Annotated in this window: 49 protein-coding genes (1 of these 49 running past the window's edge); 17 read left to right on the plus strand and 32 right to left on the minus strand. The window is 63.4% G+C overall.

Annotated features, from left to right (window positions below; translation table 11 throughout):
- The 10 genes from FJ941_RS07270 to FJ941_RS07315 form a co-directional block, all read right to left on the minus strand.
- Positions 1–413, minus strand: partial view of a sodium:proton antiporter gene (locus tag FJ941_RS07270; RefSeq protein WP_140504291.1) — the 5' portion only. Its footprint begins 1,141 nt before the window's first position; only the first 413 of its 1,554 coding nucleotides appear in the window; it begins with the start codon at positions 411–413; its stop codon lies beyond the left edge, outside the window.
- A 157-nt stretch (positions 414–570) separates the two neighbouring features.
- Positions 571–1,635, minus strand: coding sequence for an ABC transporter ATP-binding protein (locus FJ941_RS07275; RefSeq protein WP_140504293.1), 1,065 nt, complete (start codon positions 1,633–1,635; stop codon positions 571–573).
- A 30-nt stretch (positions 1,636–1,665) separates the two neighbouring features.
- The gene (locus FJ941_RS07280) at positions 1,666–2,457 is read right to left on the minus strand and encodes an ABC transporter permease (RefSeq protein ID WP_015315811.1); all 792 of its coding nucleotides are present in this window, start codon (positions 2,455–2,457) and stop codon (positions 1,666–1,668) included.
- The gene (locus FJ941_RS07285) at positions 2,454–3,290 is read right to left on the minus strand and encodes an ABC transporter permease subunit (RefSeq protein ID WP_181165828.1); all 837 of its coding nucleotides are present in this window, start codon (positions 3,288–3,290) and stop codon (positions 2,454–2,456) included. The genes FJ941_RS07280 and FJ941_RS07285 overlap by 4 nt, the downstream gene beginning before the upstream one ends.
- Positions 3,291–3,435: 145 nt before the next feature.
- Positions 3,436–4,542 carry an ABC transporter substrate-binding protein gene (locus FJ941_RS07290; protein WP_140504297.1) on the minus strand — a complete coding sequence of 369 codons (1,107 nt, stop codon included), beginning with the start codon at positions 4,540–4,542 and terminating at the stop codon, positions 3,436–3,438.
- A 244-nt stretch (positions 4,543–4,786) separates the two neighbouring features.
- Positions 4,787–5,959 (minus strand): iron-containing alcohol dehydrogenase, encoded by a 1,173-nt coding sequence (locus FJ941_RS07295; protein WP_140504299.1) that lies wholly within the window; start codon positions 5,957–5,959, stop codon positions 4,787–4,789.
- A gap of 17 nt (positions 5,960–5,976) precedes the next feature.
- Positions 5,977–7,365 carry an aldehyde dehydrogenase family protein gene (locus FJ941_RS07300; protein WP_140504301.1) on the minus strand — a complete coding sequence of 463 codons (1,389 nt, stop codon included), beginning with the start codon at positions 7,363–7,365 and terminating at the stop codon, positions 5,977–5,979.
- A gap of 83 nt (positions 7,366–7,448) precedes the next feature.
- Complete coding sequence (locus FJ941_RS07305; protein WP_140504303.1) at positions 7,449–8,819, minus strand: glutamine synthetase family protein; 1,371 nt, start codon at positions 8,817–8,819, stop codon at positions 7,449–7,451.
- Between the two features lie 87 nt (positions 8,820–8,906).
- Positions 8,907–10,463, minus strand: coding sequence for an amino acid permease (locus FJ941_RS07310; RefSeq protein ID WP_140504305.1), 1,557 nt, complete (start codon positions 10,461–10,463; stop codon positions 8,907–8,909).
- A 21-nt stretch (positions 10,464–10,484) separates the two neighbouring features.
- Entirely contained in the window at positions 10,485–11,303 is an 819-nt protein-coding gene (locus FJ941_RS07315; protein ID WP_140504306.1) for an N-formylglutamate amidohydrolase, read from the minus strand.
- Positions 11,304–11,446: 143 nt separating this feature from the next.
- Here FJ941_RS07315 and FJ941_RS07320 point away from each other — a divergent pair, with 143 nt between their 5' ends.
- From FJ941_RS07320 to FJ941_RS07330, 3 genes are all read left to right on the plus strand, one after another.
- The gene (locus FJ941_RS07320) at positions 11,447–12,274 is read left to right on the plus strand and encodes a MurR/RpiR family transcriptional regulator (protein WP_140504308.1); all 828 of its coding nucleotides are present in this window, start codon (positions 11,447–11,449) and stop codon (positions 12,272–12,274) included.
- 204 nt (positions 12,275–12,478) lie between these two features.
- Positions 12,479–13,633, plus strand: a complete 1,155-nt coding sequence (locus FJ941_RS07325) for an efflux RND transporter periplasmic adaptor subunit (protein WP_140504310.1) — start codon at positions 12,479–12,481, stop codon at positions 13,631–13,633.
- Entirely contained in the window at positions 13,630–16,761 is a 3,132-nt protein-coding gene (locus FJ941_RS07330; RefSeq protein WP_140504312.1) for an efflux RND transporter permease subunit, read from the plus strand. The genes FJ941_RS07325 and FJ941_RS07330 overlap by 4 nt, the downstream gene beginning before the upstream one ends.
- 6 nt (positions 16,762–16,767) lie before the next feature.
- Here the strand turns inward: FJ941_RS07330 and FJ941_RS07335 are convergent, their stop codons facing one another.
- From FJ941_RS07335 to FJ941_RS07360, 6 genes are all read right to left on the minus strand, one after another.
- Positions 16,768–17,178, minus strand: a complete 411-nt coding sequence (locus FJ941_RS07335; protein ID WP_027142966.1) for a GtrA family protein — start codon at positions 17,176–17,178, stop codon at positions 16,768–16,770.
- Positions 17,175–17,993 carry a ChbG/HpnK family deacetylase gene (locus tag FJ941_RS07340; protein WP_140504314.1) on the minus strand — a complete coding sequence of 273 codons (819 nt, stop codon included), beginning with the start codon at positions 17,991–17,993 and terminating at the stop codon, positions 17,175–17,177. The genes FJ941_RS07335 and FJ941_RS07340 overlap by 4 nt, the downstream gene beginning before the upstream one ends.
- Entirely contained in the window at positions 17,990–18,973 is a 984-nt protein-coding gene (locus FJ941_RS07345) for a glycosyltransferase family 2 protein (RefSeq protein WP_140504316.1), read from the minus strand. Before FJ941_RS07345 ends, FJ941_RS07340 begins: the two co-directional genes overlap by 4 nt.
- Positions 18,966–20,132, minus strand: coding sequence for a glycosyltransferase family 87 protein (locus FJ941_RS07350; RefSeq protein WP_140504318.1), 1,167 nt, complete (start codon positions 20,130–20,132; stop codon positions 18,966–18,968). Before FJ941_RS07350 ends, FJ941_RS07345 begins: the two co-directional genes overlap by 8 nt.
- A gap of 186 nt (positions 20,133–20,318) precedes the next feature.
- Positions 20,319–21,356, minus strand: a complete 1,038-nt coding sequence (locus FJ941_RS07355) for a zinc-binding dehydrogenase (protein WP_140504319.1) — start codon at positions 21,354–21,356, stop codon at positions 20,319–20,321.
- A 56-nt stretch (positions 21,357–21,412) separates the two neighbouring features.
- The gene (locus FJ941_RS07360; RefSeq protein WP_140504321.1) at positions 21,413–22,654 is read right to left on the minus strand and encodes an acyl-CoA dehydrogenase family protein; all 1,242 of its coding nucleotides are present in this window, start codon (positions 22,652–22,654) and stop codon (positions 21,413–21,415) included.
- Positions 22,655–22,771: 117 nt separating this feature from the next.
- Here FJ941_RS07360 and FJ941_RS07365 point away from each other — a divergent pair, with 117 nt between their 5' ends.
- The 5 genes from FJ941_RS07365 (at position 22,772) to FJ941_RS07385 (ending at position 26,347) form a co-directional block, all read left to right on the plus strand.
- On the plus strand, positions 22,772–23,587 hold the full coding sequence (locus FJ941_RS07365) for an SDR family oxidoreductase (protein ID WP_140504323.1): 816 nt from the start codon (positions 22,772–22,774) through the stop codon (positions 23,585–23,587).
- A gap of 40 nt (positions 23,588–23,627) precedes the next feature.
- Positions 23,628–24,113 carry a MaoC family dehydratase gene (locus tag FJ941_RS07370; protein ID WP_281405562.1) on the plus strand — a complete coding sequence of 162 codons (486 nt, stop codon included), beginning with the start codon at positions 23,628–23,630 and terminating at the stop codon, positions 24,111–24,113.
- Entirely contained in the window at positions 24,110–25,144 is a 1,035-nt protein-coding gene (locus FJ941_RS07375; RefSeq protein ID WP_140504327.1) for a phosphotransferase, read from the plus strand. The genes FJ941_RS07370 and FJ941_RS07375 overlap by 4 nt, the downstream gene beginning before the upstream one ends.
- 118 nt (positions 25,145–25,262) lie before the next feature.
- Entirely contained in the window at positions 25,263–25,907 is a 645-nt protein-coding gene (locus tag FJ941_RS07380) for a TetR/AcrR family transcriptional regulator (RefSeq protein ID WP_140504329.1), read from the plus strand.
- 188 nt (positions 25,908–26,095) lie between these two features.
- Positions 26,096–26,347: a DUF680 domain-containing protein gene (locus FJ941_RS07385; protein WP_140504331.1), complete on the plus strand. Its 252-nt coding sequence runs from the start codon at positions 26,096–26,098 to the stop codon at positions 26,345–26,347.
- Between the two features lie 44 nt (positions 26,348–26,391).
- Here the strand turns inward: FJ941_RS07385 and FJ941_RS07390 are convergent, their stop codons facing one another.
- From FJ941_RS07390 to FJ941_RS07425, 8 genes are all read right to left on the minus strand, one after another.
- Entirely contained in the window at positions 26,392–27,441 is a 1,050-nt protein-coding gene (locus FJ941_RS07390) for a Gfo/Idh/MocA family oxidoreductase (protein WP_140504333.1), read from the minus strand.
- Positions 27,441–28,226 (minus strand): ThuA domain-containing protein, encoded by a 786-nt coding sequence (locus tag FJ941_RS07395; RefSeq protein WP_140504335.1) that lies wholly within the window; start codon positions 28,224–28,226, stop codon positions 27,441–27,443. Before FJ941_RS07395 ends, FJ941_RS07390 begins: the two co-directional genes overlap by 1 nt.
- A gap of 76 nt (positions 28,227–28,302) precedes the next feature.
- A complete protein-coding gene (locus FJ941_RS07400) occupies positions 28,303–28,527 on the minus strand; it encodes a hypothetical protein (RefSeq protein WP_140504336.1) in 225 nt (74 codons plus the stop codon).
- A gap of 59 nt (positions 28,528–28,586) precedes the next feature.
- Positions 28,587–29,168 carry a sarcosine oxidase subunit gamma gene (locus FJ941_RS07405; protein WP_140504338.1) on the minus strand — a complete coding sequence of 194 codons (582 nt, stop codon included), beginning with the start codon at positions 29,166–29,168 and terminating at the stop codon, positions 28,587–28,589.
- The gene (locus FJ941_RS07410; protein WP_140504339.1) at positions 29,161–32,154 is read right to left on the minus strand and encodes a sarcosine oxidase subunit alpha; all 2,994 of its coding nucleotides are present in this window, start codon (positions 32,152–32,154) and stop codon (positions 29,161–29,163) included. The genes FJ941_RS07405 and FJ941_RS07410 overlap by 8 nt, the downstream gene beginning before the upstream one ends.
- Positions 32,151–32,447, minus strand: a complete 297-nt coding sequence (locus tag FJ941_RS07415) for a sarcosine oxidase subunit delta (RefSeq protein ID WP_023770558.1) — start codon at positions 32,445–32,447, stop codon at positions 32,151–32,153. Before FJ941_RS07415 ends, FJ941_RS07410 begins: the two co-directional genes overlap by 4 nt.
- A gap of 11 nt (positions 32,448–32,458) precedes the next feature.
- Positions 32,459–32,881 (minus strand): hypothetical protein, encoded by a 423-nt coding sequence (locus FJ941_RS07420; protein WP_140504386.1) that lies wholly within the window; start codon positions 32,879–32,881, stop codon positions 32,459–32,461.
- Between the two features lie 2 nt (positions 32,882–32,883).
- The gene (locus FJ941_RS07425; protein ID WP_140504341.1) at positions 32,884–34,137 is read right to left on the minus strand and encodes a sarcosine oxidase subunit beta; all 1,254 of its coding nucleotides are present in this window, start codon (positions 34,135–34,137) and stop codon (positions 32,884–32,886) included.
- A 209-nt stretch (positions 34,138–34,346) separates the two neighbouring features.
- Between FJ941_RS07425 and FJ941_RS07430 the strand changes: the two genes are divergently transcribed.
- The 7 genes from FJ941_RS07430 (at position 34,347) to FJ941_RS07460 (ending at position 39,982) form a co-directional block, all read left to right on the plus strand.
- Entirely contained in the window at positions 34,347–34,721 is a 375-nt protein-coding gene (locus tag FJ941_RS07430; RefSeq protein ID WP_246673718.1) for a DUF2568 domain-containing protein, read from the plus strand.
- A 103-nt stretch (positions 34,722–34,824) separates the two neighbouring features.
- The gene (locus FJ941_RS07435) at positions 34,825–35,583 is read left to right on the plus strand and encodes an SDR family oxidoreductase (protein WP_140504343.1); all 759 of its coding nucleotides are present in this window, start codon (positions 34,825–34,827) and stop codon (positions 35,581–35,583) included.
- 127 nt (positions 35,584–35,710) lie between these two features.
- A complete protein-coding gene (locus FJ941_RS07440) occupies positions 35,711–36,097 on the plus strand; it encodes an SET domain-containing protein-lysine N-methyltransferase (protein WP_027142987.1) in 387 nt (128 codons plus the stop codon).
- A 175-nt stretch (positions 36,098–36,272) separates the two neighbouring features.
- Positions 36,273–36,539, plus strand: coding sequence for a 30S ribosomal protein S21 (rpsU, locus tag FJ941_RS07445; RefSeq protein ID WP_010911429.1), 267 nt, complete (start codon positions 36,273–36,275; stop codon positions 36,537–36,539).
- A gap of 141 nt (positions 36,540–36,680) precedes the next feature.
- The gene (locus tag FJ941_RS07450; protein ID WP_140504345.1) at positions 36,681–37,523 is read left to right on the plus strand and encodes a tetratricopeptide repeat protein; all 843 of its coding nucleotides are present in this window, start codon (positions 36,681–36,683) and stop codon (positions 37,521–37,523) included.
- Between the two features lie 210 nt (positions 37,524–37,733).
- Complete coding sequence (locus FJ941_RS07455; RefSeq protein WP_027142989.1) at positions 37,734–38,210, plus strand: DUF992 domain-containing protein; 477 nt, start codon at positions 37,734–37,736, stop codon at positions 38,208–38,210.
- A gap of 335 nt (positions 38,211–38,545) precedes the next feature.
- Entirely contained in the window at positions 38,546–39,982 is a 1,437-nt protein-coding gene (locus tag FJ941_RS07460; RefSeq protein WP_140504347.1) for an MFS transporter, read from the plus strand.
- A gap of 24 nt (positions 39,983–40,006) precedes the next feature.
- On the opposite strand, the gene FJ941_RS07465 is transcribed toward FJ941_RS07460, so the two are convergent.
- From FJ941_RS07465 to kdpF, 7 genes are read right to left on the minus strand one after another with little or no spacing between them, the layout of a single operon-like run.
- A complete protein-coding gene (locus FJ941_RS07465) occupies positions 40,007–40,696 on the minus strand; it encodes a response regulator transcription factor (RefSeq protein ID WP_140504348.1) in 690 nt (229 codons plus the stop codon).
- Positions 40,693–43,428, minus strand: coding sequence for a sensor histidine kinase KdpD (locus FJ941_RS07470; RefSeq protein WP_140504350.1), 2,736 nt, complete (start codon positions 43,426–43,428; stop codon positions 40,693–40,695). The genes FJ941_RS07465 and FJ941_RS07470 overlap by 4 nt, the downstream gene beginning before the upstream one ends.
- Positions 43,429–43,485: 57 nt before the next feature.
- On the minus strand, positions 43,486–44,049 hold the full coding sequence (gene kdpC / locus FJ941_RS07475; protein ID WP_140504352.1) for a potassium-transporting ATPase subunit KdpC: 564 nt from the start codon (positions 44,047–44,049) through the stop codon (positions 43,486–43,488).
- A gap of 11 nt (positions 44,050–44,060) precedes the next feature.
- Positions 44,061–46,154 carry a potassium-transporting ATPase subunit KdpB gene (kdpB, locus tag FJ941_RS07480; RefSeq protein WP_140504353.1) on the minus strand — a complete coding sequence of 698 codons (2,094 nt, stop codon included), beginning with the start codon at positions 46,152–46,154 and terminating at the stop codon, positions 44,061–44,063.
- Positions 46,151–46,366, minus strand: coding sequence for a hypothetical protein (locus FJ941_RS07485; RefSeq protein WP_027142995.1), 216 nt, complete (start codon positions 46,364–46,366; stop codon positions 46,151–46,153). The genes kdpB and FJ941_RS07485 overlap by 4 nt, the downstream gene beginning before the upstream one ends.
- Positions 46,367–46,373: 7 nt before the next feature.
- Positions 46,374–48,077: a potassium-transporting ATPase subunit KdpA gene (gene kdpA / locus FJ941_RS07490; RefSeq protein WP_140504355.1), complete on the minus strand. Its 1,704-nt coding sequence runs from the start codon at positions 48,075–48,077 to the stop codon at positions 46,374–46,376.
- Positions 48,078–48,102: 25 nt separating this feature from the next.
- The gene (gene kdpF / locus FJ941_RS07495; protein WP_015315765.1) at positions 48,103–48,192 is read right to left on the minus strand and encodes a K(+)-transporting ATPase subunit F; all 90 of its coding nucleotides are present in this window, start codon (positions 48,190–48,192) and stop codon (positions 48,103–48,105) included.
- A 488-nt stretch (positions 48,193–48,680) separates the two neighbouring features.
- On the opposite strand from kdpF, the gene FJ941_RS29175 reads away from it, so the two are divergent.
- Entirely contained in the window at positions 48,681–48,827 is a 147-nt protein-coding gene (locus FJ941_RS29175; protein WP_210242213.1) for a hypothetical protein, read from the plus strand.
- Between the two features lie 82 nt (positions 48,828–48,909).
- Positions 48,910–50,184 carry a tyrosine-type recombinase/integrase gene (locus FJ941_RS07500; protein WP_140504357.1) on the plus strand — a complete coding sequence of 425 codons (1,275 nt, stop codon included), beginning with the start codon at positions 48,910–48,912 and terminating at the stop codon, positions 50,182–50,184.
- A gap of 178 nt (positions 50,185–50,362) precedes the next feature.
- Here FJ941_RS07500 and FJ941_RS29370 read toward each other — a convergent pair whose 3' ends face one another.
- Entirely contained in the window at positions 50,363–50,569 is a 207-nt protein-coding gene (locus FJ941_RS29370; protein ID WP_023825501.1) for a helix-turn-helix transcriptional regulator, read from the minus strand.
- Positions 50,570–50,815 lie beyond the last annotated feature (246 nt).

The raw sequence follows: 50,815 nt of genomic DNA on the forward strand, positions 1-50,815 counted from the left end.
GGCACCTTGAACTGGCCGAGCACGGCGCTCGCCGCCACCGCATCCGGCGGTGCGACGATGGCGCCAAGCGCGACCGCCGCCGCGATCGGCAGCCCGGCCATTTTCCAGCCGACGAAGGCAACGACCACGGTGGTGAAGACCACGGCGCCGAGCGCCAGCAGCACCAGAGACAGCCTGTAGCGCTTCAGGTCGCGCAGCGACGTGTCATAGGCGGCATCGAGAAGCACCGGCGCGATGAACAGGGCAAGCGCCAGTTCCGGATCGATCTCGATCACTGGCGCACCGGGTACGAAGGCAATCGCGACGCCGGCCAGGGCCAGAAGGGACGGATAGGGAATCTCCAGCCGTCGCGACAGCGCCGTCAGCGCGACGGCGGTCAAAAGCAGGATAAGCGTCAGTTCGAAAAGGGCCATGCGCTATCGTAGCGGCCGAATGAAACGATTGGCAGTGCCAAAGTCGTGGCCGTGAAACAACGGGTGATACTTCTGGCACGGGTTGTGTCGCCGCGGACAGCACGGGAATTCGGATGCTGGAGCATCCGTTCGGGAGCGCCAACCGACCGTGGATTACCTAATGCAACACCAGCATATCGCTCGACGAGAACGAAATCTCCGCCTTTTCACCTACCGCGGGCGGCGGCGTCGCCGGGCTGTTGAATGTGTCGAGCGACACCGTGTTGCCGCCGATGCCGACACGAACCCGGATCACCGAGCCGAGGAAGTGCACTTCGGAAATCTCTCCGGTCAGGCTGGAGTCGCGGCCGGGCTGGCGGCCGAGCGAAATCGCCTCGGGCCGCAGCGCCAGAGACAGCGTGTCGCCGGACTTCGAGCCGTTGAGCTTGCCCTTGAGCGAGACTTCCTGCGTGTTGACCTGAACCTTGCCGGAGGCGGCATCGGTGACCTTGCCTTCGAGCACGTTCAGCGTGCCGACGAAATTGGCGACGAACTTGGTCGCCGGCCGGTTGTAGATCTCGAACGGCGTCGCGACCTGCTCGGCCTTGCCGCCGTACATGACGGCGATGCGGTCGGAGATCGATAGCGCCTCTTCCTGGTCATGGGTGACGAAGATGGTGGTGATACCGAGCTTCTTCTGGATCGAGCGTATTTCCTCGCGCAGCGAGACTCGCACCTTGGCGTCGAGCGCCGACAGCGGCTCGTCGAGCAAAAGCAGCTTCGGCTTTGGCGCGATCGCGCGCGCCAGCGCGATGCGCTGCTGCTGGCCGCCGGAGAGCTGGTAGGGATAGCGGTCCGCCATCTGCGGCAGCCTGATCATGTCGAGCATCTCGGCGACGCGCTTGTCGGCGTCGGCCTTCGGCATGCCGGCAACCTTCAACCCGAAAGCGATGTTCTGTGCCACGGTCAGGTTCGGAAACAGCGCATACGCCTGGAACACCATGCCGACATTGCGCTGGTTGGGCTTCAGCCGGGTGATGTCCTTGCCGGCGACGACGATCTTGCCGGCCGACGGCTCCTCGAAGCCGGCGACCATGCGCAGCACCGTCGTCTTGCCGCAACCGGAGGGCCCCAGGAACGAGACGAACTCGCCCGGCTCGACGTCGAGGCTGAAATCCTGCACCACGGTGTTGGACCCGTAGGACTTTCGCACATGCTGGATGGACAGGAATGGCTCGGCCATGGCTTTTTCTCTCAGGTCAGTGCTTTTCGATCAATTCGGGCGGTTCGCTGATTTCGGCGCGAAGCGGGACAGGATCTGGATGAGCGACATGCAGCCCCAGGTAATGGCGAAGGCGATGATGGCTAGGGCCGCCGGTTCATAGGCCCGGTTGGCGCCGACGTTTTGCAGATACGGGCCAAAGGCCGGACGGTTGAGGAGGCTCGCCATGGTGAACTCGCCGATGACGATGGCAAAGGTCAGGAAGGCGCCCGACAGCACGGCGATCAGGACATTGGGCAGGATCACCCGGCCAATGATCGTGCCCCAGCCGGCACCCAGGATCTGCGCTGCTTCGGTCAATGTCCGCACATCGATGGTGCGCAGCCCGGTATCGACGGCGCGATACATGTAAGGCAGAGCCAGCGTCGCATAGCCGATCACCAGCAAGGCATTGGCGCCCATATTGCTTCCCAGGAACGGCAGCGGGGAATTCGAGCCGTACATCCTGATATAGCCGAAGACGATGACGATGGCCGGAATGACCAGCGGCAACAGCGTGATGAATTCGACGATCGGCCTGAGCTGCGGCAGGCGCAGCCGGATCCAGTATGCCGCCGGCACCACGATCAGCACACCGAGGATGATGGTGAAGACGGCCGCCACCACCGAATACAGGAAGGTCGACTGGAAGCGAGCGTCGCCCAGCACGATCTGGTAGGCGTCGAAGGAATGGACACCGCGCCGCATGCGCAACGAGAACTCGACCGTCGCCATCAGCGGAATGAAGAAATAGGCCGCGCCGACAATGAAGACGACCCAGGCCCAGAATTTGCCCGACTTCATTTGAGCCACCTTTCGGACCGGGTCCGGAACCAGATGTAGAAGACGTTGGCTAAGCCCGTGATGACGATCATGCCGAAGGCGATGGCATAGCCGAGCTGCGGGTTGTGCAGCACGTCGCCATTGATCTGCGAATAGAGCTTAATCGGAACGATGTTGAGTGCCGGGCCGGCAAACGCATAAGCCGTGGCGATGGCGCCGAAGGAATTGGCGAACAACAGGATGACGGTGCCAAGGAAGCTCGGCCACAAGACCGGGATGACCACCATGCGCCAATACTGCGACTGGGTTGCCCCGAGCGTGGCGGCGGCCTCGCCCCATTCCTTCTTCAAGCCGTCGATGGCCGGCACGATGATGACCACCATCAGCGGAATCTGGAAGAACAGATAGACCGCGATCAGGCCCGATGTCGTGAGGAAATTGAAGCCCATCGCGTATATGTTGACATTGAGAACGTCACGCAGAAGCGTTGTGACGATGCCGACGCGGCCGAGGGTCGCCAGGAAGGCGAAGGCCAGCGGCAAGCCGGCGAAATTCGAGGCGACGCCGGAAAAAGTCAGGGTCGCCGAGCGGGTCCAGTTGGGAAGCCCGCCGCGCACGATGGCGATGGCAATCGCGAGCCCGGCAAAGGCACCGATGACGGCCGACCAGAAACTGATCTTGATCGAAACCCAGTAGGAAGCGCTGATCGAGGGATCACTGACCAGCTGCAGGATATTATCCAGCGTCAGCTGACCGTCGCCATTCTGGAAAGCGCCCAGGACGAGATAGATCGTCGGCAGGATCAGGAACATCAGGACGAAGATAAAGAAGGGCGCCACGCCAATCCATTGCATCGGAAAGCGGAAAGCGGTCGCCTCGTTCGGCGGCGCGGGCTTGGTGGTAACGGACTGATTTGAAAGCGTAAGATCGGTCATGCGCCGGCTACCGTCCTCGAGGAGAAGCCGGGCGGCGGCGAGGCCGCCCGGTGGATTTCAAGCCTTACTTGACGTTGGCGCCGACAACGGCGTCCCAGTTCTTGCTGATGGCCTCCTTCGCCTTGCCCTGCTCGTCGAGCGTCGGGAAGGCGGCCGAGGCGTAGGATTCCGCCGGCGGCAGCTTGGCCAGCACGTCAGCCGGGATCTTGCCTTTCTTGGCGAGATCGTTGAAGCGGATCGGGTGGCAATAGCCTTTCAGCCAGCCGACCTGGCCTTCGTCGGAATAGAGATATTCCATCCACAGCTTGGCTGCGTTCGGATGCGGCGCGAAGGCGCTGATCGCCTGCACATAAACACCAGCGACAACGCCGGTCTTCGGCACGATGACGTCGACGGGCGGGTTGCCCTTCAGCGTATCGCGGCCCGCAAGCGCGTTGTAATCCCAGTTGATCAGGATCGGGGTCTGGCCCTGGGCAAGCGTTGCCGGCTTGCCGACGACCGGCACGAAATTGCCGGCGGCGTTGAGCTTCTTGAAGAAGTCGAGGCCGGCGGTGCCAGCGGCTTCACCAGCAGCCGCCCCACCGGAAAGGCCTGCGGCGTAGACGGCCTGGATGGCCTGGTTCGAAGCGCGCGGATCGCCGGCAACGGCGACCGCGTTGGCGAATTCGGGCTTGAGGAGATCGGCCCAGTCCTTCGGCGACTCCTTGATCAGGTCCTTGTTCACCATGAACGAGAGAACGCCATAATAATCGCCATACCAGGCGCCATCGGCATCCTTGGCGCTGTCCGGGATCGAGTCCCAGGTCGACACCTTGTAAGGCATCAACAGGCCATCGGCCTTGGCGGTCGGGCCGAAGGACAGGCCGACGTCGATGACATCAGGAGCCTGCGGGCCCTTGTTGTCCTTGTTGGCCTTGATCGCCTCGACTTCATCGCCGGAACCGGCGTCGGGGTTGAGTTCGTTGACGGTGATTTCCGGATATTTCGCCTTGAAGCCGGCAATGACGTCGCCGTAGCCGCACCAGTCATGCGGCAAAGCGATCGTGGTGAGCTGGCCTTCGGCCTTCGCGGCCTTGATGAGATCGTCCATCGAAGCGGCGGACGAAATCACCGACGACACCATGAGGGTCGCGGCCGAAAGGGAAAGTACTTTCCCCGTGAATTTGAACATGTGTTCTCTCCATTGAACTGACGCCGTTGGACGTCTGCGATGCGGTATCGTTTCCGTGTGACAGCCAAATGAAAGCTTTGTGAAACCAGCGCCTCGCAGCGTGAAAAGTTAACTCTTTTTAACGGACTGTAGCAATTAGCCATCACTTAATTTTCCGGCTAATCATTAATCCGCCCCTATATCGCCCCTTCCCCTTTCCTTTCCCCTCGTTTCTCGATCAACTTCCGCACCCCCGGAACCGGCCTCAGACCGTCCCGGCGATCGCGTTTTCGAGCAGTGTCAGCGCCGCCTTCTTGGTCAGCTTGACCGGGTTGCCGCCGGCCGTCGGATCGACCACCGCCATGTCGGCGATCAGCCCCTTGCGCTTCTTGTCCATGTCGAGCCCCTTGATCAGGCCCGGCAGCGCGTGTGGCACCTTCAACTCCTTGCGCAGTTTGATGATTGCCTTGGCGAAGCCGTCGAAACCGCCCTTGATGCCGCAATAGGCGGCAAGCCTGGCAATGCGCTCCTCGATGGAATCCCGGTTGAAGGCCAGCACGTAAGGCATGAACACGGCATTGGTCATGCCGTGATGGGTGTCGTAGAGCGCGCCGATCGGATGCGACAGCGAGTGGATGGCACCCAGCCCCTTCTGGAAGGCCGCGGCGCCCATGGCGGCCGCGCTCATCATATGGGCGCGGGCGACGAGGTCTTTGCCATTGGCATAAGCCTTCGGCAGGTTCTCGAACACCAGGCGTATGCCTTCGACGGCAATGCCGTCGGCCATCGGATGGTAGCCCGGTGCGCAGTAGGCTTCGAGGCAATGGGCAAACGCGTCCATGCCCGTGCCGGCGGTGATGAAGCCCGGCATGCCGACCGACAGTTCCGGATCGGCAATGACGATTGCCGGCAAAAGTTTCGGGTGGAAGATGACCTTCTTGGTGTGGGTCGCCTCGTTGGTGATGACGCCGGCGCGGCCGACCTCCGAGCCGGTTCCCGCCGTGGTCGGCACGGCGATGATCGGCGCGATGGTATCGGAGTCGGCGCGCGTCCACCAGTCGCCGACATCCTCGAAATCCCAGACCGGCCGCGTCTGGCCGGACTGGAAGGCGATCAGCTTGCCGAGGTCGAGCGCCGAGCCGCCGCCGAAAGCGATGACACCGTCATGCTTGGCCTTCTTGAACACCGCGATGCCGGCGGTGAGGTTGGAGTCCACCGGGTTCGGCTTCACCTCGGAGAACACGCCATAGGGCACCTTGGCCTTATCGAGAATCCTAAGCGTCGAGGCGACGACCGGCAGTTTCGCCAAGCCCGGATCAGTCACGAAAAGCGGCCGCTTGATGCCGGTGGCCGCGAGCACCTCCGGCAATTCCTTGATGCGCCCGGCGCCGAAGCGGACGGTGGTGGGGTAGTTCCATTTGGAGATGAGCTTGGACATTGCTTGTCTTTCAAAAATCAGATGGCTTCGCGCAGGTGGAATGACTTCGGCCTCGTCAGATTGTCGTAGCCGATGGCCGACAGCCCGGCGCCCTTGCCGGTGTCCTTGACACCGGTCCAGACCAGCGCCGGATCGAGATAGTCGCAGCGGTTCATGAACACCGTGCCAGTCTCGACCCGGTCGCCGATCGCCACCGCATGCTCGGTGTCGCGCGTCCAGATCGAGGCGGTCAGCCCATAGGCGCTGTCGTTCATCAAAGCGATCGCCTCTTCGTCGTTGCGCACCTTCATGATGCCAACGATCGGGCCAAAACTTTCCTCGCGCATGACGCTCATCTGGTGGTCGACTCCGGTCAATACCTCCGGTGCCAGATAGGGCGAGCCGGCCTTGTCGTTAGCCACCTTCATGTTGATGTGCGCCACCGCACCCTTACGCAGCGCTTCGGCCTTCTGCTCGCGGATCAGGTCGGCGAAACGCGCCTGCGCCATCGGCCCCATCGTCGTCGCCTGCTCCAGAGGATTGCCGACGACATAATTCTTCGTCTCGGCGATGAAGCCTTCGACGAACTCGTCATAGACCTTCTCGTGCACATAGACGCGCTCGATGCCGCAGCAGCACTGGCCGGAGTTGAAGAAAGCGCCGTCGACCAGATTGGCGACCGCATGGTCCATCTTGGCATCGGGCAGCACATAGGCCGGATCCTTGCCACCAAGCTCGAGGCCAAGCGTCATGAAGGTGCCTGCCGCCGCCTTTTCGATGGCGCGACCGCCGCCGACCGAGCCGGTGAAATTGACATGGTCGATCTTGCCCGAACCCAGCAGTTTTTCGGTCTGGGCGTGGTTGAGAACCACGTTCTGGAAAACGCCCTTGGGCAGGCCAGCCCTGTCGAAGGCCTGCTGGAAGCGCTCACCGACCAGCAATGTCTGCGCGGCATGTTTGAGGATGACGGCGTTGCCGGCCATCAGCGCCGGCACGATGGTGTTGACCGCTGTCAGATAGGGATAGTTCCATGGCGCGATCACCATGACCACGCCGAGCGGATCCTTCTTCACATAGCGTCGGAAGCCGTCCTTCGGGTTGGAAGCCGGCATCGACTTGAGCGCCGCTTCCGCGATCTCGACCATATAATTGGTGCGCTCCTTGACGCCGCCGAACTCGCCGCCATAGCGAACCGGCCGCCCCATTTGCCAGGCTATCTCCGGCACGATCTCGTCGGTCATCGCGACCAGCGCTTCGAGCATCGCCAGCATGTATTTGCCGCGCTCGACGATCGGCGTCTGTGCCCACTTCTCCTGCGCCGCCTTGGCGCGCTCGACCGCGGCATTGATCGCCTGATCCGTCGCGATCGGACGCTCGGCGTAGATCGAGCCGTCGATGGGAGATTTTAACTTGACCGTTTCGGTCATTCGTTCAGTCCTCGCACTTCATGAATCTTGATTGGCGCCGCCACCATTCCAGCGATGGCCGGAGAGGGCAGCGGCGGCTTGGTTTAATATCGTTCGAACCCTCTGTGCAGTTCCCAATCCGTGATCCGGCGGTCGTATTCGAACTGTTCCCACTTCGCCGTGTGGACATAGTGCTCGAGCACATCCTCGCCGAGCGCCTGCTTCAGCATCTTCGACTTGGCCAGCGTCTCCGTGGCATCGCGCAGTGTCTTCGGAATCTCCGGCAAACGAGAAGCCTGATAGGCGTCGCCGACGAAAGGCTTCTGCAATTCCAGCTTCTCGTCGATGCCGGCAAGGCCGGCCGCGATCAGCGCCGCGAAGGCGAGATAGGGATTGAGGTCAGCGCCGCCGATGCGGCATTCCATGCGGATACCCTTGGTACCCTCGCCGCACAGGCGGAAGCCGGCGGTGCGGTTGTCCTCGCTCCACATGATCTTGGTCGGCGCGAAGGTGCCGGCCTGGAAGCGCTTGTAGGAATTGATGTAGGGCGCCAGGAACCAGGTGAATTCCTTGGCGTATTTCAATTGTCCGGCCGCCCATTGCTGGCCGAGCGTCGACAAGGTCCAGTTGGCCTTCTTGTCGAAAAACAGCGGCGTCTTGCCGTCGGCGCTCCACAGCGAGTTGTGGATGTGGCTGGAATTGCCGGCGAGCCCGTAATTGTACTTCGACATGAAGGAGATCGCCTTGCCTTCGGACTCGGCGATTTCCTTGGCGCCGTTCTTCAGGATGACGTGGCGGTCGGCCATGTCGAGCGCTTCAGCATAGCGCACATTGATCTCTTCCTGGCCCGGGCCCCACTCGCCTTTGGAATTCTCGATCGGAATGCCGGCCGCTTCCATCTCGTTGCGAAGCCGGCGCATGACGCCTTCTTCCTTGGTGGTGATGCCGATCTGGTAATCGCCGATATAGGGCGAAGCGGTATCGAGACCTTGCCAGTGCTTCTTGCGGGCGGAATCATAGGTCTCGTTGAACAGGTAGAATTCGAGCTCGGAAGCGAAATAGCCGATATAGCCGCGCTCACTCAGCCGCTTGACCTGTTTCTTCAGGATGGCGCGCGGCGAATGCGGCAGGTCGTCATGGGTGTGGTGGTCGAGCACGTCGCAGATCACCAGCGCCGTCTTCTCCAGCCATGGAATGCGCCGCAGCGTCGCCAGGTCCGGCTTCATGACGAAATCGCCATAGCCCTTCGACCAGCTTGCCGCCTTGTAACCCGGCACCGGTTCCATATCGATGTCGGCCGCCAGCAGATAGTTGCAGCCATGCGTCTCGTCATGCGCGGAATCGACGAAATATTGCGCCAGGAACCGTTTTCCCGCCAGTCGGCCCTGCATGTCGACGATGCAGGCCAGCACCGTGTCGATCTCGCCATTGGAGACCGCTTTCTTCAACTGATCGAACGAGAAATTTCCGGCCATTCCTTTGGCACTCCAGTGCTTGGTCGTTGAAAGGGAGAAACAAAACCATGGCCGGCGCGATGCCGGCCATGGCCATGATGGCGGATGTCAGTGGCCGGTTTCGCCGACCGCCTGCTCCGCTGCCTTGATCGCGGCCTGGCGCGCCGCGATGATGTCGCCGAGCGGCGGCCCCTGGAAGCGGTTGCGCTCGAAAGCGAACCAGACGATCGCAGTCAGGATGAAGAAGCCGACAGTGATGTAGAGCGCCCAGTCGTTCGGCGGCTGGATGCCGATGATGAAGATCAGGACCATCGACACAATCGACAGGAAGCCGAACAGCATGAACACGCCGCGCCCCATGTTCCACGGCCCCATCTTGTCCCACTTCGGTGTGCCCCAGGCCAACATGCCGAGCACGATCGGCACGATGAAGGACAGGAACAGGAAGATGACGGTGCAGGACACGACGATGGTGTAGGCCGAGGTGCCGGCGACCGAAACCAGCGTCGAGCCCCAGACGAACAGCACCGACAGGATCGACGCCGTCCAGATCGCCGCCACCGGCGTGCGGTAGGTCGGGCTGACCTTGGCAAGGGCCGATGAACCGGGCAGGCCGCCGTCGCGCGAGAAGGCGAAGATCATGCGCGAGGCCGACGTGACGGTGGCAAGGCCGCACAGCAGCTGAGCGACGAAAACGACGAGATAGACGAATTCCTTGATGCCGGGGCTGACGCGCTGGTCGAAGGCCCAGAAGAACACGTTCCAGCCCTGCTTGGCGGCATCGTCCATGTTGGGGATCATCAGCACGAAGGCGACGAGGAACAGATAGCCGAACAGTGCCGACCAGATCACCGACATGACCATGGCGCGCGGCACCGAGGAAGCCGCCTTGATGGTTTCCTCGGAAGTGTGCGCCGAAGCGTCGTAGCCGGTGATCGTGTAGATCGGCAGCAAGAGCCCGAGCGCGAACACCCAAGCGTTCGAAACCTGCGGCCAGACGCCGCCGCCGGCATCGCCGGAGTAATTGTGGAACGTAAACAGCCGGCTGAAATCCCAATGTTCCGCCGAGATCAGGCAGACCACCGCGATCAGAATGGCGCCGAAGAAGATCAGATAGCCCGAGAAGTCAGTCAGCTTCGCCGTCAGCTTGATGCCGAGATGGTTGATCAGGGCCTGGGCACCGGTGATGATGATCAGGAAGATCATCTGGTTGGTCAGCGTGCCCTCGATGCCAAGCGCTGGCCCGAAGGCGCCGACGAAGAACGTCCAGGTGCCGACATTGATGGCACCGAGCACGGTGATCAGACCGAGCAGATTCAACCAGGCTGTCACCCAGCCGGTGCCACGGTTGCCGAGGATGGAACCCCAGTGATAGAGGCCGCCGGCGGTCGGATAGGCCGAGCTGATCTGCGACATGGCGACCGCGAAGGTCAGCGAGACAAAACAGCCGACCAGCCAACCGATGCCGATGCCGATGCCGCCGGCGCCTGAGGTACCTTGCGCCAGCGAATTGATGCCGCCCGACAGGATGCAGATAATGGAGAAGGAAACCGCGAAATTCGAAAAGCGGCTGAGGCGCCGCTCCAGTTCCTGGGCGTAGCCCATGCTGTGGAGGGCCTTTACGTCCTCCGCCTTGTCAACGTCTGTATAACCCGGTGCTGTCATTGGAAGTCCCCTGTTTGTTTCTCAGCTGGCCGATTGGACTGACTTTCTGACTGAATGCGATCTGGGCCGCGTGGCCTCCTCTGGCTCCAGATTGGAAAAAATGCCGGTGAGCAGATCCGCCCATTTCCGCTGCCCGGTCTCGCCGGAGATTTCGTCGTTGCGGATCTCAATCATCGCACAGGGCAAGCCGCGCGAACGTGCGTGCCGTTCCAGCGTGAAATACACGCGGTCGGCCGGCGAATAGGGCTCGTTGACGCCGACGGTTACGCCGGCAAGCCGCTTGAGTGCCGCGATCAGCGGCGCCGCCAGGCGGCGATCCTCGTCATGGATAACGCCGATGTGCCAGGGCCGGTTTTTGGATTTGTAGACCGGCGTGAAGGAATGGACGGAGACCAGCCGCGTCTCCTGGCCGCGCGCCAGCCGCTCCTCGACGATGCGCTCGATCGTGCTGTGAAATGGCTGCCATGACAGGGCCACCCGCGCCGCGAGCTGCTTCTCGGACAGGCCGGTATTGCCCGGTATGGCTGTCGTTTCGCTGACCTGCGGCACCAGGTCCGGCGCGTCGAGCGGCCGATTGCAGTCGACGACCAATCGCGAAATCCGGGTTTCGACCAGCGTGGCATCGAGTGCCTGCGCCATCCGCGACGCAACCGGCAGCGCACCGGGATCCCAGGCGATGTGGCGCGTCAGGTCCTCGGCGGCGAGGCCGAGCGTGCCGAATTCGGTCGGCAGGAAATTGGAAGCGTGGTCGCAGGTCAGTACGAAAGGGCTCGATCCGCCGGGGTTCATCACCCGCACGGTATCAGACGATGCAAGGCTGGCGGGCCGTGCTTTCTCCATAGTCTGCCGTCCCCGGGGAGCGCTGTATCGTATGTTACGTATTTTGCCTCATTGCGTCCCTACGGATGATTTCATACAGTTTGTTTGGCTTTGTCAAATGCGATCTGGGGAAAAGACCGTCGACGGGCCAGGGTGGGGAAAAGATGATTTCCAACATTGCCGAATTGATCGCCGACCGTATCGGCGCGATGCCCGCCGGCGAACGGCGAGCGGCGCAGACGCTGATCGCGAACTACCCGATGATCGGCCTGAAGACGGTCGCCGAATTCTCATCCGCGGCCGGCGTCTCCTCGCCGACGATCCTGCGTTTTGTCGCCCGGCTCGGCTTCCAGAACTATCCCGAGTTCCAGTCGAGCCTGCAGGACGAACTGGCGGCGCAATTGCAGTCGCCGGCGATACGAACGCTCAATCCGCCCTCGCCCAATGGCGGCACGGTGTCGCCCATGCTGGAAGCGACGCTCGACAACATGCGCGAGACCTTCAGGCATCTGTCCGACAGGCAGCTTGCCGACATTGCCACCAGGCTGGCCGAGCGGCGCGGCAAGACCTTCCTCATCGGCGGCCGCTTCACCGATCCGCTGGCGCGCTACATGGCAGCCCATCTGGCCGTCATCCAGCCCGATGTCTTTCACCTCGCCGGCCAGGAGAGCATGTGGCGCGACAGGCTGATCGACATGGGCAAGCGCGACGTGCTGGTGATCTTCGACATCAGGCGCTACCAGGGCAGCCTCCTCCGCTTTGCCGAGAAGGCGCATCAGCGCGGCGTGCAGATCGTACTGTTCACCGATCAGTGGCTGTCGCCGATCGCCCGCTTTGCCCGCCATGTCATTGCCGGGCGAACCGCCGTGCCTTCCGCATGGGATTCTTCGGCGGCGCTCTTCGTTGTCGCCGAAACCCTGATCGGCGCTGTCACAAGGCAGCTCGAGGCCGACGGCGCCCGGCGCATCCGCGAGATGGAAGACCTGCGATAAGCAGATCCCCCGGGGCATCGCATCGGCTCCGCTACAGCGTCCCGAATTCACGTTACCGAGATTTAATGTGCACGATTGCGTGATAATTGCCATAAACCGGTGATATCGGGGTGTGGCGTGGCCGGTTGTTGCCGCCAGCCCGCATCGTCGCTGCATCCGCTTCCACCTGGAACCCAGCGGACGATTGTTGCCGCTGGAGTATCGATGTCGAGCTGGAAACAGATTGTCCTTGCATTTGTGATCGTGGTCGCCGCCGTGGCTGCGTGGGCGCGTTTCCACCCCGCCGCTCCCGGAGTGCTGACACGCTGGGGGATGGACTGGGCGTATGGCGCGACGCCTCCAGCAAAGGACACCGCAGCGGCTGGCGCCCGGCAGACGGGGCGCACCCGGATTGCCACGATCGTCGCGTCGCCAGCCAGCATGGCCACGATCAACGACCGCCTGCAGGCGATCGGCACCGGCCGTGCCAACGCCTCGGTGACCGTCAATCCCTATAGTTCCGGCCGCCTTGCCGAACTGCTGGTCGAATCCGGCAGCCATGTCGATAAGGGGCAGATCATCGCCTCGCTCGATCCCGACACGGAGATCATCGCCCAGAATCGGGCCAAGCTCGCTTTGCAGGATGCCCAGTCCAAGCTCGACCGCGTCAAGTCGTTACGTGCCTCAAACGCCGCGACGCCGGTCGCGGTCGCCGATGCCGAAGTGGTGCTGGCCGGCGCCAAGCTGGCGCTTCAGGATGCCGAGCTTGCGCTGCAGCGCCGCTCGATCCTGGCGCCGATCGCCGGTACCGTCGGCATCCTGCCGATCTCGGCCGGCAACTATGTGACCAACCAGTCGGCGATCGCCACGCTTGACGACCGCTCCTCGATCCTGGTCGATTTTGAGGTGCCCGAGCGCTTCGCGGCCGCTGTCAAGGTCGGCGCGCAATTGACGGCGACGCCGATCGCCAATCCGAGCAAGGCCTATACCGGGACGGTGTCGGCGATCGACAACCACATCGATGAAAAGAGCCGCACCCTGCTGGTCAAGGCCAAGATCGCCAACCCGGCCGATTCGCTGCGCGCCGGCATGTCGTTCTCCATCACCATGAAATTCCCCGGCGAGACCTATCCGGCCGTCAGCCCGCTGGCGATCCTGTGGGGATCGGAGGGCGCCTATGTCTGGCAGATCGAGGACGGCAAGGCCAGGCGGTTGCCGGTTCGCATCATCCAGCGCAACACCGAAACCGTATTGATCGACGCGAAGATCGACAGCGGCGACATGGTGGTCACCGAAGGCACCCAAAATGTCAGCGAAGGCGGCGAGGTTCGCATCGCCGGCCAGGACCAGCGCGCCGCCAATGCCGCGGAAGGCTCATGACCGGCCCCGCCAACGCCTCCAGCGACACCGGCTTCACCGCGCTGTTCATCCGCAGGCCGGTGATGGCCTTCGTGCTGAACACCCTTATTGCCGTTGCCGGCCTCGCTGCCTTCTACGGTGTCGAGATCCGCGAATTGCCCGACGTCGACCGTGCCGTCGTCACGGTCTCCACCACCTTCGAAGGGGCCGCCGCCGAAACGGTCGACCGCGAATTGACCGACACGATCGAGGGCGCAGTCGCCCGCGTCTCCGGCGTCAAGTCGATCTCGTCTTCGTCCTCCTTCGGCTCGAGCCGTGTCACTATCGAGTTCAACGACGGGGTCGATCTCAACGTCGCCGCCTCGGACGTGCGTGACGCGGTCGGCCGCGTCGCCAACCAGATGCCGGACACGGCCGATCCGCCGCGCATCGTCAAGGCCGACGCCAATTCCGACGCGGTGATGCGGCTGGCGGTGACCTCCGACACCATGTCGATCCAGGACATGACGGTGGTGGTCCAGGACCAGATCGAGGACGAACTGGCCGCCGTGCCCGGTGTCGCCGACGTCCAGGTCTATGGCGACCGCGACAAGATCTTCCGCATCGATGTCGACCAGAACAAGCTGGCCAGCCTTGGCTTCACGGTCGCCGACCTCAGGGCGGCGCTTGCCTCCGTCGCCTTCGATTCCCCGGCCGGGTCGATCACCACGACAAACCAGGACCTGATCGTCCGCACCACGGCCGACGTAACGACGCCTGAGGAATTCGAGAACATCATCATTGGCGGCACGACGCGCATCCGCGATGTCGCGACCGTCACGCTCGGCCCCGATGTCGGCCAGACGGCGCTGCGTTCGGACGGCAAGACGGGCATCGGCATCGGCATCATCCGGCAGGCGGAATCCAACACGCTGGACATTTCGACCGGCGTCCAGGCCGCCGTCGCCAAGCTGCAGGAGAACCTGCCCAGGGGCATGTCGATCAAGATCACCAGCGACGACGCTGTCTTCGTCAAGGGTGCGGTGCACGAGGTCGAGATAGCGCTTGGCCTGTCGGTCACCATGGTGCTGATCGTGATTTATGTCTTCCTGCTCGACTGGCGCGCCACGCTCATCCCGGGCCTATCGATGCCGGTCGCCATGATCGGCACCATAGCCGCCATCTATCTGGCCGGCTTCTCCGTCAACATCCTGACGCTGCTTGCTTTGGTGCTGGCCACCGGCCTTGTCGTCGATGACGCCATCGTGGTGCTTGAAAACATCGTGCGACGGCGCAACGAAGGCATGGGCCCGCGCGCGGCCGCCGTGCTCGGTGCACAGGAAGTGTTCTTCGCCGTCGTCGCCACGACGCTGACTCTGGTCGCCGTCTTCGTGCCGATCTCGTTCCTGCCGGGCCAGACCGGCGGCCTGTTCCGCGAATTCGGCTTCGTGCTTGCGATGTCGGTGCTTCTGTCCTGCGTGGTGGCACTGACGCTTTGTCCAATGCTTGCCTCACGCATGCTGACCAGCGCGTTCCTCCACCACGAAGGCGGCCACGGCATTGGCGCGCGCATCGGCGGCGTCCTGAATGCCGGCTACAAGCGCGCCCTCCATGCATGTCTCGACGCACCGTGGATCGTGGTTCTGGTCGCGGTGCTGTTTGCCAGCATTGCGTTTGCGCTGTTCGGCACCATCCGCCAGGAGCTGACGCCAACCGAGGACCGCGCCGCCGTGCTGTTGCGCATCAACGCCCCGCAAGGCGTCAGCCTCGACTATACGACGCAGCAGATGCAGAGAATCGAGCGCCTGATCCAGCCCATGCGCGATTCCGGCGAGATCCGCTCGACCTTCGAAAACGCCGGCCAGAACGGCTCCTACAACTCCGGTTTCATGGTGATGACGCTGGCGCCGTGGGACGAGCGCAGCCGCAGCCAGCAGGAGATCATGGCCGAGATCAGCCAGTTGACCAGGCAGGTGCCCAGCGTGCGCATCTTCCCGGTCCAGCCCAACAGCCTCGGCATCCGCGGCGCCGGCAATGGCCTGCAATTCGGGCTGGTCGGCAACGACCGCAAAGCGCTTAGCGACGCGGCGGTCAAGATCATCGCCGAGATGCAGAAGGATCAGCGTTTCCAGACGCCGCGCCTGTCGATCGACCCGACGCAGCCGCAGCTCGCCGTGGCCATCGACCGCGAGCGCGCTTCCGATCTCGGCATCGACATCACCGGGCTCGCCAACACCATGCAAGCCATGCTCGACGGCAACGACGTCGTCGATGTTTACGTCGCCGACCGTAGCTATGGCGTGAAGCTGGTCTCGACCACCAACCCGATCAACGACCCGACCGATCTGGAAAATGTCTTCCTCAAGACGGCGGATGGCCGCTTCGTGCCGATGTCGACCATCGCCACGCTGACCGAGCGCGCCGTGCCGCCGTCGCTCTCGCGCGAACAGCAGCAGCCTTCGGTGGCGATTACCTCGAATCTCTCAGGCAATTTCGCGCTTGGCGATGCGCTGACACGCGCTCAGGAGATCGCCGCGCCGCTTCTGCCGCCCGGCAGCCGCATCCTGCCGCTGGCCGAAGCCGCGACTTTGGGCGAAACCAATAGCGCAATGGTCACCATCTTCGGCTTCGCGCTGGTCATCATCCTCTTGGTGCTGGCCGCCCAGTTCGAGAGTTTCGTAAGCGCCGTCATCATCATGGCGACGGTGCCGCTCGGCCTTGCCTGCGCCATTTTCGCCTTGCTGCTCTCGGGCACCAACCTCAACGCCTACAGCCAGATCGGCCTGGTGCTTCTGGTCGGCGTCATGGCCAAGAACGGCATCCTGATCGTCGAATTCGCAAACCAGCTGCGTGATCGGGGCCTCGGCGTGCGCGAAGCGATCGAGCAGGCTTCCACCATTCGCCTGCGGCCGGTGATGATGACGATGATCTGCACAATTCTCGGCGGTGTGCCGCTTGTGCTGGCCGCCGGCGCGGGCGCCGAGGCGCGCGTGGCGCTTGGCTGGGTCATCGTCGGCGGGCTTGGCTTGGCGACCGTCTCGACGCTGTTTCTGACACCGGTCGCCTATCTCCTGCTTGGCCGTTTCGTCACCCCGAAGACCCACGAGGAAGCACGGCTGAAGCGCGAACTCGAGGAAGCCGCCTACACCAATGTGGAACCAGCGCAATAGAGATAGCTATTTCAGCAGCCGGCCTTCGATCGACCAGCGGGCGGCAAGGAAGTTCAACACAGCCGCCACGATGACGCCGCCGATCTTTGCCGGCCACACACCGGTGATACCGGCGAAGAGTGCGATCGACAGGCTGGAAACGCCGAGCGAAATCAACGCCCCAGCCGTGACGAACCGCAGGAAGGCGTCATGCAGCCGGATGGCGTGATTGCGCTCGAACGACCAGAAGCCATTCGCCACGAAAGAGAAGATCACGGCGATCGACCACGAGACGACATTGGCGGACAGCGGCGGGACATGCAGCTTGAGCAGCAGGGAGAAGCCGGCAAGATCGATGGCCGTGTTCGCCAGTCCGACAAGCGCAAAACGGACGATCTTGCTGCCGGTCGAACGCTGGGGCTGTTTGCCGCCGCTCATCCCATGCCGTCCATGATCTCGACACCGGCGCGGGCCAGGCGCGCGCCGAACGCGTCCGAGGCCAGAACCCCAAGTTCCACTTCGCGCACGCTTTGCATCGGATCGCGCGCGCACAGTGTTTCGTCGACATGGCCGGGGTGGCACATGAACAATCCATGGTCCGGCAGCGCTTCGACCGCAGCCTCCAGCAATGGGGCAAATTTTCCGGGTTGCCGCCAGTCATAGATGCCGGCGAGCGGCTTCCAAACGGCAAAGCCGGCGCGCTGCATCGATTGGTTGAAGCCGGCGGCCACGGCAGCGATTGCCGCGATCTTCGGTGCGACGGCGGCATCACCCAGCGCGGGAGCGCCGCGCAACACCGGCCTGCCCGCAGCTTCACGAAAATTCGCCCGCAGCCAGCCGCGCACGACGGGCAGGAAATGCACGTGCTGATGTCCGTCGATGAAGTCGGGCTTGCGGCCCAGCGCCTCGACGAAATGACTATATTGCGCGCCGAGTTCGGCATGGACGTCGCGCTCATCGATCCGGCTGCGGAAGACCGGCAGGGCCAGCGAACGAAGCGGCGGCAGCCGGCCCTCAGGCGCCAGGCTCGATTTGCCCGTGACGGCTGGCTGGTCCGTAAGGGTCAGGTGCAGTCCGATCGCCGCGTGACCGCACAGTGGCCTTATACGCGCCGCCGCCCCAGCCCATTCCGGAAAACCGGTCATGCAGCTGGTGCCGGTCAGGCGTCGCCGGTCGAGCAGGTCGAGAATCCCGGCGCAAACCCCTGGCGCCAGGCCGTAGTCATCGGCGATCAGGCGAATGCGCCGCGTCATCCGCGGGACGCGCCCGCGGCGCCGTCTGAAACGTCGCTGCGCACGACATCGCGCACGATATACACCGGACGGTCCTTGCTCTCCGACAGCGTGACCCAGACATATTCGCCGATCAGGCCAAGGAGGGTGAGGTTGAGGCCACCGAACAGGACGACGGCGACCATCAGGCTGGGATAGCCAGGCACTGCAATGCCGTAGAACATCACTTCGAAGAACACCTTGGCGCCGTAAACGACGCCCGCCAGCGCCGCCAGCATGCCGCTCAGACTGATGATGCGCAGCGGGATGACGGAAAACGACGTAAAGCCTTCCAGCGAAAAGGCGATCAGGTTGAGCCGGCTCCATTTCGATGTGCCGATGGCACGATTTTCCGGCGAATAGGGTATGGCTTTCTGGCGGAAGCCGGCCCAGGCGAACAGGCCCTTGTTGAAGCGCCGCTTGTCGCGCAAGCTTGTCAGCGCGCGCGCCACGGTACCGCGCATGACGCGAAAGTCTCCCGCATTCTCGGGGATATCGAAACGCTGGCTGCTGTTGATCAGGCTATAGAACAGCTTCGCCAGCTGGCTGCGCCGCCAACTGGCCTCGCGCCGGTCGTTCTGGGCGTAGACGACGTCGATATCGTGGTGTTCCACCAACTCGGCAATCATCTGCAGGCTGACATCCATGGAATGCTGAAGGTCGGAATCCATGATCAGCACCATGTCGCCGCGCGAATGGTCGAGGCCGGCGAGCACCGCGACCTCCTTGCCGAAATTACGGCTGAGCCGCACGACCTCCCAGGAACCCGACAGCGCCAGCGAAAACCGCTCGGCGCCATCGTCGCGACTGCCATCGTCGATCAGGATCTTATGGACGGCCATGCCGAAACGGCTTGATACGGCTTCCTCGAGCCTCTCGAGCAGCCCGGCAAAGGCCGACGCCGACTGCGCCTCATTGAAGAAGGGCGCTACGATATCGAGTTTCTGCCGCAACTCAGCCATGTGCGACGGGTCCGACATTCACCGCCTTGTCGCGCGCCTTGGTCCAGAACCACCAGATCAGCGAACAGGCGATGAAGGTGACCGCGAGCGGCCGGAACCAAGGGTAGAAGAAATTATGCATGTGGCGCTCGACGCTGGTCAGACCTGTGAGGAACAATACCGTCGACAGCACCGAAGCCAAGACGCCACCACGCTCCTCCCGCCACAGTGTGGCGATAGCGAGACCGGCAGGCACGGCGATCATGGCATAGGTATTTGGCTCGACGCGCGGATTGAAGACGCACATGTAGAAGGCGGCCGTCAGGAAGATCGCCAGTCCGGCCATGCCGGGCTGGAGCTTGCGGTCGAACCAGAGGACGATCGATAGCGTAAGCAGTGCCACGACGACGCGCACGATCGTGGCGGCGAATTCAGGCATGGGCACTCCTGCCGAGGTGAAAGGCGCCGTGAAGTCGGTAGGGACAAAGTGGCCGGACCGGTCGACGGCCATCGAGGTCAGCATGCGGGCGAAATCACCGTACTGCGCGTTGAGATAGCCGGCAGGTGCGAAGGCATACGGTATGGCGAGCACGAACAGCACCGCCAGCACGAGCACGGGTATCAGCCGCAGGCGCAGGGCTCCCACCAGCAAAAGCATGATGATCGCGGTCGGTTTGGCAATGATGGCGACCGAAGCCCAGAAGAAGGTCTCGGCGCGCCGCCCTTCGAGCGCCGACAGGGTCAGGAGCCAGCAGGCGCCGGTCAAGAGGATCGTCGCCTGGCCGTTGCGGATCGCACCCAGCGCCATCGGCAGGGCAAGGAAGAGCCCGAAGGAAAGCAGCCACGGCAATTCCCCGCCGCCGATTTTGCGCACTTGCCGCATCGCCGCGAAGGTGAGCGCCGCGAAGCCCACCGCATGCCACACCACGCCGCCCAGATACGGTCCAAGCTTCAGCACCGGCACGTAGAGCGCAGCAAAGGCCGGCGCGTAGAGATAGCCCATCTCCGACTGGAGATTGTACAGCGGCTGGCCGCCGAGGAATGCCTCGCTGCCATATCCGTAGGCCTGCATCACCGTGCGCGTGTGGGGCGACCATAGCACCAGGCCGAGAACGACCAGGAACGCCCCGACCCACATGCCCAGCCCCAAACGGTCGAAAACCGGCTTGGAAATCGTCATCAACACACCCCGCACGCCATCGCGGAAGACGCCTCGGCCTGGCGTAGTCCCGGCATTCGATGGCGGCGGCATATCACGGACAAAGCGACCAGGCATAGGGGGGCTCAATGGCGCAAGCTACGATCCGGCCGTTCCGACGGCGCCGGACACGTGATTGTGTCGGGCGTCGAGAGCGAGGTCACCACTTTAAGGCCGGATGAACACCTTACCGTTAGGCTTGGCCAGTTCCGCCGGCACGCGTGCCATTGCCTCGGCCAACGGAATGACCGCCGTCACGTCGGTCGACCAGCGTCCATCGGAAAAACGCTTCTGCGCCTCGAGGATCGCCGGACCACGCCGATCCCTGGATTGCCGCATCCATTCGCTCAGCCAGAAGCCCTCGATGTGCTTGTGCTGGAAGATCAGTTGGCCGGGTTCGCGGATGACCGTGGCCTCGGGATCGAGCCGGCCATAGATGATCCAGCGCGCCCGTTTCGGCATTGCATTGAAGATGGCTGAAGCCAGCGGGCCCGTGACAGCATCGAGGAAGATGCGCGGCTGTTCGGCCTTCATCACCTCGCGCAGCGTGGCCTCGAAATCCGGCGCCTTCTCGTTGAGGACATGCGCCGCGCCAAGCTCTTTAAGCATGGCGATCTGCTCGTCGCGGCGCACGGTGACAACAGGCCGGAACCCTTCCTCGCTGGCAAGGCCGATGATCAGCTTGCAGAGCTGGCTGGCGCCGGCGGTCATGACGAAGGCCTTCTCGCCTTCCTGTTTGACGATGTCGACCATGGCGATCGCGGTCAGCGGATTGACGATCATCGCGGCGCCGTCCTCGTCGCGCACCGTATCGAGCAGCGGAATGCAGGCCGCCGCCTCGGCGACGGCATATTCGGCCCACGAGCCCCAATTGCTGAGACCAGTGGCGAAAGCGACACGCTTGCCGACGAGGCTTTTGGGATAGGGCTCCTCGCCACCCGCGACGACCGTGCCGACGCCCTCGAAGCCGGCCGGCTGACCCTTGGCGCGCGGCTGGCCATACTGGCCCTTGATGAAGGCGACATCCGATGGATTGATCGAAGCCAGGCTGACCTTGATCAGCACCTGGCTCGGTCCGGGCGCAGGCACGGCGATGCTGCCCGGCTCGAGATAGGGCTCCATCGCCTCGAGCGCACTGCCGCTCGGCGTCCTGGTATAGCCGTCACCGACCAAGAGCAGCGCCTTCATTTCGGAGGGGATGGTCATCACTGACACTCCTTGGTTGCCGCAGGAAACCCATATGTGGCCAGCCGAACTGCCGCTCAGAGCTTCTCCTGCGTGTATTTCTTCAACTCCGTACGCGCCACCTGGCGGCGATGGACTGCGTCAGGCCCGTCGGCGAGGCGCAGCGTCCTCAGATGCGTCCACGAGCGCGCCAGTGGCGTATCCTGGCTGATGCCCTGGGCGCCGAACATCTGCACCGCCTCGTCGGTGACCTTGAGCGCCACGCGTGGCGCGACGACCTTGATCTGGCTGATCCAGGGAGCGGCGGCCCGCGCGTCGCCCTGGTCGATCATCCATGCCGCCTTGAGGCAGAGCAGGCGGGCCATCTCGATCTCCATGCGGCATTCGGCGATGATGTCGAAATTGGCGCCAAGCTTCGCCAGCTTCTGGCCGAAGGCCTCGCGGCGCACGGAACGCTGGCACAGCATCTCCAGCGCCATCTCGGCCTGGCCGATGGCGCGCATGCAGTGATGGATGCGGCCGGGGCCGAGCCGGCCTTGCGCGATCTCGAAGCCCCTGCCCTCGCCCAGGATCAGGTTCGAGGCCGGTACCCGGACATTGTCGAAGCGAAGATGCATATGGCCATGCGGCGCGTCATCGTCACCATAGACCTGCATGGCGCGGACCTTGGTCACGCCTTTCGTGACCGAGGGTACCAGGACCATCGAGTGGCGGCGGTGCTGCGGCTCGTCATCGCCGCCGGTCCGCACCATGACGATGTAGATGGCGCAGCGCGGATCGCCGGCGCCCGACGCCCACCATTTCTCGCCGTTGAGCACGTAGTCGCCGCCCTGCCGCTCGCAGCGCATGGAAATGTTGGTGGCGTCGGAGGAGGCGACATCCGGCTCCGTCATCAGATAGGCCGAGCGGATTTTTCCGTCCAGCAACGGTTCGAGCCATTCCCGTTTGTGCTCGGCCGAGCCGTAGCGTTCCAGAACCTCCATATTGCCGGTGTCCGGTGCCGAGCAGTTGAATGTTTCGGCGCCGAGATGCGCCTTGCCCATCTCTTCGGCCAGATAGGCGTATTCGACAGTGGACAGGCCGTAGCCACGTTCCGAGCCGGTCAACCAGAAGTTCCACAGGCCGCGCTCCCGTGCGGTCTTCTTCAGCCCTTCGAGGATCTCGCTCTGGCGTTTGCTGTAGACCCAGCGGTCGCCGGCCTTGCCGACTTCGCCCAGGAACTCCTTGTCGAGCGGCATGATCTCGTCGCGCACCATGGCCGCGACGCGTGCGTGGATCGGCTTCAGCCGCTCGGTCATGCCGAGATTCATCTGCGTCATCGGTCGCTAACCCTTCATGCAGGCCGGGCATTTTATCCGTGGCAAGGATGACCGTACTTCGGATAGCCTTGTCAACGCGAACTGTTTTGCCCGCGGGCGAAGGCGCGGAGAATTTGGATGAGCTATCTGGATGAGCTGTTTTCGGTTGCCGGCAAGACCGCGCTGGTGACGGGAGCGGCGACCGGCATCGGCCGCATGGCGGCAACCGCGCTGGTCAAGGCCGGCGCTAGCGTCATGATCGCCTCGCGCAAGGGCGAGGACTGCATCAAGGTCGCCAGCGAGTTGAACGGACTTGGCGCCCCGGGCCGGGCGGAAGGCTTTGCCGCCGACGTTTCCAGCGAGGTTGGCATTGCCGCCCTGGTCGGTGAGGTCAAGGCACGGACCGAAAGACTGCATATTCTGGTCAACAATGCCGGCGTGTCCTGGGGCGCGCCGCTGGAGAGCTTTCCCTATCACGCCTGGGCCAAGGTGTTCGGCGTCAATGTCACCGCGGTCTTCCATCTGACACGCGAATTGCTGCCGCTGCTTGATGCTGCTGCAAGCGAAGCCGATCCGGCCCGGGTGATCAATCTGGGATCGGTGATGGGCACGCAGCCGCTGGCCGACGATGCCTATTCCTACACCGCCTCCAAGGCCGCCGTGCATCATCTGACACGCACGCTGGCGTTCGAATTCGCTGGCCGCCGCATCACCGTCAACGCCTTCGCACCAGGCCCATTCCAGAGCCGCATGACCGCATTCGCCACCGGCACGGACGAACAGGCCAGGCATGTCGGCGGCCATGTCCCGATCGGCCGCATCGGCACGCCGGATGACATTGCCGGCGCAACGCTCTATTTGTGCAGCCGTGCAGGCAGCTATGTGACTGGCGCCATCCTGCCGATCGACGGCGGGCAGTCGGTGCAGCATGGGTTGACCTTATTCAAGGAATGACATTTTCCGGCCGCAGAAGCCGGGAGTGAAACAGGAGGACATGAGCGTGGAACCGATCAGTCTCGATGTGCTTCTGGCCAGTGTCGGCAAGGAGGTCGGCGTTTCGCCCTGGCGCGTGGTCACGCAACGCATGATCGATCAGTTCGCCGACGCTACCGACGATCACCAGTTCATCCACTGCGATCCGGAGCGGGCCAAGCGCGAAACGCCGTTCGGTGGCACCATCGCGCACGGCTTCCTGTCGCTGTCGCTGTTGTCGGCGATGACGTTCGAGACCATGCCGCCGCTGGAAAACGGCAAGATGGGCGTCAACCATGGCTTCGATTCGCTGCGCTTCCTGGCGCCGGTGAAGACTGGCGCGCGCATCCGCACCCATTTCGTGCTGGCCGACGTCAAGGTCAGGCCATCGGGCTGGGTGCAGACGGCGCATGACGTGACCATCGAGATCGAAGGTTCCAAAAAGCCGGCGCTGACCGCCCGCTGGCTGACGCTGACCTTACTTGAACGTCAGCCCGAGACGGTATGAGCGACCCGAACGCGCTCGACCAGGCGGCGCTTGCGCCTTACCTCGAGGCGCACATCCCGGGCTTTTCCGGGCTCGCGGCAATCGAAAAATTCAAATCCGGCCAATCCAACCCGACCTATCTCCTGACGGCGGCAAGCGGCCGTTACGTGCTGCGCGCCAAGCCGCCAGGCCAACTCTTGAAATCGGCGCACCAGGTCGACCGCGAATTCTGGGTGATGGAGGCGCTTTCGGGCACCGCCGTGCCGGTGCCCAAAATGCTGCATCTGTCGGCCGAGGGCTCGCCGATCGGTCGCATGTTCTACATCATGGGTTTCCTCGATGGCCGCATCTTCTGGGATCCGGCACTGCCTGAGGCCCGCGATAACGATGAGCGCGCCGCGATGTACGATGCCATGAACGGCACGCTTGCGGCCCTGCACGATGTCGATGTCGAGGCCGTGGGTCTCAGCGCTTTCGGCCGCCCCGGGAATTACTTCGAGCGGCAGCTGGCACGCTGGACCAGCCAGTACCGTGCCTCCGAAACCGGTACCATTGCCGACATGGACCAACTGATTACCTGGCTGGAGATGCATAAGCCGGCCGATGACGTCAGGGCCTCGCTTGTGCATGGCGACTATCGGCTGGACAATCTGATCTTCGCGCCGGACCAGCCGAGGGTACTGGCGGTGCTCGACTGGGAATTGTCGACATCAGGCCACCCCTTCGCCGACATCGCCTATCAATGCATGCAATGGCGCCTGCCGCATGCATCCGGCTTTCGCGGCCTGGGCGGCATCGATCGCTCGGCACTCGGCCTGCCTTCCGAGGAAGACTATGTCGCCGCCTATTGCCGGCGACGTGGGCTGACCGGCATCGGCAATTGGACATTCTTCCTCGCCTTCTCCTTCTTCCGGCTGGCTGCAATCTGCCAGGGTGTCTACAAGCGGGCGCTCGACGGCAACGCTTCCAACCCGGAGAAGGCCAAAACCTATGGCGAGGCGGTGAAATTGCTCTCGCACCTCGCCGTCCAACTGATCAACAAGCAGGCGTAAGGGGAGACGGGATGGGTCGCTTCTGACGCCTGCCGCTTGGGAACCCGCGGCGCCCTTGTTCGTTTCCGTACAGCGTATATAATTTAACCAAGGCACCAACCAGACAAGGGCAACGGACTTGCCGCTGAGCCTCCAGAAACGCCGCGAGAAACAAAAGGCCGAACTGCGCTCGGAGCTTGTCGCGGCCGCACACAAGCTCGTCCAGGAAGAAGGCTATGAAGGCCTGACCATCCGCAAGCTGGCCAAGCGGGTCGGCTACGCGCCGATGTCGGTCTATTCCTACTTCGCCGACAAGCAGGACATCCTCTTCGCGCTGGCCGAGGACGCGTTTGAAACGCTCGCCCGGCGCATCGAGGAGCACCCGTCCGACGATCCGATCGAGGCCTTGCAGGCGGTGATGACCGAATATGCCGCCTTCGGGCTCGGCAATCCCAACGAATACCGCACTGTCTTCATGACCGAAAAGACCAAGCTGCCGGAAGGCAGGAGCTACGAGGACATGGAGGAAGGCAACCCGGCGATGAAGGTGCTGATCAGCAGGGTCGAGGCCTGCGTCGCCGCCGGCAAATTGCGTGGCGATCCGCGCGCCATCGCCACCATGCTGTGGGCGGTCGGCCATGGCACGATCTCGCTGCTGATCACATTCCCCTTTTATCCCTTCGGCGACGCGCAGGCTTTCGTGAAGCGGATGTGCGATTTCACCCTTGCCACGCTCAGCACGCAAGATGTGCCGCCGTTGACCGAAACACCAGTCAACTGCTGAGCGCGACCTCTTCGTTTTCCAGATTTCCTCACCGCCTCTCCCAGCCAGAATGGGGCGGATTTCTTGGTTAACAAAAAGTTTACCGTACGTGTACAATTTCTCTTGAACTTCGCGATCGACGGACGTATTTGTACAGAGCAACGTACATGTACGGAACAAATTCACCCCGTCGAACACGGAGACTGACCATGAAAAAGACACTCCTCACCCTTGCCGCCGTCCTGGCGCTTTCGGGTTCGGCCTTTGCCGCCAACAACACCCCCCACGCGGTCAAGCATTCGACTGCAGCGACCTGCGTCGACACCAAGACCAATGTGAAGCTCGATTGCGCTTCGACCGGATCGGTCGACAAGAAGGCTTCCACGGAAGCCACAACCGACGGCAAGGGTCCTAGGCTCGGGATCACGGTGAACCCGTGGATCATGCCGAGCGCCTACTGAGATTTTCCGAAAGTCTGGCCGGCTCAGCCGGCCAGATGGTGATTTCAGGCGATCGAGACCGGCAGCTTGGCCGCTGAACTTTCGAAAGCCGCGTCGATCAGCTTCTGCATGTCGGCGGCGCGCCGGAACGACGGATCGCCGTTCCGTCCCGTGTCCAGCGCATCGGCGAAGCGCCGGGCATTGTGCTTGACGTCAGGCGGCGTCAGCATCCGCCAACGGTGCTGATCGACGTCGTCACCCAAGCAGGCCGACAGCCGCGAAACCTTGCCGTCGGTCTCGACCTTGATCGCGCCCTTGGTGCCGTGCAGGGCCAGCGACAAATCATTGCCATGGCCCGTCGTGTAGCGGCTGGCCATGATCGTGGCCAGCGCGCCTGAGCTGAGCCGCGCCGTTACCGCCAAACTGTCATTGACGTCGAGCACATAGTCACCGATGCGGTCGCCCTCCGCCTTCGGAAACGTCACCAGATCGGCATGCAGCGAGACGATATCCTGGGCCGCGCCATAGGTCGCGAAGTCGAGGATATGGATGCCGACATCGCCCAGAACACCCGTCGAACCGTGCCGGCTCGACAGGCGCCACAGCCATTTGTCGTCGACCCGCCAGTCACCCCAGAACTTGCTGACCAGCCAGCTTTGCCGGTAGTTCGCCTCGACATGGCGCAGCTCGCCGATCTCGCCGGCCTCCACCATGCGCCGCGCCTCGTGGATCACCGGCGTGTTACGATAGGTCAGGTTGACCATGTTGACGAGCCCGGCCGCCTCGGCGGCTTCGCTCATCGCAAGCGCATCGGCATGGTTCGGCGCCAGTGGCTTCTCGCAGAACACATGTTTCCCGGCGGCCAGCAGGGCGAGCGTCGTCGCCTTGTGGACCTGGTCCGGCGTCGCGTTGATGGCGGCATCGAACTCGCCCCAAGCGATCGCAGCTTCGAGGCTTTCGAAGAAATTGCCTATTTTGTTGGCGGCGGCGAACGCCGCCGCGCGGCCCGGCAGATGATCGACGCAAGCGACGATGGTACAGCTCGGAACCTGACCGAACTCCTCGATATGATGTGCCGCGATCCAGCCGGTGCCGAGCAAAAGCAGGCGATGCATCAGCTCAGCCCCCTCTCACCGTCGGCATGCAGACGCAGGCCTTTCTGGACGATCTTCTCCTTGGCCTTGTCCGTCGGCACATTCGGCGCATTGGTGATGCCGGACCATGCCGGGGCGGGGTTGTGCGCCCAGTGCACGGCGTTGCGCAGCACCTGCTGCACGCCTTCATTGTGATAGATCGGATAGGTCTCGTGGCCCGGTGAGAAATAGAAGATTTTTCCCGCTCCCCGCTGATAGGTCAGGCCGGAGCGGAACACCTCGCCGCCCTCGTACCAGGAGATAAACACCGTCTCCAGCGGCTCCGGCACCGCGAACGGCTCGCCATACATTTCCGTCTCGCCGATCTCCAGGCATTCGCCGATGCCTTGCGCGATCGGGTGGCCGCGATTGATCGCCCAGACACGCTCGCGCTCGCCCGCCTCGCGCCATTTCAGCGAACAGGGCGTGCCCATCAGCCGCTTGAAAATCTTCGAGTAGTGGCCGGAATGAAGCACGATCAGCCCCATGCCTTCCCAGACCCGCTTCTGGACGCGCTCGACGATCTCGTCCTTGACCTCGCCATGGGCGGCATGGCCCCACCATAGAAGCACGTCGGTGGCCGCCAGGCGCGTGTCGCTCAGGCCGTGCTCGGGTTCCTGCAAGGTGGCGGTGGTCGCTTCGATCCGCTTGTCCTGGTTGAGCGCGGCGGCGATGGTACCGTGCATGCCCAAGGGATAGAGGACGCGCACGGCGGCATTGGTCTGTTCATGGACGTTCTCGCCCCAGACAACGGCTTTAACAGGCATTTTTCCTCTCCAAAGCGCTTTGAGTACCGCATCCGATGAGGTCTTGGAAAGATGTCGTCGATCAAAATTTGTGAAATCAGGGCTTGCGGGCCTTGCGGCCAGGGACTGTCTTGGCCTTGCCAGGCTTGGCCGGTGCGCCGGGAATGGACGACCCCGTAATCGACACGGGATCGCTGGCTGGAAATGTGTCCTCGAGGCCTTCCTCGAGTTCGTCTTCGGCGTCGGCCTCGTGATGCCGCTCATGTTGGAGCGAACGGACCGCCGCGGTTTTCGGCGATTTCGGCGCGGACTTCGACGGCATCGGCAGTTCTCCCTCGATTTGTCGCCGCACAACGGACGCGGGCGGCAAACGTTCCGGGGTCAGCCGGCGGCGTCGCGGGCTCCCTCGGACAGGAAAGTAAAGACATAGTCCGAGAAAGAACGCCAGCACTCGACCCTGAAGGCCTCGTCGGCCGTGCGCAACAGCACGATCTCGGCCTTGCCCAAAATGGTGCGCGAAGCGGCGCCCACCGGGAAGGCGTCGAGCGACAGATCCTGCGGGCAGCCCGAATTGATCGCGGCTTCCGCCGCCGGGCCGGTGACGGAAATCGCGATGTTGCGATGCGAGATGCCGACCGACGAGTGCAAGGTTGAAACCTTCGCGCAATTGGCGAGCGGGTCCTTGCCGGCCTCGTCGATGACAAGCCACTCGTCCGGCCCAAGCCACAGCGCCGTACGGCCGCTCTTCGACGCCGAGGTTTTCGGCTGCTTCGGCAGGGTCACACCGAGCGCCTTCGACAGAGCGGCGACCGAAGCTTCCGGCGCGCGCAGCGAAATGCGCAGGGCCGGCGGCAGCACTTCGACCTTGACACCCGTTGCGGAGACAGTGCGCCCGGCCAATGCCGGGCGCCGCTCCGCCGAGGGCGAAGCCGTCGCGGCCGTCTTTGCAGCAGCTTTAGCCATTGAGGCGCCCTCCCGTCTCGTCGAAGAACACCATGCCGGCAACCTCCACTTCGATCACCCCGTCCGGCATCGGCACATAGAGCGTGTCGCCCATCCGGTCACGCCCGCCGGCGACCAGCGCCAGGGCGATGGAACGGCCGCAATTCTGCGACCAGTAGCTCGAGGTAACGTGGCCGATCATCTTCATCGGGATTGCCTGCTTCGGGTCCTCGACGATCTGCGCGCCTTCTTCCAGCACCACCTTGGGGTCCTTGGTCTTCAAGCCGACCAGTTGCTTGCGGCCCTTGGCGACCAGGTCCGGCCGCGCCATGCCCCTGATGCCGACGAAGTCGGCCTTCTTCTTGCCGACCGCCCAGTCGAGGCCGGCGTCGTTTGGCGTTACCGTGCCGTCCGTATCCTGGCCGACGATGATGTAGCCCTTCTCGGCGCGCAGCACGTGCATCGCCTCGGTGCCGTAAGCGGTGGCGCCATGCTTCTGGCCCTCGGCCCACAACGCTTCCCAGACGGCCTGGCCATAGTCGGCCGGGACATTGACTTCGAAACCGCGCTCGCCGGTGAACGACATGCGGAACAGCCGTGTCGGCACGCCACAGATCTTGCCTTCGCGCACCGACATATGCGGCAGCGCTTCATCAGACATGTCGATGCCTTCGACCAGCGGCGCGATGATGTCGCGGGATTTCGGACCCTGCACGGCAATGACCGCCCACTGCTCGGTGATCGAGGTCAGCCAGACATTGAGATGCGGGAACTCGGTCTGGAGGTAATCCTCCATGTGGTTCATGACGCGCGGCGCGCCGCCCGTCGTCGTCGTGACATGGAAGCGGTCCGGCGCCAGCCTGCCCACGACACCGTCATCATAGATGAAGCCATCCTCGCGCAGCATGATGCCATAGCGGCAGCGGCCTGGCTCCAGCTTCTCCCACGGATTGGTGTAGAGCAGTTCCATGAACTTGGCCGCGTCCGGGCCGACCACTTCGATCTTGCCCAGCGTCGAGGCATCGAACAGGCCGGCTTGATTGCGGACCCCAACGCATTCGCGGTCGACCGACGCATGCATGTCCTCGCCGGCTTTCGGGAAATACCAGGCGCGCTTCCACTGGCCGACATCCTCGAACACCGCGCCTTGCGCCTCGGCCCACGGATGGATCGCGGTTCTGCGTGTCGGGTCGAACAGCGGCCCACGCGCATGGCTGACAATCGCGCCGAAGGTGACAGGCGTGTAGGGCGCGCGGAACGTGGTCAGGCCGACCTCCGGGATCGGCTTGCCCAGCGTTTCGGCGGCAATCGCCAGGCCGTGCATATTGGAGGTCTTGCCCTGGTCGGTCGCCATGCCGTTGGTGGTGAAGCGCTTGACATGCTCGATCGAGCGCATGCCTTCATGCACCGCCTGGCGGATGTCCTTGGCGGTCACGTCGTTCTGGAAATCGACGAAGGCTTTAACCGTCGTGTCCGGTCCGGCGCCGGGCGCCGCACCCAGCATGCCGCGCGACCAGCTCTCCGAGGCGTCCACCTTCGGTTTGGTCTCCTTGGCGGCTTTCGCGCCGGCATCCTTGGCCGCCTTGGCGCCCGCCGCATAGGCCTCGTCGACCGTCGCCGCCAGTCCGTCGGTGCCGTTGCAGGCGCCGACCGAGACGCAGTCCTGCGCGTAGGTGCCGGGCACGAACCGCTTGGTCTCGTCGTTGAAGGCGACCTTGCCGCGCGACTGCGAGAACAGATGCACCGACGGTGTCCAGCCGGCCGACATCAGGATCGCATCGACCGGAATTGTGCGTTCGCCGCCGCCATTCTTCGGCTGCACCGTCATCGACGACACCCGCAACTTGCCGCCGGCGCGGATCACAGCACGGCCGAAATTGATCTCGATGCCGAGCGCCCTCGCCTCGTCGATCACCGGGCCGGTCGGGTTGTCGCGCAAATCGACGATCGCCGCCACGTTGACGCCGGCCTTCTTCAGGTCGATCGCGGCGCTGTAGGCCGAGTCATTGGCGGTGTAGACACCGACATTTTTTCCGACCGCGACACCATAATGGTTGAGGAAGGTGCGCGCCGCGCCCGCCAGCATGACGCCTGGCCGGTCGTTATTGGCGAACACCATGTGGCGCTCGATGGCGCCGGAGGCCAGCACCACGCGCTTGGCGCGGACCTGCCATAGCCGTTCGCGCGGCAGGTCGTGGCCGGGGGCTTTCAGGTGATCGCTGACGCGCTCGACCAGGCCGACGAAATTCTGCGCGTAATAGCCGAACGCCGTGGTGCGCGGCAGCACGCGGACATTGTCCATCGCACTCAGCCTGGCGATCGCCGCTTGCGCCCAGGCAAAGCCGTCCTTGCCGTCGATCTTCGCGCCAGACTCGAAGCGCAGGCTGCCGCCGAACTCGGCCTGCTCGTCGGCCAGGATGACGCGCACGCCGGTCTCCGCCGCGGCAAGCGCCGCCGCGATGCCAGCCGCGCCGCCGCCCAGCACCAGCACGTCGCAATGGGCGTAGCGCGAGGAATAATGGTCGGGATCCGGCCTGTCGGGCGAAACGCCAAGACCGGCTGCTTCGCGGATCTTCGGTTCGTAGAGGCTCTTCCAGGCCGCTTTCGGCCACATGAAGGTCTTGTAGTAGAAACCGGCCGAGAACAGCGGTGATGCCAAATCGTTGACCGCGCCGACGTCGAAGGACAGCGACGGCCAGCGGTTCTGCGAATTGGCGGCAAGCCCGTCATAGAGTTCCTGTACGGTCGCGCGCACGTTGGGCGTCTTGCGCGCGTCGTCGCGCACGATCTGCACCAGCGCGTTCGGCTCTTCTGCGCCGGCCGATAGGATGCCGCGCGGGCGGTGGTACTTGAACGAGCGGCCGACCAGATGCACGCCGTTGGCGAGCAGCGCCGAGGCCAGCGTGTCGCCCTCGATGCCGGCATAGGACTGTCCATCGAAGCTGAACCGCGCGGTCTTGGCCTGGCTGAGGCGTCCGGTGCCGGGAATGCGCAACGCGCCGCTCATTTCGCTACTCCAGGTAGCTTGGAGGGTTTCGGTTCGCCGGCCTTGTAGGTCATGACGAACTTGTCGGTGACGGTGTCGCGCACCGCGTTGAAGAAGCGCGCGCAGCCATGCATGTGCCGCCAGCGCTCATAAATGATGCCCTTGGGATTCGAGCGGATGAAAAAGAACTTCTCGAAATCGTCGTCGCTCTCGCCGGCCATGTTGGCCGAACGCGCGATATGCGCCTCGCCGGCGTTGCGGAATTCGAGTTCCGGGCGCTCTTCCTCGCAATAGGGGCAGCGGATGAGAAGCATCGTGTTTGTTCCTACAATTCGCCGTGGCCGACGCGCGCGCCCGCCGGTTGATCGCAAAGCTTCTGGCCCATGGTCATGAATGGAGCGACGAGTCGCAGCCGCTCCTCGATGCTCGTCGCCGCACTGAAGAGATCGCGGTTGGCCATGTTGCCGAGCGTCAGCTGCATCGGATCTGTCGTAACGATGACGCCACGCGGTTGGAAATCCTCGTCCTCATCCAGCCTATGCGGTCTGCCTTCGTAGAACATCACCACTTTCTGGCCGACGCTCCAGACGCAGGCGAGCATTCCCTCGTCGACCGAAAACGGCCAGCCGGTCTCGTTTCCGGCACGGCTGATCGGCTGCAGCCGCACCTCCTGCGCCGTCGGAACATGGAACATGCCCTGTTCCCCCGCCAGCATCAGCGGCATCGCGACAGCGATCTCAGTCATCATCATCAGTGCGCCACCGCTGCGGCCGCCGCCTCGTCGATGAGGCGACCGGTGCGGAAGCGTTCGATGGTGAAAGGCGCGTTGATCGGGTGCGGATCGTCCTTGGCGATGGTGTGGGCAAAGACATGGCCCGAGCCCGGTGTGGCCTTGAAGCCGCCCGTGCCCCAGCCGCAATTGACGTAGAGGCCGGGCACCGGCGTCTTGGCCAGGATCGGCGAGCGGTCGGGCGTCACGTCGACGATGCCGCCCCACGAACGCAGCATCTTCATGCGCGTGAAGATCGGGAACATCTCGCAGATGGCGTCCAGCGTATGCTGAAGAATGTGAAGTCCGCCGGTCTGCGAATAGGAGACATACTGGTCGGTGCCGGCGCCGATCACCAGTTCGCCCTTGTCGGACTGCGAGATATAGGCGTGCACCGTGTTCGACATCACAACGCAAGGCACAACCGGCTTGACCGGCTCCGACACTAGCGCCTGCAGCGGATAGCTCTCCAGCGGCATGCGCACGCCGGCCATGTTCATGATGACCGAGGAATGGCCGGCCGCGACGACGCCGACCTTCTTGGCGCCGATGAAACCGCGCGTCGTATCGACGCCTGTGACCGCGCCGTTGGCAGCCCGCTTGACGCCGGTGACCTCGCAGTTCTGGATGATGTGGACGCCGCGCGCCGACGCGCCGCGCGCATAGCCCCAGGCGACCGCGTCATGGCGCGCCGTGCCGCCGCGGCGCTGCAGGGCAGCCCCGACGACCGGATAGCGCGCATCTTTCGAGGTATTGAGCGGCGGACAGAATTCCTTGGCCTGCTCCGGCGTCAGCCATTCATTGTCGATGCCGTTCAGCCGGTTGGCATGGACATGGCGCTTCAGCACCTGGATGTCGTGCACATTGTGGGCGAGCATCATGACGCCGCGCGCCGAATACATGACGTTGTAGTTGAGCTCCTGGGAGAGCCCGTCCCACAGCTTCAGCGCATGGTCGTAAATCCCTGCGCTCTCGTCATAGAGATAGTTGGATCGGATGATGGTGGTGTTGCGGCCGGTATTGCCGCCGCCCAGCCAGCCCTTTTCCAGCACAGCGACATTGGTGATGCCGTGCACGGTGGCGAGATAATAGGCGGTGGCCAATCCATGACCGCCGGCGCCGACGATGATGACGTCGTATTCCTTCCTGGGCTCCGGCGAGGACCATTGTTCCTCCCAGCCCTTGTGGCCGCGCATGGCCTCGCGGGCGATGGCGAATACAGAGTATTTCTTCACGGTCCAGCCTCGCGCCAAAAGGTCTCGCGGAGTGCAGCCGGGTCTTCCTTCGGCCCAGCGCGCGAGGTGTATCACTAGCGAAACGGCGCTGCCATCCTTGCGCTGTTTGCGACGGCGCTTGCCGTTTTGCGCCGCGCTGAAAAAGAGGTATCCGGTCTGGCCCCGATGATTGCCTTCAGTCACACTTCCCGGCGTCGGGGATTCGGAGGATGATGGTGGGCAACGCTTGGTGGAATCTCACATTGCGCTTCCTGCTGGAGCTGTCAGCCTTGCTTGGCCTCGGCATGGCAGGCTGGAGCCTTTTCGAGGGCTGGTGGCACTGGGTCCTGGCCCTTGCCTTGCCACTCATCGCTGCAGCGTTGTGGGGGATTTTTGCCGTGCCCGGCGATCCAAGCCGTTCAGGGAGTGCACCGGTACAGGTGCCCGGCGCTGTCAGGCTGGCGCTGGAATTCGTCGTCATGTTCGGCGGCGCGGCCGGTTTCCATGTGGCAGGCCATGCCGCCACGGGCACCATCATGGCCGTGCTGATCGTCATCAGCTACGTGTTCTCGCTGGACCGATTGGCTTGGCTGCTCCGGCAATAGTTGATGCGAGCCTCTGCGGTTTTCGGGTGGCTGCTGTCCTGCCGATTTGCGACGAAGCATCCGATCGCCGGCAAAGCTGGCGCGAAGGACAAGGATGCCAAACATGCTCGCACTTTCCAACAAGATCGCCATCGTCACCGGCGCCAGTTCCGGCATCGGCCATGCCACCGCCAAACTGTTCGCGGAGGAAGGCGCCAAGCTGGTCATTTCCGCTCGCCGCCAGACCGAGCTTGATGCACTCGCCGCTGAAATCGAGGACGCCGGCGGCACGGCTGTCGCTCTCGCGGGGGATGTTACCGACGAGACCTACGCGAAAGCTCTCGTCGAGCTGGCGGTCGGCAGCTTCGGTGGACTCGACATCGCGTTGAACAATGCCGGCTCCGTCGGACCGATGGGTCCTGTCCCCGACATGTCGGCACAGACATGGCACGGAACGATGGACACCAATCTGACCAGCGCCTTTCTCGGTGCGAAGTATCAGATACCGGCCATGCTCGAGCACGGCGGCGGCTCGCTGATCTTCACGTCGAGCTTTGTCGGTTACACCGCCGGCATGCCGGGCATGGCCGCCTACGCCGCGGCCAAGGCCGGCCTGATCGGATTGACGCAGGTGTTGGCCGCCGAATACGGACCGAAGGGGCTGCGCGTCAACGCGCTGCTGCCCGGCGGGACCGACACGCCAGGCGCGACGACGACCACGCCTGAGGCCCGCGCCTTCGTCGAGGGCCTCCACGCCCTGAAGCGCATGGCGCAGCCGCAAGAGATCGCCCGCTCCGCGCTTTACCTTGCCTCCGACGCCTCGAGCTTCACCACGGGAACCGCGCTGTTTGCGGATGGCGGAGTGTCGATCAACCGGACGTGAAGGATTTTTTGCCGGGACAGGCCTGTTCGTCGTTCTGACGCAGGCCGCCGGTCTTGCTTTTTCGACGCGATTTGGCGATTCCGTTTCTATCTAAACGGGTCTTCTTGCCAAGACGGGTCCTGGAACCATGATGCTGATCCGAACCTATGTCGCCCAGAGTGCAATCGAAGGCGTCGGCATGTTCGCCGCCGAGCCCATCCGGAAGGGCGCCTCGATCTGGCGCCTGGATCCGGATTTCGATCGGCTGATCCCGATGGACAAATACGAGACGGCGCCGCAACCCCTGAAGGAATTGCTCGACCGTTATGCCTATCCGAGCCCGGACAAGCCCGGGTTCATCGTCTATGAGGTCGACAATGGCCGCTTCATGAACCATTCGGCGACCCCGAACACCGATTTTTCGCAATATGGCGGCGCCACCGCGACCCGGGATATCGCCGTCGGCGAGGAGATCACCTGCGATTACGGTGAGTTCTTCGAGGATTTCGAGCGGCTGCACCTGGCCACGGCGTAACAGGCACCCTATCTCCAGGCGACCGTGGCAATTGGCTGTCGTCCGTCATTTCGACTGTGGACAGCGAGGCTTGATTCTGCTATCAGCCGCCACAATTCGTGGTGTCGAGCGCCGCGGAGGCTTGTGGCTATGGCTGCTTGCCTGTTGATATCAAACCCGAAAGACAGGATTGCCCGTGCAGGTACTCGTCCGCGACAATAACGTTGATCAGGCGCTTCGCGCGCTGAAGAAGAAGATGCAGCGCGAGGGCATTTTCCGCGAAATGAAGATGCGCGGCCACTACGAGAAGCCTTCCGAGAAGCGCGCCCGTGAAAAGGCCGAAGCCGTTCGCCGCGCCCGCAAGCTGGCCCGCAAGCGCGCACAGCGCGAAGGCCTGCTGCCGATGACCCCGCGTCCGGTTGCTGCTGGCGGTGCCGCCGGTGCAGCGCGTCCGCCGCGCTGATTATCGCCAATATTTCGTCCTTTTCGAAGGATACCAGGGTGGCGCGATGCGGAATCGCCGCCACCCTTTTATTTTGATTGTGACCCGGCCCGGAGGGGGGAACCGGACCTGAACGACGGCGCAAGTGAGGACAGGGCAGACATGAACGCAACAAGCGTGGAGCGCGGGACCGCATTGCGTGGTTTCGCCCTGACAGCGGCCCTGCTTTCCGGACTGGTGCTTGCCGGCTGCCAGACGTCGGGCCCGGCCGGCGAGTTCAACAACATCGACAAGGCGCAAGGCTCGAGCGAGAACATCTCCTCGCTGTCGGCGGTCATCCAGCGCAATCCCCAGGATCCTGAAGGCTACAATGTGCGCGGTTCGGCCTATGGCCGCGGCGGCCAGTACCAGCAGGCGCTCAAGGACTTCAACCAGGCCATCCAGCTCAACCCGAATTTCTACCAGGCCTATTCGAACCGGGCCCTCATCCAGCGCTTCCTCGGCAACCAGGAAGCCGCACTCGCGGACTACAATCGCTCGATCCAGATCAACGGCAATTACGACGCCGCCTATATCGGCCGCGGCAATCTCTACCGCAAGGCGGGCCGCACCCAGGATGCCTTCGCCGACTTCCAGAAGGCGATCCAGCTCGACACGACGGATGCCCGCGCATATCACAATCGCGGCCTGATCTATCAGAGCCAGGGCCAGCACAAATTCGCCATCGAGGACTTCTCGACCGCCATCTCGCTGGCCCCTGACGCCGCCGAGCCCTACAACGGCCGTGGCCTCTCCTATCTTGCGACCGGCGACGAGGACAACGCCTTCTCCGACTTCAACATGGCCATCAAGCTCGACGGCCAGAACGCCGAGGCCTGGGCCAACCAGGCGCTGATCTACGAACGGCGCGGCGACAAGGCAAAGGCGGCGAAGGCCTATCGCGAGGCCGTGCGCCTCAACCCCACCTATCAGCCGGCCAAGGACGGCCTCGCCCGCGTCAGCTGACATCGGCTTCCGCCAGCCCGCGCCAAGCGCCCCATTGCATCGTGCGTGTGCGAAAGGACACGCGGCGCGGCGGATCGCCGCCAATCCGGCAACCGTGTGTTAACCCCCGCGACAAGCCGTTAACCCCTGCCTTGTTCGCGCCAAGTTTTCGGCGGAACGGTCGCGGCGCTCGAGACGTTACTGAAGACTGATTGCGAAAGGACCCTCCCCATGATCAAGAAACTCGTCTGCGCCGCTGCTCTTGCAACGACCGTTTTCGCTGCCGCTCCGGCCAGCGCCGGCAGGCTGCAACTCGGCACGCTCGACTGCACCATCGATGGCGGCACCGGCTATATCGTGACGTCCAACAAGGGCGTGTCCTGCGTCTTCCGGCCCCATCATCACGGGCCGTCGGAAATCTATACAGGCGTCATCTCGAAGCTCGGTGTCGATGTCGGCAAGACGCATCAGGGCCAGCTCATCTGGGCGGTTTTTGCCGCGACGCGCGACCGTGACGCGGGCGACCTTGCCGGCAGCTACTACGGCGTCAACGCCGAGGCGAGCGTTGTGACCGGCGGCGGCGCCAACCTGCTCGTCGGTGGCTTCGACAGCGCCTTCATGCTGGAGCCACTCAGCGTCCAGGCGCAGACCGGCGTCAATCTCGCCGTGGCGGTGACTTCGCTGGAGCTGATCCACTCGCTCAAATAAGCGGTTTGGGGCCTCGGCTCCAGACCCTTCACTCTGCGGCGCGGAACCGGACAGGATGGTTCCGCGCTGTTTGTTTTTTGGGGGATGCCATGCCGAGGACAGCTATCGCCGCTGCCATGATTGCAAATCATGTTTACCGGCAAGCGGTGCATCCAGGACGACGCTGGTCCAAACATATCTCGAAAAAATCGCTTGAGCTCAATCGCGGTTGAGGTTCTACAAACCCGTCCCGAGCAAAACAGCGTCTCGACGCGGCGCGCATGGTACTGCCGGAAGCCTCGCGTTGGCTTCTGGTGCCGTGCGGCTGCATCGAGATAGGCAAAGCAGGGATGGACATGACCGAGATCAGCACAAACAGGGTCGACTGGCGCGCATTGTGGGCAAGCGGCGACCTGGCGCGCTTCTGCTTCATCAGCCTCGGCATCCTGCTTCATGCCACCAATGAGACGATGGTGGCGACCGTCATGCCGGCCATGGTCGGCGAACTGGCCGGCGTGCAGCTCGTCGGCTGGTCGCTCGCGATCTACGAACTCGGCGCCATCGTCGCCGGTGCCGCGGCGGGACGGCTGGTGAGCTATGTGGCGCTGCGCACCAACATGATGGTCGCGGCCCTGCTTTACGCGGCCGGGGCGCTGATCTGCGCCACCTCGCCTTCGATGCAATTGTTCCTGGCCGGCCGTCTGATCGAGGGGCTGGGCGGCGGCGCGCTGGTGTCGCTGGCCTTCGTCTCGGTCGAACGGCTGTTTTCGCGTGCCATCTGGCCGCAGCTTTTCGGCATCATGTCGGCGATCTGGGGCGTCGCGGCGTTCAGCGGTCCGCTCCTCGGCGCTGTTATGACCGAATTGCTGTCGTGGCGCTGGGCCTTCGGCGTCTTCACTCTCGGCGGCACCGCCATGGCGCTGGCAAGCTTCCTCGTGCTCGACACGCCGGAAGCGACAAGACCCAGCACGAGCGCCGGCAAGGCGCCGCCTTTTCCGTTCATGGCGCTTGGCTGCCTTGCCATTGCCGTGGTGCTGATCGCCTCAGCCGGCGTCGACATCGCCCTGCCGCGTTCCTCGCTGCTGATCGTGCTGGGGCTGACAGGTCTCGCGCTGTTCTTTTACATCGATGCGCTGAAGCCGCGCTCCCGGCTTTTCCCGGCGCGGCTGTTCTCATGGCGCACGCCGGTCGGCGCCGGCATGACCATGGTCGCCGCCTTTTCCACCGCGACCTGCTCCTTCGGCGTCTACGGGCCGCTGCTGCTGACCAGCCTGCACGACATTCCGCTGCTGACCACCGGCTACATCATCGCCGCCGAATCGATCGCCTGGTCGATCCTGTCGATCCTCGTCGCCAACGCGCCGCCACGGCGCGAAAGGCTGATCATCGTCTGCGGCGCACTGATGATCGCGGCGGGCATCGCCGGCTTCGCCTACACGATACCACTGGGCTCGATCGCGCTGATCCTGGTCTGCGCCCTGTTGCAGGGCGGTGGCTTCGGCATTGCCTGGCCGTTCCTGACCCGCGTCATCGTCGCCTCCGCCCCGGACGACGAACAGACCATCGCCTCGGCCGCGGTGCCGACCATGCAGCGCATCGGCTATGCCGTCGGTGCCGCCCTTGCCGGCATTGTCGCCAATGCCAGCGGTTTTTCGCAAGGACTGAACCATGACGCGGCCGCTGGTGTCGCGAGCTGGCTGTTCCTTGCCTTCGTGCCGCTCGGCGTTCTCGGCTGCCTCGCCGCCTTGCGGATATCGGCGGCGGCAAATCGGCCGCTCGCAGCCATCGGCTGACGCAGGTTCTATCGGACAGGTTATTCACTCGACACGCAGGCGGTAGCCGACCCCGGTCTCGGTGGTGATGTAGCGCGGCTGGTCGGGGGTTTTTTCGATCTTCTGCCTGAGCTGGCGCACATAGACCCTGAGATACTGCACATCTGTCGAATCGTCCCAAATCTGCTTCAGGATGAAGTGGTGGGTCAGCACCTTGCCGGCATGCTGCACCAGGATGCGCAGTATGTCGTACTCCTTCGGCGAGAGCTTCACCTCCCTGTCCTCGACCTTGACGATGCGCTTGACCAGATCGACGCTGAGGTCGCCGCTCTGGAAAACCGGCTTTTCGCCCTGTTGCTGGAACTTGTGGCGCAGCGCAACGCGGATGCGCGCCACCAGTTCGTTCATTCCGAACGGCTTGGTGACATAATCGTCGGCGCCGAGTTCGAGCGCGCTGACGATGCCGGCCTCGTCGGTGCGGCTGGAGAGGATGACGACGGGAATGTCGACGCCCTCGTCACGCCATTTGCGCAGCAGGTCGTGGCCCCCTATGCCGGGCAGGCCGAGATCGAGCAACACCAGATCCGGCTTTTCCTGTTCCATCAGCTCGATCGCCACCTTGGCGTTCGGCGCCTCGCTGACCCCGTAGCCCTGGCTGGCAAGGCCGACCCGCAGCAGCTTGCGGATCGGCGGCTCGTCATCGACAACCAGTATCCTGACATTCGAATTGGTCATCGAGGCTGGTCCACGCCGGGTTCGTCGCCGCGGTTGCCGACACCGCGCGCTTGCGCCGGCACCGGCATCCTGATGGTGAAGGCGGCACCGGGGCGGTCGGTCCGGTTGGCGGCCGCGATCGTGCCGCCCATCGCCTCGACGAAGCCACGGCAGATCGACAGGCCGAGCCCGGTGCCGGCGCGCACCTGATCACCCTTGCGCACCCGGTAAAAGGTGTCGAACACGCGTTCCAGGTCCTGCGCCGGAATGCCCGGCCCCTCATCCATGATCTGCACGATGACAGAGCCATTGTCGACCCAGGCCTGGACGCGGATCGCCGAGCCCGGCGGCGAATATTTCGACGCATTGTCGAGAAGGTTGAACAGGACCTGCTCGAACAGCACGGGATCGAGCCTCAGCATCGGCAGGTCGGGCGGAATATCGACCTCGATCTTGTGTTCGCTGGCGATCTTGCGGGCACGGTCGAGTGCCGTACCGACGATATCTCCCAGATAGTGAAGGGCGTAATTCGGCTCGATCGCACCGGACTCGATCTTGGTCATGTCGAGCAGATTGGCGATGAAGCGGTTCAGCCGTTCCGATTCGTCGATCACCGTCGACAGAAGCTCCGCCCTGTCCTGCTCGGGCAGGTCGGGCGCGAACTCCTTGAGTGTGCCTGCCGCCCCCATGATGGCCGCGAGCGGCGTCTTCAGGTCATGCGAAATCGATGTCAGCAGCGCCGAGCGCAGCCGGTCGGCTTCGGCGGCCAGCTTGGCGCGGTCGACATCGGCGACGAGCTGGACGCGTTCGATCGCCACCGCCGCCTGGTCTGCCAGCGCGTCGAGCAGCCGCTGTTGCTCGGGCGTCAAAAGGGGGCCCTGCTTGTCATTGTCGAGACCGACGACGCCGATTGCCGTGCGTCCCGTACGCAAGGGAAGATAGAGGCGCTTGGCGCCGGGCAGCGTGTCGGCGCCGCGTCCGGCGGCACGGTTGTGCTCCCAGGCCCAGCGGGCGGCGGCGATGTCGGCCTCGGCCAGCGTGTCGTCGGGCGGATAGCCTGCCTTGACGGTGATGGTGCCGTCTTCCGGCAGCAGCAGCACCACGCGCAGCTTCAGCATCGAGGCTATCTGGAAGGCGGTGGCCCAGAGCACGTCATCGAGCGTGCCGGCGCCGGCGAGCTTCTTGGAGAACAGATAGATGTCCTCGGTCGCCCGCGCCCGTGAGCGGGCGGCGGCGGCCTGACGCTGGACGCGCGCCGTCAGGTTGCTGGCGATGACGGCAACGGCGACGAAGACGGCAATCGCGACGATGCTCTCGGGATCCCGGATCGTCAGAGTGTAGCGCGGCTCGAGGAAAAAATAGTTGAAGGCAAGGACACTGAGGAAACAGGCGTAAAGCGCCGGCCAGAGACCACCGCCCACCGCCGAGGTCAGCACGGAGAGCAGGAAGACGATCGCCAGGTTGCGAACGTCGAGGAACTGGTCGAGAACAGTGCTGAGGGCCAATGATCCGGCAACGTAAGCCGTGGCGAGCAAATACGGCTTGGCCTGAAACTGCCTCTGCTCGGCTGCCGCGCTCACTCTCCTGGAAGGCGTCTCGGTGTCCCGCTCCGTTCCGGAGATGACATGGACGCTGATGTCGCCGGCATTGCGGATCAGATCATAGGTGAGCGATCCCTCGATCAGTTCCCGCCAGCGCGACCGGGTCGGCCTGCCGACCACGATGTGGGTGAAATTGTTCGCCGTCGCATGGCGAACGATGTCCTGCGCGACGCTCTGGCCCGGAATGGTCGTCACCTCGGCGCCGAGCTGCTCGGCCAGGCGCAGGAGTGTGGCGAGCCTGTCCTTGTCGTCCTCGGACATGCCGGCCGAGCGAGGCGTGTCGACATGAAGTGCCGTCCATGGCGCACGAAGCCTGTCGGCCAGCCTGCGTGCGTAGCGAATGCGGGCCGCCCCGCCCGGACGCGCATCGACGCAGACGAGAACCCGTTCCCCGGCAGCCCACGGTCCCTGGATGGCGTGGGACTGCATGTGGTTGAGCAACTGCTCGTCGACGCGCTGGGCGGTACGCCGCAGCGCCAATTCCCGCAACGCGGTCAGATTGCCCGGCGAAAAATAGTTCTCGACGGCACGCTGCGCCGTATTGGGGAAATAGACCTTCCCCTCCCCCAGCCGCTTGATCAGGTCGTCGGGCGTCAGATCGATGATTTCGACATCGTCGGCCTGGTCGATGATGGAATCGGGCACCGTCTCGCGCACCCTGACCCGCGTGATCTGGGCGACGACGTCGTTCAGGCTTTCGACATGCTGGATGTTGAGCGTCGTATAGACGTCGATGCCCCGCGCCAGGATTTCCTGGACGTCGAGATAACGCTTGGGGTGGCGGCTGCCGGGCGCGTTGGTGTGGGCGAGTTCGTCGACCAGGACCAGCGCCGGACGCCGGGCAAGGATGGCATCGATATCCATCTCGTCGAGGACACGCTCCCTGTAATCGACCTTGCGGCGGGCAATGACTTCATACCCCTCGACCAGGGCCCGGGTTTCCTTGCGGCCATGCGTCTCGACCACGCCGATCACCACGTCGACACCGTCGGCCAGCCTGGCACGGCCCGACATCAACATCTCGTAAGTTTTGCCGACACCCGGTGCCGCACCCAGGAATATGCGCAGACGGCCGCGCCCTTCCCGCCCGGCATGCTCTAGCAGCGCGTCGGGAGATGGTCTGTTTTCGACGTAGCTTCTGTTGTCCGGCATCGGGTCCGATCATGAATGGCGCCGGGGACCGTGTCGATCCCCGGCGCCGGCCATCACCTATTTCCCGGCATCCAGCGCTAGATTGAGAGCCAGCACATTGACCGCCGGCTCGCCGAGCACGCCCAACTCCCGGTCCACGACCTGGCTGTCGACGAGCGCCTTGACCTTGGCTTCGTCGATGCCCCTTGCCTTGGCCACGCACGGAACCTGGAAATAAGCGGCCTCGGGGCTGATCTGCGGATCAAGGCCGCTGCCGGATGTGGTCACCAGGTCCATCGGCACCGGCGCATTCGGATTTTCCGCCTTCAGCTTCCCGGCATCGTCCTTGATGCGCTCGATCAACTTCGGATTGGTCGGGCCAAGATTGGAGCCGCCCGAGGCACCGGCATCATAGCCATTGCCCGCCGCCGAAGGTCGTCCGTGGAAATACTTGTCGCTGGCGAAGGCCTGGCCGATCAGTTCGGAGCCGACCACCTTGCCGTCCTTCTCGATCAGGCTGCCATTGGCCTGGCGCGGGAACAGCGCCTGGGCGATGCTTGTCATGCCGATGGGATAGACGAGCCCGGTCAGCACGGTGAAGAAGATGATCATGATGATCGCGGGTCTGATTTGCTTGAGCATCGGAATGATCCTTATGCAAGGCCGAGGGCCGTGATGGCCATGTCGATTATCTTGATGCCGACGAACGGCACGACGATGCCGCCGAGGCCGTAGACGAGAAGGTTGCGGCTGAGCAGCGCACCGGCGCCGATCGCCCGGTATTTCACGCCGCGCAGCGACAGCGGGATCAGCGCGATGATGATCAGCGCGTTGAAGATGATGGCCGACAGGATGGCGCTCTGCGGTGTCGCAAGGTGCATGATGTTGAGCGCCTGCAACGGGCCCGTCGTTTGGCCTGGCGCGATGTAGAAGACGGCGAACATGGCCGGAATGATGGCGAAGTACTTGGCGACGTCATTGGCGATCGAGAAGGTGGTCAGCGATCCGCGCGTCATCAACAGCGCCTTGCCGATCTCGACGATCTCGATGAGCTTGGTCGGATCACTGTCGAGGTCGACCATGTTGCCGGCCTCGCGGGCGGCGACCGTGCCGGTGTTCATGGCCACGCCGACATCGGCCTGCGCAAGGGCTGGCGCGTCGTTGGTGCCGTCGCCGCACATGGCGACCAGCTTGCCCTTGGCCTGTTCGTCGCGGATCAGCTTCAGCTTGTCCTCGGGCGTTGCCTGGGCAAGGAAGTCGTCGACGCCGGCCTCCGCCGCGATGGCTGCCGCCGTCATCGGATTGTCGCCCGTGATCATCACCGTGCGGATGCCCATGCTGCGCAGTTCGGCGAAGCGCTCGCGGATACCCCCCTTGACGATGTCCTTGAGGTGGACGACGCCGAGCAGCCGCCCGTCCCTCTCGACCGCCAGCGGCGTGCCGCCCGATTTGGCGATCTCGTCGGCGATCGCCTGCAGGTCGCGCACGGTATCGCTTCCCGGCCGTGTGCCGTGTGTGGCTGATGTCGGCTGGCTGACATAGGTCAGAATCGAATCGACCGCGCCCTTGCGCACCGAAGAGCCGTCTACGTCGACGCCGCTCATGCGGGTCTGTGCCGTGAAGGGCACGAACGTGGCGTATAATGTCGCCATGTCGCGGGCACGGATGGCATATTTCTCCTTGGCCAGCACCACGATCGAGCGGCCTTCCGGCGTCTCGTCGGCGAGCGAGGCAAGCTGTGCCGCGTCGGCCAGTTCCTGCTCGCTGACACCCCTGACCGGGCGGAACTCGGTCGCCTGGCGATTGCCGAGCGTGATGGTGCCGGTCTTGTCGAGCAGCAGCGTGTCGACGTCGCCGGCGGCTTCGACGGCGCGGCCCGACATGGCCAGCACATTGAAGCGAACCAGGCGGTCCATGCCGGCAATGCCGATGGCCGACAGCAGCGCGCCGATCGTGGTCGGGATAAGGGTCACGAACAGCGCGACGAGCACGGTCACCGAGATATAGCCGCCTGAGTAGGAGGCAAAGCTCGGGATGGTCGCGGTGGCCAGCACGAAGATCAGCGTCATGCCGACGAGCAGGATGTTGAGCGCGATTTCGCTCGGCGTCTTCTGGCGCTCGGCGCCTTCGACCAGCGAGATCATGCGATCGAGGAAAGTATGGCCGGCGGCGGCGGTGATGCGCACGCGGATCCAGTCGGAGAGCACCTGCGTGCCGCCGGTGACCGCCGAGCGGTCGCCGCCGGATTCGCGGATGACCGGCGCGGACTCGCCCGTTATCGCCGCCTCGTTGACCGAGGCGACGCCTTCCACCACCTCGCCGTCGGACGGGATAATGTCGCCGGCCTCGACGAGGACGATGTCGCCGACCTTCAAACCGGTGCCGGGCACCAGCTTGAACTTGGTGCGATCCTCGCCCGTCAAAAGCTTGGCCTGGGTTTCGGTGCGCGCCTTGCGCAGGGAATCCGCCTGCGCCTTGCCGCGCCCCTCGGCGACGGCTTCGGCGAAATTGGCAAACAGCACCGTGAACCACAGCCAGATGATGATCTGCAGCGTGAAGCGCAGATCGCCGCCACCGGTGACGAGGTCCTTGACGAACAGCACCGATGTCAGCGCCGACACGACGGCGACGACGAACATGACCGGATTGCGGGCCAGCGTGCGCGGATCGAGTTTGCGGAAGGCACCGCCGATGGCGGGCCACAGGATGCCGGCATCCATGATGCTGGCCGATTTTGACTGGCTCATTTTGAAGCTCCGGCTTCAGTATTGATGTGCGGCACCGATTGGTCGGACGCCGGAAAGAGATGAGGAAGCCCGTAGGCCAGCAGCCAGAGCGCGATCATGGCGGCGGCAAGCCCAAGAAATGTCGACAGGGTCGGGAAAGGAGGCGGCATTCCCTCCTTCCCCGGATCGGCCCGATGCCTGACATTGCGGCGCTTGTTGCTGAACCAGGACATGTCTGCCTCAGAATGTTTGTCCATGAATCGTTGCCAGGTGCTCGACGACAGGTCCGACGGCGAGCGCCGGGAAGAAGGTCAGGCCGCCGACGATGACGATGACGCCGACCAGCAGCCCGACGAACAGCGGGCCGTCGGTCGGGAAGGTGCCGGTCGAGGCGGGCACGGTCTTCTTCGCCGCCAGCGCGCCGGCGATGGCGAGCGCCGGTATGACGACCAGGAAACGGCCCATCAGCATGCCGATGCCGAGCGTGATGTTGTACCAGGGCGTGTTGCCGCTGAGGCCGCCGAAGGCCGAACCATTGTTGGCCGCCGCCGAGGTGTAGGCGTAGAGGATTTCGGAGAAGCCGTGCGGCCCTCCATTGGCGATCGACGCGACGGCGCTCGGCAGCACCACCGCGATGGCGGTGAAAACCAGCATCGCCAGCGGCAGGCACAGGATGGCCAGCATCGCCATCTTGACCTCCTTGGCCTCGATCTTCTTGCCGAGATATTCGGGCGTTCGGCCGACCATCAGGCCGGCGACGAAGACGGCGATCAGGATGAACATCAGCATGCCGTAGAAGCCGGCGCCGGCGCCGCCGACGATGACCTCGCCGAGCTGCATGTTGATGAGAGGGATCATGCCGCCGAGCGCGCTGAACGAGTCATGCATGGCGTTGACCGCGCCGCAGGAGGCAGCCGTGGTGATGACCGCGAACAGCGCCGAGAGCGCGATGCCGAAACGGGTCTCCTTGCCTTCCATGTTACCGCCGTCGATGCCGAGCGCACGCACCAGCGGATTGCCCGCGGCCTCCGCCCAATAGCAGACGGCGACGCCGGCGATGAACAGCACGCCCATGGCGGCCAGGATCGCCCAGCCCTGACGCTGGTTGCCGACCATGCGGCCGAAGACGTTGGTCAAGGCAGCGCCGACGACGAAGATCGACAGCATCTGGATCAGGTTGGAGATGGCATCGGGGTTTTCGAATGGATGTGCCGCGTTGGCATTGAAGAACCCGCCGCCATTGGTGCCGAGCATCTTGATGGCGACCTGCGAGGCGACCGGGCCGAGCGCGATCGTCTGCCTGGCTCCCTCCAGCGTGGTGGCGTTGACGTAAGGCCCGAGCGTCTGGGGCATGCCGAGCCAGACATAGACCAAGGTGAGCACGACGCAGAGCGGCAAAAGCACATAGAGCGTGGCGCGCGTCATATCGACCCAGAAATTGCCGATCGATCTTCCGGAAGCGCGGGCGAAGCCGCGGATCAGCGCGATCGCAATGGCAATGCCTGTGGCGGCCGAAACGAAATTCTGGACAGTCAGGCCAGCCATCTGCACGAGGTAGGACATCGTGCTTTCGCCGCCGTAGTTCTGCCAGTTGGTGTTGGTCATGAAGCTGGCGGCAGTGTTGAAGGCGAGCGCCGGGTCGACCGCGCTCATGCCTGCCGGATTGTAAGGCAGGCCGCCCTGCAGGCGCTGCAGCATATAGAGCACCAGGAAGCCTGCCAGGTTGAACAGCAGCAGCGCCACCGCATAGCTGGCCCAGTGCTGTTCCTCGCGCTCGCTGGTTCCGCAAATGCGGTAGAGCCCCTGTTCGACCGGGCGGAAGATCGGCGAAAGCGGCGTGCGATCACCTTTGAAGACGCGGTGCATGTAGAAGCCGAGCGGCTTCACCAGCAAAACGAGGATCCCGCAATAGAGGAGGATCTGTATCCATCCGTTCATGGTCATGATGTAGCTTCCGTGCGCCGGTGGATTAGAAACGCTCTGGACGAATGAGGGCATAGGTGAGGTAGGCGAGCAGGAACAAGGTCACGCCACCACCGAGGATGTAATCGACAAGCATGGTTTGATCCTTCAGCCTAAATTCTGTCGCAAGCTTTGACGTAGACGATGGACAGGGCGAAGAACAAAACCCCGATCCCGAGAACAATGACGTCCATGATTGCCTTCCTTGCTTTCACTGTCTTTCGGCCACAATCGAAGAGGCCAAAACCGCTCGCGCTTGTTCGTCGCCTCGATGGCGATGGCATTCAAAGCTTCTGTCGGCGTGTTATATGGACCCGATCGCCATAAAGGTTCGAGACGGGACGGAGGGCAAAGAAATAGGAATCTTATAAAGGTTTCGGGGTAGGCGGCGGGCCACCGGCGATAGAGGGTCGCCTTCGACGACTACCAGCGAGCCACGGTTTGGAGGTGGCACCGACTATCAGGCGGCGTATTGTGAAAGCGGCAAAGGACCATCCCAAGCCAACGCCAGGCGGGAATTGCGGCCTAACGCAGTGACGCGCTGTAGGATGCTGTTGCACGCAGTCGCATCCAATGGCATTTCCGATGACAGGGCTTCTTGGCGCGCAAGGTTTGAAAAATTTTAAAATTGCCCAGGAAAATCAAGTGGTTATGGCGGAGAGAGCGACAGCCATATTGCTGTCTCATGTCATCTCAATCAACGAAAATCACAAGGCAATATCAATGCTTTAACCTAAAATGGCCGTCTCGCGCCGTTGCAATCCGCATCATCCAATGCCATTATTTTTGGCGGGTAAGATGATGGGATAGAGAAATGCCGAAGATCGCGAAGGAACTTTCAGCACTAGCCGTCAAGAACTTGAAACACCCCGGATCGACCACACCGGGCAACGCTGTGTTTGCTGTTGGCGGTGTTGCCGGGCTCATGCTCCAAATCACGCCGGGCAGCGGCCGGTCATGGCTATTGCGCACAACAAACGTCAATGGCCGGCGTTGCGAAATGGGTCTTGGCGGGCATGACGTATCATTGGGCGAAGCCCGCGAGCGGGCGAGGGCAACCAAAGACAAAATCCGCAACGGCATCAATCCGCTTCAAGAGAAGCGCGAGCGTCGCAAAGCCGCGATCGAGGCCGCAAAGCGCCATCTCACATTCCGCGATGCCGTTGACAAATTCCTTGCCGACACACTGGCGGAATTCAGGAACGAAAAGCATCGGAAGCAATGGCAATCCACGCTGGACACGTATGCAATGCCCGTCATCGGCAATCTTGCCGTTTCCGAAATCACCAAACATCACGTGGTCGAAATCCTTAAGCCGATCTGGACGACCAAGACTGAGACGGCCACGCGTTTGCGGCAACGTTGCGAACGCGTGCTTGATTGGGCAAAGGCACACGGACACCGCGAGGGCGACAATCCGGCACAGTGGAAGGGCAATCTCAATGCTATGTTGTCCAAGCCAAGCAAGGTTGCGACAGTCGATAATCAGCCCGCCGTTCAGTTGAAAGACGCGCCCACGTGGTTCGCAGCATTGCGCAAACGCGAAGGCACGGGTGCACGGGCATTGGAATTCGTGACATTGACCGCTGCGCGATCAGGCGAAGTGCGCGGCATGGAATGGCCTGAAATCGATTGGCACGCCAAATTGTGGACAGTGCCGGCATCGCGAATGAAAATGAGGCGGCCGCACGTTGTGGCGCTATCCGATGCGGCAATGACAATCCTAACTGCGATGAGAGAGGCCGCGGCCGCCGACACAGAATATGTGTTTCCAGCGATCCGGGGCGGCATGCTATCCGACATGACGTTGAGCGCTACCATGAGGCGGATGCACGAAAGCGAGATCGAGGCGGGCCGCATGGGCTGGCTCGACAAGAACTCGAAGCGTCCAGCCGTGCCCCATGGGCTGCGGTCAACGTTTTCTGATTGGGCAGGGGAGTTGTCCGACTATCCCCGAGACATGCGGGAATTTGCGCTCGCCCACGCCATCAACAGCGACGTTGAGGCCGCATACCGGCGCGAAACCATGATTGAGAAACGCCGCGCCATGATGAGCGATTGGGCTGCGTTTTTGCGGGGCGGGAACTGACCAAAGCTCTAAGACATGAGCCTCGGCAACGCCGACCGAAGGCGATAAGCTCGCGAGCAAAACGGAACGCTAAGCTGTTCAGCAATATCGATCGCTGATCGCATCGGGGAACCGGAACTATCAGCGGTGTCGCTGAGATGTTTCCGCTCGGTTCGATGGGCGCTGCGTGACGCCACCTCTAATTTCGCCTGGCTAAGCGCACGCCGGGCCCACCACCGTTCTCTGGAATGAATTCGATGCCAGCGTTCTCCAGGGCACCTTGAACCGCCTGCAGTGTGTTGTCGAACAAAACCTCGCCGCGCTCCAATCGCGCGATAGTGTTGGGAGAGACCTTGGCGAGGGCAGCAAGCTCCCGAATGCCTAGATGGAGAGCTGCCCGCGCCATCCGACACTGGGCCGAAGTTATTGCCATGCCGTAGTAACCCTGTTACTAAGTTGTTGCATTTGATGGCCATAGATAGTAACACTGATACTACCGTTGATGCCGACTAGCATCTTAAGCGGTTGGACAGGTGCGGTCACACCCGTCCAACCTAACCACAACCCCAGCTTTCATGGAGCTCGGATCATGGATGATTCCGACAATAGCATGAGTTTGTCTTTCGTCACCCGGCGGCGCTTGCTGGCGGGC

The sequence above is a fragment of the Mesorhizobium sp. B2-3-13 genome, assembly GCF_006442195.1.
Classification (GTDB): Bacteria; Pseudomonadota; Alphaproteobacteria; order Rhizobiales; family Rhizobiaceae; genus Mesorhizobium; species Mesorhizobium salmacidum.

Bases quoted from the DNA above. Each gene is read 5' to 3' on its own strand.
- FJ941_RS07450 (WP_140504345.1), top strand. From the start codon at position 36,681: ATGAACGCAACAAGCGTGGAGCGCGGGACCGCATTGCGTGGTTTCGCC.
- FJ941_RS07335 (WP_027142966.1), bottom strand. From the start codon at position 17,178: ATGAGCGGCGGCAAACAGCCCCAGCGTTCGACCGGCAGCAAGATCGTC.
- FJ941_RS07305 (WP_140504303.1), bottom strand. From the start codon at position 8,819: ATGGCCGGAAATTTCTCGTTCGATCAGTTGAAGAAAGCGGTCTCCAAT.
- FJ941_RS07310 (WP_140504305.1), bottom strand. From the start codon at position 10,463: ATGACAGCACCGGGTTATACAGACGTTGACAAGGCGGAGGACGTAAAG.
- FJ941_RS07470 (WP_140504350.1), bottom strand. From the start codon at position 43,428: ATGCCGGACAACAGAAGCTACGTCGAAAACAGACCATCTCCCGACGCG.
- FJ941_RS07400 (WP_140504336.1), bottom strand. From the start codon at position 28,527: ATGCCGTCGAAGTCCGCGCCGAAATCGCCGAAAACCGCGGCGGTCCGT.
- FJ941_RS07280 (WP_015315811.1), bottom strand. From the start codon at position 2,457: ATGAAGTCGGGCAAATTCTGGGCCTGGGTCGTCTTCATTGTCGGCGCG.
- FJ941_RS07295 (WP_140504299.1), bottom strand. From the start codon at position 5,959: ATGTCCAAGCTCATCTCCAAATGGAACTACCCCACCACCGTCCGCTTC.
- FJ941_RS07420 (WP_140504386.1), bottom strand. From the start codon at position 32,881: ATGATGACTGAGATCGCTGTCGCGATGCCGCTGATGCTGGCGGGGGAA.
- FJ941_RS07375 (WP_140504327.1), top strand. From the start codon at position 24,110: ATGAGCGACCCGAACGCGCTCGACCAGGCGGCGCTTGCGCCTTACCTC.
- FJ941_RS29175 (WP_210242213.1), top strand. From the start codon at position 48,681: ATGACAGGGCTTCTTGGCGCGCAAGGTTTGAAAAATTTTAAAATTGCC.
- FJ941_RS07370 (WP_281405562.1), top strand. From the start codon at position 23,628: ATGAGCGTGGAACCGATCAGTCTCGATGTGCTTCTGGCCAGTGTCGGC.
- FJ941_RS07410 (WP_140504339.1), bottom strand. From the start codon at position 32,154: ATGAGCGGCGCGTTGCGCATTCCCGGCACCGGACGCCTCAGCCAGGCC.
- FJ941_RS07385 (WP_140504331.1), top strand. From the start codon at position 26,096: ATGAAAAAGACACTCCTCACCCTTGCCGCCGTCCTGGCGCTTTCGGGT.
- kdpC (WP_140504352.1), bottom strand. From the start codon at position 44,049: ATGCTCAAGCAAATCAGACCCGCGATCATCATGATCATCTTCTTCACC.
- FJ941_RS07290 (WP_140504297.1), bottom strand. From the start codon at position 4,542: ATGTTCAAATTCACGGGGAAAGTACTTTCCCTTTCGGCCGCGACCCTC.
- FJ941_RS07430 (WP_246673718.1), top strand. From the start codon at position 34,347: ATGATGGTGGGCAACGCTTGGTGGAATCTCACATTGCGCTTCCTGCTG.
- FJ941_RS07275 (WP_140504293.1), bottom strand. From the start codon at position 1,635: ATGGCCGAGCCATTCCTGTCCATCCAGCATGTGCGAAAGTCCTACGGG.
- FJ941_RS07350 (WP_140504318.1), bottom strand. From the start codon at position 20,132: ATGACGATTTCCAAGCCGGTTTTCGACCGTTTGGGGCTGGGCATGTGG.
- FJ941_RS07500 (WP_140504357.1), top strand. From the start codon at position 48,910: ATGCCGAAGATCGCGAAGGAACTTTCAGCACTAGCCGTCAAGAACTTG.
- FJ941_RS07465 (WP_140504348.1), bottom strand. From the start codon at position 40,696: ATGACCAATTCGAATGTCAGGATACTGGTTGTCGATGACGAGCCGCCG.
- FJ941_RS07300 (WP_140504301.1), bottom strand. From the start codon at position 7,365: ATGACCGAAACGGTCAAGTTAAAATCTCCCATCGACGGCTCGATCTAC.
- FJ941_RS07415 (WP_023770558.1), bottom strand. From the start codon at position 32,447: ATGCTTCTCATCCGCTGCCCCTATTGCGAGGAAGAGCGCCCGGAACTC.
- FJ941_RS07365 (WP_140504323.1), top strand. From the start codon at position 22,772: ATGAGCTATCTGGATGAGCTGTTTTCGGTTGCCGGCAAGACCGCGCTG.
- FJ941_RS07345 (WP_140504316.1), bottom strand. From the start codon at position 18,973: ATGGCTGAGTTGCGGCAGAAACTCGATATCGTAGCGCCCTTCTTCAAT.
- kdpF (WP_015315765.1), bottom strand. From the start codon at position 48,192: ATGCTTGTCGATTACATCCTCGGTGGTGGCGTGACCTTGTTCCTGCTC.
- FJ941_RS07320 (WP_140504308.1), top strand. From the start codon at position 11,447: ATGATTTCCAACATTGCCGAATTGATCGCCGACCGTATCGGCGCGATG.
- FJ941_RS07485 (WP_027142995.1), bottom strand. From the start codon at position 46,366: ATGTCCTGGTTCAGCAACAAGCGCCGCAATGTCAGGCATCGGGCCGAT.
- FJ941_RS07315 (WP_140504306.1), bottom strand. From the start codon at position 11,303: ATGGAGAAAGCACGGCCCGCCAGCCTTGCATCGTCTGATACCGTGCGG.
- FJ941_RS07390 (WP_140504333.1), bottom strand. From the start codon at position 27,441: ATGCATCGCCTGCTTTTGCTCGGCACCGGCTGGATCGCGGCACATCAT.
- FJ941_RS07285 (WP_181165828.1), bottom strand. From the start codon at position 3,290: ATGCAATGGATTGGCGTGGCGCCCTTCTTTATCTTCGTCCTGATGTTC.
- FJ941_RS07435 (WP_140504343.1), top strand. From the start codon at position 34,825: ATGCTCGCACTTTCCAACAAGATCGCCATCGTCACCGGCGCCAGTTCC.
- FJ941_RS07405 (WP_140504338.1), bottom strand. From the start codon at position 29,168: ATGGCTAAAGCTGCTGCAAAGACGGCCGCGACGGCTTCGCCCTCGGCG.
- FJ941_RS07460 (WP_140504347.1), top strand. From the start codon at position 38,546: ATGACCGAGATCAGCACAAACAGGGTCGACTGGCGCGCATTGTGGGCA.
- FJ941_RS07455 (WP_027142989.1), top strand. From the start codon at position 37,734: ATGATCAAGAAACTCGTCTGCGCCGCTGCTCTTGCAACGACCGTTTTC.
- FJ941_RS07330 (WP_140504312.1), top strand. From the start codon at position 13,630: ATGACCGGCCCCGCCAACGCCTCCAGCGACACCGGCTTCACCGCGCTG.
- FJ941_RS07325 (WP_140504310.1), top strand. From the start codon at position 12,479: ATGTCGAGCTGGAAACAGATTGTCCTTGCATTTGTGATCGTGGTCGCC.
- FJ941_RS07440 (WP_027142987.1), top strand. From the start codon at position 35,711: ATGATGCTGATCCGAACCTATGTCGCCCAGAGTGCAATCGAAGGCGTC.
- kdpA (WP_140504355.1), bottom strand. From the start codon at position 48,077: ATGACCATGAACGGATGGATACAGATCCTCCTCTATTGCGGGATCCTC.
- FJ941_RS07395 (WP_140504335.1), bottom strand. From the start codon at position 28,226: ATGCCTGTTAAAGCCGTTGTCTGGGGCGAGAACGTCCATGAACAGACC.
- FJ941_RS29370 (WP_023825501.1), bottom strand. From the start codon at position 50,569: ATGGCGCGGGCAGCTCTCCATCTAGGCATTCGGGAGCTTGCTGCCCTC.
- FJ941_RS07355 (WP_140504319.1), bottom strand. From the start codon at position 21,356: ATGACCATCCCCTCCGAAATGAAGGCGCTGCTCTTGGTCGGTGACGGC.
- FJ941_RS07340 (WP_140504314.1), bottom strand. From the start codon at position 17,993: ATGACGCGGCGCATTCGCCTGATCGCCGATGACTACGGCCTGGCGCCA.
- kdpB (WP_140504353.1), bottom strand. From the start codon at position 46,154: ATGAGCCAGTCAAAATCGGCCAGCATCATGGATGCCGGCATCCTGTGG.
- FJ941_RS07360 (WP_140504321.1), bottom strand. From the start codon at position 22,654: ATGACGCAGATGAATCTCGGCATGACCGAGCGGCTGAAGCCGATCCAC.